The 55,873-nt window shown below is 70.4% G+C and carries 51 protein-coding genes and 3 pseudogenes (2 of these 54 running past the window's edge); 26 read left to right on the forward strand and 28 right to left on the reverse strand.

Going from position 1 to position 55,873, the window contains the following annotated elements:
• A protein-coding gene (locus tag ABIA32_RS27325) for an MFS transporter (RefSeq protein ID WP_370100885.1) crosses the window boundary here: on the forward strand, positions 1-1,569 show its 3' portion. 72 nt of this gene lie to the left of the window's left edge; 1,569 of the gene's 1,641 nt are visible here — the last part of the coding sequence; its start codon lies beyond the left edge, outside the window; the stop codon is at positions 1,567-1,569.
• A 124-nt stretch (positions 1,570-1,693) separates the two neighbouring features.
• On the opposite strand, the gene ABIA32_RS27330 is transcribed toward ABIA32_RS27325, so the two are convergent.
• Positions 1,694-1,933: an isoamylase early set domain-containing protein gene (locus tag ABIA32_RS27330; protein ID WP_370100888.1), complete on the reverse strand. Its 240-nt coding sequence runs from the start codon at positions 1,931-1,933 to the stop codon at positions 1,694-1,696.
• Between the two features lie 185 nt (positions 1,934-2,118).
• Here ABIA32_RS27330 and ABIA32_RS27335 point away from each other — a divergent pair, with 185 nt between their 5' ends.
• The 3 genes from ABIA32_RS27335 (at position 2,119) to ABIA32_RS27345 (ending at position 4,401) form a co-directional block, all read left to right on the forward strand.
• On the forward strand, positions 2,119-2,910 hold the full coding sequence (locus ABIA32_RS27335; protein WP_370100889.1) for a thioesterase family protein: 792 nt from the start codon (positions 2,119-2,121) through the stop codon (positions 2,908-2,910).
• A 108-nt stretch (positions 2,911-3,018) separates the two neighbouring features.
• Complete coding sequence (locus tag ABIA32_RS27340) at positions 3,019-3,525, forward strand: GNAT family N-acetyltransferase (protein WP_370101026.1); 507 nt, start codon at positions 3,019-3,021, stop codon at positions 3,523-3,525.
• A gap of 66 nt (positions 3,526-3,591) precedes the next feature.
• Positions 3,592-4,401, forward strand: coding sequence for an exodeoxyribonuclease III (locus tag ABIA32_RS27345; RefSeq protein WP_370100891.1), 810 nt, complete (start codon positions 3,592-3,594; stop codon positions 4,399-4,401).
• Between the two features lie 2 nt (positions 4,402-4,403).
• Here the strand turns inward: ABIA32_RS27345 and ABIA32_RS27350 are convergent, their stop codons facing one another.
• Together ABIA32_RS27350 and ABIA32_RS27355 are read right to left on the reverse strand one after the other, a co-directional pair.
• Positions 4,404-5,156: a DNA alkylation repair protein gene (locus tag ABIA32_RS27350; protein WP_370100894.1), complete on the reverse strand. Its 753-nt coding sequence runs from the start codon at positions 5,154-5,156 to the stop codon at positions 4,404-4,406.
• 130 nt (positions 5,157-5,286) lie between these two features.
• On the reverse strand, positions 5,287-5,952 hold the full coding sequence (locus ABIA32_RS27355; protein ID WP_370100897.1) for a DUF998 domain-containing protein: 666 nt from the start codon (positions 5,950-5,952) through the stop codon (positions 5,287-5,289).
• Positions 5,953-6,072: 120 nt separating this feature from the next.
• On the opposite strand from ABIA32_RS27355, the pseudogene ABIA32_RS27360 reads away from it, so the two are divergent.
• Positions 6,073-7,248, forward strand: a pseudogene (locus ABIA32_RS27360) (permease); the annotation flags it as partial.
• A 238-nt stretch (positions 7,249-7,486) separates the two neighbouring features.
• Here ABIA32_RS27360 and ABIA32_RS27365 read toward each other — a convergent pair.
• The 5 genes from ABIA32_RS27365 to ABIA32_RS27385 all read right to left on the reverse strand — a co-directional run bounded on the left by ABIA32_RS27365 (position 7,487) and on the right by ABIA32_RS27385 (position 12,281).
• Positions 7,487-8,098, reverse strand: coding sequence for a Clp protease N-terminal domain-containing protein (locus tag ABIA32_RS27365; protein ID WP_370100900.1), 612 nt, complete (start codon positions 8,096-8,098; stop codon positions 7,487-7,489).
• Between the two features lie 2 nt (positions 8,099-8,100).
• Positions 8,101-8,316: a helix-turn-helix domain-containing protein gene (locus tag ABIA32_RS27370; protein ID WP_370100902.1), complete on the reverse strand. Its 216-nt coding sequence runs from the start codon at positions 8,314-8,316 to the stop codon at positions 8,101-8,103.
• Between the two features lie 78 nt (positions 8,317-8,394).
• On the reverse strand, positions 8,395-9,600 hold the full coding sequence (locus ABIA32_RS27375; protein ID WP_370100905.1) for a peptidase S8: 1,206 nt from the start codon (positions 9,598-9,600) through the stop codon (positions 8,395-8,397).
• 270 nt (positions 9,601-9,870) lie between these two features.
• Complete coding sequence (locus ABIA32_RS27380; RefSeq protein ID WP_370100908.1) at positions 9,871-11,313, reverse strand: glycoside hydrolase family 47 protein; 1,443 nt, start codon at positions 11,311-11,313, stop codon at positions 9,871-9,873.
• A gap of 194 nt (positions 11,314-11,507) precedes the next feature.
• Positions 11,508-12,281: an SDR family oxidoreductase gene (locus ABIA32_RS27385; RefSeq protein WP_370100911.1), complete on the reverse strand. Its 774-nt coding sequence runs from the start codon at positions 12,279-12,281 to the stop codon at positions 11,508-11,510.
• Positions 12,282-12,386: 105 nt separating this feature from the next.
• Between ABIA32_RS27385 and ABIA32_RS27390 the strand changes: the two genes are divergently transcribed.
• Entirely contained in the window at positions 12,387-13,337 is a 951-nt protein-coding gene (locus ABIA32_RS27390; protein WP_370100913.1) for a sigma-70 family RNA polymerase sigma factor, read from the forward strand.
• A 149-nt stretch (positions 13,338-13,486) separates the two neighbouring features.
• Positions 13,487-13,870 (forward strand): VOC family protein, encoded by a 384-nt coding sequence (locus tag ABIA32_RS27395; RefSeq protein WP_370100915.1) that lies wholly within the window; start codon positions 13,487-13,489, stop codon positions 13,868-13,870.
• Between the two features lie 123 nt (positions 13,871-13,993).
• On the opposite strand, the gene map is transcribed toward ABIA32_RS27395, so the two are convergent.
• The gene (gene map / locus ABIA32_RS27400; RefSeq protein WP_370100918.1) at positions 13,994-14,761 is read right to left on the reverse strand and encodes a type I methionyl aminopeptidase; all 768 of its coding nucleotides are present in this window, start codon (positions 14,759-14,761) and stop codon (positions 13,994-13,996) included.
• A gap of 76 nt (positions 14,762-14,837) precedes the next feature.
• Here map and ABIA32_RS27405 point away from each other — a divergent pair, with 76 nt between their 5' ends.
• Positions 14,838-15,110, forward strand: coding sequence for a helix-turn-helix domain-containing protein (locus ABIA32_RS27405; protein ID WP_370100921.1), 273 nt, complete (start codon positions 14,838-14,840; stop codon positions 15,108-15,110).
• A gap of 64 nt (positions 15,111-15,174) precedes the next feature.
• Here ABIA32_RS27405 and ABIA32_RS27410 read toward each other — a convergent pair whose 3' ends face one another.
• A complete protein-coding gene (locus ABIA32_RS27410) occupies positions 15,175-15,834 on the reverse strand; it encodes a WHG domain-containing protein (RefSeq protein ID WP_370100924.1) in 660 nt (219 codons plus the stop codon).
• Positions 15,835-15,953: 119 nt separating this feature from the next.
• Between ABIA32_RS27410 and ABIA32_RS27415 the strand changes: the two genes are divergently transcribed.
• Together ABIA32_RS27415 and ABIA32_RS27420 are read left to right on the forward strand one after the other, a co-directional pair.
• A complete protein-coding gene (locus ABIA32_RS27415) occupies positions 15,954-16,493 on the forward strand; it encodes a carbonic anhydrase (protein WP_370100927.1) in 540 nt (179 codons plus the stop codon).
• Positions 16,494-16,606: 113 nt separating this feature from the next.
• The gene (locus tag ABIA32_RS27420; RefSeq protein ID WP_370100929.1) at positions 16,607-17,215 is read left to right on the forward strand and encodes a hypothetical protein; all 609 of its coding nucleotides are present in this window, start codon (positions 16,607-16,609) and stop codon (positions 17,213-17,215) included.
• 92 nt (positions 17,216-17,307) lie between these two features.
• On the opposite strand, the gene ABIA32_RS27425 is transcribed toward ABIA32_RS27420, so the two are convergent.
• Positions 17,308-19,530: an RICIN domain-containing protein gene (locus tag ABIA32_RS27425; RefSeq protein ID WP_370100931.1), complete on the reverse strand. Its 2,223-nt coding sequence runs from the start codon at positions 19,528-19,530 to the stop codon at positions 17,308-17,310.
• 86 nt (positions 19,531-19,616) lie between these two features.
• Positions 19,617-21,035, reverse strand: a complete 1,419-nt coding sequence (locus ABIA32_RS27430; RefSeq protein WP_370100934.1) for a ricin-type beta-trefoil lectin domain protein — start codon at positions 21,033-21,035, stop codon at positions 19,617-19,619.
• Positions 21,036-21,299: 264 nt separating this feature from the next.
• Between ABIA32_RS27430 and ABIA32_RS27435 the strand changes: the two genes are divergently transcribed.
• On the forward strand, positions 21,300-21,680 hold the full coding sequence (locus ABIA32_RS27435) for a DUF488 domain-containing protein (RefSeq protein WP_370100937.1): 381 nt from the start codon (positions 21,300-21,302) through the stop codon (positions 21,678-21,680).
• Between the two features lie 132 nt (positions 21,681-21,812).
• Positions 21,813-23,000 (forward strand): hypothetical protein, encoded by a 1,188-nt coding sequence (locus ABIA32_RS27440; RefSeq protein ID WP_370100940.1) that lies wholly within the window; start codon positions 21,813-21,815, stop codon positions 22,998-23,000.
• Positions 23,001-23,004: 4 nt separating this feature from the next.
• Here ABIA32_RS27440 and ABIA32_RS27445 read toward each other — a convergent pair whose 3' ends face one another.
• From ABIA32_RS27445 to tgmA, 4 genes are all read right to left on the reverse strand, one after another.
• Positions 23,005-23,334, reverse strand: a complete 330-nt coding sequence (locus tag ABIA32_RS27445) for a hypothetical protein (protein WP_370100943.1) — start codon at positions 23,332-23,334, stop codon at positions 23,005-23,007.
• 133 nt (positions 23,335-23,467) lie between these two features.
• Entirely contained in the window at positions 23,468-24,595 is a 1,128-nt protein-coding gene (locus tag ABIA32_RS27450) for a methyltransferase domain-containing protein (protein ID WP_370100946.1), read from the reverse strand.
• Complete coding sequence (gene tgmB / locus ABIA32_RS27455) at positions 24,592-25,566, reverse strand: ATP-grasp ribosomal peptide maturase (protein WP_370100948.1); 975 nt, start codon at positions 25,564-25,566, stop codon at positions 24,592-24,594. The genes ABIA32_RS27450 and tgmB overlap by 4 nt, the downstream gene beginning before the upstream one ends.
• Positions 25,566-25,796, reverse strand: a complete 231-nt coding sequence (gene tgmA / locus ABIA32_RS27460; RefSeq protein WP_370100950.1) for a putative ATP-grasp-modified RiPP — start codon at positions 25,794-25,796, stop codon at positions 25,566-25,568. The genes tgmB and tgmA overlap by 1 nt, the downstream gene beginning before the upstream one ends.
• Before the next feature lie 386 nt (positions 25,797-26,182).
• On the opposite strand from tgmA, the gene ABIA32_RS27465 reads away from it, so the two are divergent.
• Together ABIA32_RS27465 and cyaB are read left to right on the forward strand one after the other, a co-directional pair.
• Positions 26,183-26,968 (forward strand): helix-turn-helix domain-containing protein, encoded by a 786-nt coding sequence (locus tag ABIA32_RS27465; RefSeq protein WP_370100953.1) that lies wholly within the window; start codon positions 26,183-26,185, stop codon positions 26,966-26,968.
• A 15-nt stretch (positions 26,969-26,983) separates the two neighbouring features.
• Positions 26,984-27,538 (forward strand): class IV adenylate cyclase, encoded by a 555-nt coding sequence (gene cyaB / locus ABIA32_RS27470; protein WP_370100955.1) that lies wholly within the window; start codon positions 26,984-26,986, stop codon positions 27,536-27,538.
• A 134-nt stretch (positions 27,539-27,672) separates the two neighbouring features.
• On the opposite strand, the gene ABIA32_RS27475 is transcribed toward cyaB, so the two are convergent.
• The 3 genes and pseudogenes from ABIA32_RS27475 to ABIA32_RS27485 all read right to left on the reverse strand — a co-directional run bounded on the left by ABIA32_RS27475 (position 27,673) and on the right by ABIA32_RS27485 (position 31,619).
• Entirely contained in the window at positions 27,673-28,929 is a 1,257-nt protein-coding gene (locus ABIA32_RS27475; RefSeq protein WP_370100958.1) for a VWA-like domain-containing protein, read from the reverse strand.
• The gene (locus ABIA32_RS27480; RefSeq protein WP_370100961.1) at positions 28,926-30,167 is read right to left on the reverse strand and encodes an AAA family ATPase; all 1,242 of its coding nucleotides are present in this window, start codon (positions 30,165-30,167) and stop codon (positions 28,926-28,928) included. Before ABIA32_RS27480 ends, ABIA32_RS27475 begins: the two co-directional genes overlap by 4 nt.
• Before the next feature lie 70 nt (positions 30,168-30,237).
• Positions 30,238-31,619 (reverse strand): annotated as a pseudogene (locus ABIA32_RS27485) (hypothetical protein).
• Positions 31,620-31,967: 348 nt separating this feature from the next.
• On the opposite strand from ABIA32_RS27485, the gene chvE reads away from it, so the two are divergent.
• The 3 genes from chvE to mmsB all read left to right on the forward strand — a co-directional run bounded on the left by chvE (position 31,968) and on the right by mmsB (position 36,059).
• The gene (gene chvE / locus ABIA32_RS27490; protein WP_370100964.1) at positions 31,968-33,101 is read left to right on the forward strand and encodes a multiple monosaccharide ABC transporter substrate-binding protein; all 1,134 of its coding nucleotides are present in this window, start codon (positions 31,968-31,970) and stop codon (positions 33,099-33,101) included.
• A 130-nt stretch (positions 33,102-33,231) separates the two neighbouring features.
• Positions 33,232-34,770 carry a multiple monosaccharide ABC transporter ATP-binding protein gene (gene mmsA, locus ABIA32_RS27495; RefSeq protein WP_370100966.1) on the forward strand — a complete coding sequence of 513 codons (1,539 nt, stop codon included), beginning with the start codon at positions 33,232-33,234 and terminating at the stop codon, positions 34,768-34,770.
• On the forward strand, positions 34,767-36,059 hold the full coding sequence (gene mmsB, locus ABIA32_RS27500) for a multiple monosaccharide ABC transporter permease (protein WP_370100969.1): 1,293 nt from the start codon (positions 34,767-34,769) through the stop codon (positions 36,057-36,059). The genes mmsA and mmsB overlap by 4 nt, the downstream gene beginning before the upstream one ends.
• 83 nt (positions 36,060-36,142) lie before the next feature.
• Here the strand turns inward: mmsB and ABIA32_RS27505 are convergent, their stop codons facing one another.
• Complete coding sequence (locus ABIA32_RS27505) at positions 36,143-36,382, reverse strand: hypothetical protein (protein ID WP_370100972.1); 240 nt, start codon at positions 36,380-36,382, stop codon at positions 36,143-36,145.
• A 122-nt stretch (positions 36,383-36,504) separates the two neighbouring features.
• On the opposite strand from ABIA32_RS27505, the gene ABIA32_RS27510 reads away from it, so the two are divergent.
• A complete protein-coding gene (locus ABIA32_RS27510) occupies positions 36,505-36,729 on the forward strand; it encodes a hypothetical protein (RefSeq protein ID WP_370100975.1) in 225 nt (74 codons plus the stop codon).
• 24 nt (positions 36,730-36,753) lie between these two features.
• On the opposite strand, the gene ABIA32_RS27515 is transcribed toward ABIA32_RS27510, so the two are convergent.
• From ABIA32_RS27515 to ABIA32_RS27530, 4 genes are read right to left on the reverse strand one after another with little or no spacing between them, the layout of a single operon-like run.
• Complete coding sequence (locus tag ABIA32_RS27515) at positions 36,754-38,814, reverse strand: dipeptide ABC transporter ATP-binding protein (protein WP_370100978.1); 2,061 nt, start codon at positions 38,812-38,814, stop codon at positions 36,754-36,756.
• Between the two features lie 44 nt (positions 38,815-38,858).
• Positions 38,859-39,725 (reverse strand): ABC transporter permease, encoded by an 867-nt coding sequence (locus ABIA32_RS27520; protein ID WP_370100980.1) that lies wholly within the window; start codon positions 39,723-39,725, stop codon positions 38,859-38,861.
• Positions 39,726-39,771: 46 nt separating this feature from the next.
• Positions 39,772-40,725, reverse strand: coding sequence for an ABC transporter permease (locus ABIA32_RS27525; protein WP_370100983.1), 954 nt, complete (start codon positions 40,723-40,725; stop codon positions 39,772-39,774).
• Between the two features lie 10 nt (positions 40,726-40,735).
• The gene (locus ABIA32_RS27530; protein WP_370100986.1) at positions 40,736-42,571 is read right to left on the reverse strand and encodes a peptide ABC transporter substrate-binding protein; all 1,836 of its coding nucleotides are present in this window, start codon (positions 42,569-42,571) and stop codon (positions 40,736-40,738) included.
• A gap of 410 nt (positions 42,572-42,981) precedes the next feature.
• Between ABIA32_RS27530 and ABIA32_RS27535 the strand changes: the two genes are divergently transcribed.
• Entirely contained in the window at positions 42,982-44,310 is a 1,329-nt protein-coding gene (locus tag ABIA32_RS27535; RefSeq protein ID WP_370100989.1) for a lipase family protein, read from the forward strand.
• A gap of 80 nt (positions 44,311-44,390) precedes the next feature.
• Here ABIA32_RS27535 and ABIA32_RS27540 read toward each other — a convergent pair whose 3' ends face one another.
• Entirely contained in the window at positions 44,391-45,038 is a 648-nt protein-coding gene (locus ABIA32_RS27540; RefSeq protein WP_370100992.1) for a TetR/AcrR family transcriptional regulator, read from the reverse strand.
• 92 nt (positions 45,039-45,130) lie between these two features.
• Here ABIA32_RS27540 and ABIA32_RS27545 point away from each other — a divergent pair, with 92 nt between their 5' ends.
• Together ABIA32_RS27545 and ABIA32_RS27550 are read left to right on the forward strand one after the other, a co-directional pair.
• On the forward strand, positions 45,131-46,183 hold the full coding sequence (locus tag ABIA32_RS27545) for an oxygenase MpaB family protein (protein ID WP_370100994.1): 1,053 nt from the start codon (positions 45,131-45,133) through the stop codon (positions 46,181-46,183).
• Positions 46,184-46,455: 272 nt separating this feature from the next.
• Entirely contained in the window at positions 46,456-47,946 is a 1,491-nt protein-coding gene (locus tag ABIA32_RS27550; RefSeq protein ID WP_370100997.1) for an ATP-binding protein, read from the forward strand.
• Between the two features lie 37 nt (positions 47,947-47,983).
• Here ABIA32_RS27550 and ABIA32_RS27555 read toward each other — a convergent pair.
• Positions 47,984-48,070, reverse strand: a pseudogene (locus ABIA32_RS27555) (diguanylate cyclase); the annotation flags it as partial.
• 39 nt (positions 48,071-48,109) lie between these two features.
• Positions 48,110-50,674, reverse strand: coding sequence for an ATP-dependent helicase HrpB (gene hrpB / locus ABIA32_RS27560; protein WP_370101000.1), 2,565 nt, complete (start codon positions 50,672-50,674; stop codon positions 48,110-48,112).
• A 178-nt stretch (positions 50,675-50,852) separates the two neighbouring features.
• Between hrpB and ABIA32_RS27565 the strand changes: the two genes are divergently transcribed.
• From ABIA32_RS27565 to ABIA32_RS27575, 3 genes are all read left to right on the forward strand, one after another.
• Positions 50,853-51,275 (forward strand): 4-oxalocrotonate tautomerase family protein, encoded by a 423-nt coding sequence (locus ABIA32_RS27565; protein ID WP_370101002.1) that lies wholly within the window; start codon positions 50,853-50,855, stop codon positions 51,273-51,275.
• Positions 51,276-51,407: 132 nt separating this feature from the next.
• Entirely contained in the window at positions 51,408-52,475 is a 1,068-nt protein-coding gene (locus tag ABIA32_RS27570) for an NAD(+)/NADH kinase (RefSeq protein ID WP_370101005.1), read from the forward strand.
• Positions 52,476-52,508: 33 nt separating this feature from the next.
• A complete protein-coding gene (locus tag ABIA32_RS27575; protein WP_370101008.1) occupies positions 52,509-53,108 on the forward strand; it encodes a DNA-3-methyladenine glycosylase I in 600 nt (199 codons plus the stop codon).
• A gap of 259 nt (positions 53,109-53,367) precedes the next feature.
• On the opposite strand, the gene ABIA32_RS27580 is transcribed toward ABIA32_RS27575, so the two are convergent.
• A complete protein-coding gene (locus ABIA32_RS27580; RefSeq protein WP_370101011.1) occupies positions 53,368-53,646 on the reverse strand; it encodes an alpha/beta fold hydrolase in 279 nt (92 codons plus the stop codon).
• A gap of 287 nt (positions 53,647-53,933) precedes the next feature.
• Between ABIA32_RS27580 and ABIA32_RS27585 the strand changes: the two genes are divergently transcribed.
• Both ABIA32_RS27585 and ABIA32_RS27590 read left to right on the forward strand, forming a co-directional pair.
• Entirely contained in the window at positions 53,934-54,962 is a 1,029-nt protein-coding gene (locus tag ABIA32_RS27585) for a LacI family DNA-binding transcriptional regulator (RefSeq protein WP_370101014.1), read from the forward strand.
• Between the two features lie 75 nt (positions 54,963-55,037).
• Positions 55,038-55,873, forward strand: the 5' portion of a protein-coding gene (locus ABIA32_RS27590; RefSeq protein WP_370101017.1) for an ABC transporter substrate-binding protein. The gene runs 421 nt beyond the window's last position; the window shows 836 of its 1,257 coding nt (coding positions 1-836); its start codon is at positions 55,038-55,040; its stop codon lies beyond the right edge, outside the window.

Genomic DNA, 55,873 nt, shown 5'->3' on the forward strand with positions numbered 1-55,873 from the left:
GACGGCGTGTCGAAGCTGCGAATCTTCGCCGTCATCGGCGTGGTCGTGCTCTTCGCCGAGATCGCGGCGCTGCAGTACACCATGGTCGCCTCAGCGGCCCGGCAGATCTCGCCCAGCTTCCCCGGTGTCGGGGCCAACATCAGCTGGATGGTCATCATCTTCGGCCTGGTCGGCGGGGCCACCACCCCGATCTTCGGCAAGATGTCGGACCTGTGGGGCAAGCGGCGGATGATGCTGATCTCCGGCGTCTCCTTCGCCGTGGGCACGCTGATCTGCGCACTCACCAGCACCTGGTGGCTGTTCCTCGTCGGCCGCGGCCTGGAGGCGGTGGCGATCTCCGCGCCCACTGTCGCCTACGGCCTCTTCCGCGACATCCTGCCCAGACGTTACATACCCGCCTCCATCGGCGTGATAGCCACCGGCCTCGGCATGTCGGCACTCTTCGCGCCGCTGCTGGGCGGGTGGCTGCTCGACGCGTTCGGCTGGCGCTCGCTCTTCTGGTTCCTGCTCATCTTCGTCGGGGTAATGGTGCCGCTGATGATGTGGGTGGTGCCGGAGACGACGCTGCGCAGCAACCAGCGGCTGGACGTCGCCGGGGCGCTGCTGCTGGGCTGCGGCGTCGGCCTGGTGCTGGTCTATCTCTCCAACGGCGCGGTCTGGGGCTGGGGCCGGTGGAACTCGGTCGCCTACCTGGTCGGCGGGCTGCTGCTGCTGGCCGCGTTCCTGGCCGTGGAGCGGGTCGTGTCGTCTCCGATCATGGACATGAAACTGCTCTTCTCGCCAAAGGTGCTGGTCGTCCTCGCCGCGGCGACGCTCGGCAGCATGGTGGTCGGCATCCAGGGCTACAGCATCCCCTACATGCTGCAGACGCCCACCGAGCCGCAGCTGCACGGGCAGATCCTCAAGGCGGCCCTCGCCGGCTCCGGCGGGCAGACGCTGCCGCCCGCGATGGCGCCGCTCTTCCACACCACCTTCAACTCGACGCTGGCGTACGGACTCGGCGCGACGCTGTTGCTGTACGGCCTCTACTCGGCGGTCTACTCCGGCGGTTTCGGCATGCTGTCGGGCGCGGGGGCAGGTGAGCTCTCGCGCAAGATCGGACCACGGCTGCCGCTGATCGTCGCAATGGCGGTGTTCACCGTATCGACTGTGCTCTACGCGTACTTCCCGCACTCCAAGTGGCAGTACGGGCTCTTCGCGGCGATCTTCGGCATCGGCTTCGGCGCCTTCTACGCGGCCTGCCCGAACCTGATGATGGAAGCGGTACCGGCCCGCCAACAGGGCATCAGCGCGGGCATGCTGGGCGTCGTCAACAGCCTGGCGACCTCGGTCGGGACGGGCGCGCTGACGGCGTTCCTGCGGGCCAACCCGCTCAAGGTGAAAGTCAGCGTCACGGGCATCCCGGAGAAGCTGACCGGCGGCTACAACGTGATCCCGGAACTGAACGGCTTCAACGGCTACCAGGACGGCCTGCTGCTCGCCGCGGCGTGCGGCGCGCTCGGGCTGGTGGTGGCGCTGCTGATGCGTCACGGCCGCGCTCCGGCGACAGGCGGCGCGATCAGCGACTGACGCCCGGCACGCTCGTTTGGGGCCGTGGCCCGAGCGAAAGCCCGCTCGAGCCACGGCCCTTCGTCATTCGCCGCCGTTGCGGGAGCGCGCGGCGAGATCGGCGCGTTCGGCGCGTCGGCGGGCCCTACTCCACCCGGATCAGGCTGCCCTGCGGGTCGATCCGATCGGCGCTGTCGTCGTCGAACCAGACCCCGCCGGTGGCCAGATACCGGAACCGGTGCTCCCCCGGCGGGAAGGAGAGGGTCACCGTCCGCGTCCCGTCCCGGCGTCGGACCAGCTCGGCGACGCCGGGCTGCCAGCCGTTGAAATCCCCCACCACGCTCACCGTTCCGACGGGCTCCTGTGCCGCCAGTCGGAACGTCACCCGCGTCCTGCCGCCGAACAGTCGTGTCCGCGAGAGCATCGCCTCGTTCTCCCTCCCGCTCCAGGCCGACCGGCCTGAGCTCCGGCCTTCGCTGCACAGCATGGCCGATCCGGCGCGCGGGCAAAAGGGAGCCACCAGCCGGGGCTACCCTCCCGCTCCTGGCCCAATCTGGTTACTCTTCGGTAGTGACTGCTGAAGCCTTTTACCTCCCGCTCGGCGAGAACCGGTTCACCGCCACCTTCGCGACGCGCGGCCCCTGGTCCCCCGACTCCCAGCACGCCGGGCCGCCGGCCGCGCTGCTGGGCCGCGCGGTGGAGCGGCGGCCCGGGGCGCGGGAGGGGTTCCGGGTGGTCCGGATGACGTTCGAGATCCTGCGCCCGGTACCCGTGGGCGAAGTGACCGTGACAGTCAGGGACGCCGAGGCCGGCCGCAGCGTCGAACGCGTCGACGCCGAACTGCGCTCCGCCGACGGCAAGCTCGCCATGCGCGCGAGCGCGCTGCGTATGCGCGTCGCGGGCCCGGACGCCGACCTCCCGCTGACCGAGCCGCAGTTGCCGGTCCCCGGCCCCGACGAGTCCACGGTCAAGCCGTTCCCCGTGCCATGGGACGAGGGGTACCACACCGCGATGGAGCTGCGCTTCGCGCACGGTTCGTTCCTGGAGCCGGGGCCTGCGGCCGGGTGGTTCCGGATGCGGCTGCCCCTGGTGGCCGACGAGGAGCCGTCGGGCCTGGCGAGGGTGCTGATCGCGGCCGACTCCGGCAACGGCATCTCCGGCGAGCTCGACATCCGCCGCCACGTCTACGTCAACCCCGACCTCACCGTCCACCTGCGCCGCCCACCGGTCGGCGAGTGGGTCGGCCTCGACGCGCGCACCAGCGTCGACCAGGCGGGCATCGGCCTCGCGGACGCGGTCCTGATGGACGAGAAGGCGGTCATCGGCCGCTCGGCCCAGAGTCTCTTCATCTCCGCGCGCTGACGGGGGAGGATCTTGCAGAGCGTCATCGTGCGGGTGCCCGCGACCTCGTCCGCACCCGCGCTTCTCCTTCGCCCCTGGCACGGCGACGACGTCGAACCGCTGATCGAGGTGTACCGCGATCCGACGCTGCGTCGCTGGACGATGCGGCCCGTCGAGAGCGCCGAGGACGCGGCGCAGTGGCTGGACGTCCAGCGACAAGGCTGGGAGACCGGCGAACGTCTCAGCTTCGCCGTCCTCGAAGAAGGCGGGCTCGTCGCCAACGTGGTCCTCAAGCGGACGGGCCCCGACCGCGCGCCCGGTGAGGTCGGCTACTGGACGGCCGCGCCCGCCCGTGGCCGTGGGGTGGCCCTCGGGCGCTGGAGGCGCTCACCGGCTGGGCCTTCGACACCTTCGCGGCGCAGGGTCTGGACCGCCTCCAGCTGCTGCACCAGGTGGACAATCTCGCGTCGTGCCGCGTCGCGGAGAAGTCTCGCTACGCGTTCGACCGGATCCTGCCCGCTCGGCCCCCGTACCCGAGGGACGGCCACCTGCACGTGCGACGGGCCGACTCTCGGACCTGAGGAACGGAACCTCGCGGTATGTCCCGGTTCGGGGGCAGCGCACGGCAGAGTCTAGGATCGGGACTCGTTGCCGAACCAACGGGTCAAGGGGTGCCGTCGCCCGGTCCGGGGAACCGAAGGGATGAGTAGCCAGGTGATCATCACCACCGCCAACGTCAACGGCCTGCGCGCCGCCTCCGCCAAGGGCTACGTCGAGTGGCTCGCCGCGACCAGCGCCGACGTGGTCTGCCTCCAGGAGGTCCGCGCGGAGCCGCAGCAGCTGGCCGCCGAGGTCGCCGCGCCCGCCGGCTGGCACGTCCTGTGGGCCCCCTCGAAGACCGCGAAGGGCCGCGCGGGGGTGGCCGTCCTCTCCCGGGCCGAGCCGGACCGGCAGAAGATCGGCTTCGGCTCCGACGAGTTCGACGGCTCCGGCCGCTACGCGGAGATCGACCTGCCCGGCCTGACCGTGGCCAGCCTCTACCTGCCCTCGGGCGAGGTCGGCACGCCCCGGCAGGACGAGAAGGAACGCTTCATGGCGGAGTTCATCGACTACCTGAAGGTCCTGCGCGAGCGCGCGGCGGCCCAGGGTCGTGAGGTCGTCGTCTGCGGCGACTGGAACATCGCCCACCAGCAGGCGGACCTCAAGAACTGGAAGTCCAACCAGAAGAGCGCGGGCTTCCTCCCCGAGGAGCGCGCCTGGCTCTCCCGCGTCTTCGACGAGGTCGGCTACGTGGACACCGTCCGCCGCCTCCACCCCGACGTGACCGGCCCGTACTCCTGGTGGTCCTACCGCGGCCGCGCCTTCGACGCGGACTCCGGCTGGCGCATCGACTACGTCGCGGCGACCCCCGGCCTCGCCGCCCGCGCCACCTCGGCCGTCGTCGAACGCGCCGCCTCCCACCCCGAGCGCTGGAGTGACCACGCGCCGGTGACGGTCACGTTCGGAGCCTGAGCTCAGCGACCGTGAGCCTGGCGATAGGCCCGCGTCAGCCGATCCCGGTCCGCTGCGGGGAGGTGGCGGACGGCCTCGCGCAGGGTGACCCCGGAGACGCGGTCGATTCTGGCTTCGACCCAGGCCGTCACGAACCTGTCGTCGGAGCGGGAGGTTTCCCGCAGGACCCAGCCGATGGCCTTGCGGACGAAGAACTCGGACTCCCCCACCATGGCCTCGGCGTACCGGTCGAGCCGTTCCAGGTCAGGGGTGTCCGCCCGGATGCCCGGCAGCAGAACGAGGAGCGCGGAGCGGCGGATCCAGAAGTCCTCGTCGCCGGCCCATCCGTCGATGACGGCGCCTACTGCCTCCCGATGCTGGAGGGTGATCCGGCCTGCCACGTGGACGGCGAGGGTGTCCACGAGTGCCCAGGTGCGGGCCGCCCGCAGCATCGCCTCGAGGGTCGGCAGGTCTGCGGGCGTCAGCAAGCGGGCCTGCTGCGCGAGGAGTTGGACGGCGGCCTGCCGGTGGTCGTAGACGGTGCCGCGCCACAGCAGGCCGGCCAGCGCCACGACGTCGTCTCGAGTCAGCGGGGGCAGCGCACGTCGGACGGCGCTCACGGCGCGGCGCAGTTCAGGGAGAGGAACACCGAGGTGCGTCATCTCGCTGTGCAGGTAGTCACGGTCCCAGGCCGCGCGCTCCTCGCTGCCGAGGTCTGCCAGCCGTTGGGTCAGTTCGTCCGCCGCCTGGGCGAGTTGGACACTGGGCAGGTTCATGGGCGGCCGACGTGATCGCGCAGGCCACTGGTCGGAACTGTCACACGCCCACCCTAGGTGCACGGCAGCTGTTGCCCAGGCATCACATGGACGAGGCGTGCCTTCATCCCACGGCGGAGCCGCCCAGCCGCTACTTCCAGCGCTCCGCGATCGCCGGACTGTTGGCGAGGCGGGCGAGGTCGGCGATCGCGTCGCCCTTCACGAACCAGGCCGCGCCGAAGGCGAAGACCGCGATCGACTCGCACGCGAACACGGGAGTCAGCGCCTCTCCCGCGCCGAAGTGGACCAGGTCGGCGATCACGATGGTGACGATGCAGGCCACGATCACCACCCCGCAGGCCAGATAGACGCGGCGGCGCAGCTCGCCGTCCGGCTCGGCCTCGTCGCGGAAGAGGCGGATGCAGAAGACCGCCAGCGCAGCGAAGACCAGGGCGGCGGAGAGGGTGTGAATGCCACCGAGCGCCTTCTGCACGGTGGTCGGGTGTGCGACCAGCGACGCGGGCGGCTCGGTCGGGAACATCGCCACCAGCACCGCGAAGAAGCCCGCGACCGAGCTCCAGATGTCCTCACGGCGATTGTGCCGGTAGCAGAGCAGAATCACCCCGATGGAGCAGAGCCCGCCGACGAACACGTTGCGCATGTGCGTGTAGTACGAGCCGCTCAGCGAAGAGAGCAGCCCGAGATGGGCGGAGATGATGCTGTTCCCGAGCGGCAGCACGATCGGTAGCGCCAGCCCCAGCACGCCGACACCGACGCGCAGGCGCTTGACAGTGGTTGCGTCCTGGTCAGTCATCATGCGCGTCCCCTCGATTGGCGTCCACGGCAGCGACAGTGACGGTATGTAGTGGTGATACGCGCAGAGTGACGGCATGTCAATCAGATGCGCGCCATACCCCTGCGGGGTATGGTGGCGATCATGTCCGCCGTACACGCAGTCCTGCACGCTCTGTCCATCACGGGCTCCATGACGTGGGAGATCACCTGGGCGCTGATCCTCGGCTTCCTGCTCTCCGCGATCGTCCAGGCCGTCGTCCGCAAGTCGACGATCGTCCGGCTGCTCGGCGACGACCGCCCACGCACGCTCGCCGTCGCGTCCGCGCTCGGCGCGGCGTCGTCCTCCTGCTCCTACGCGGCGGTCGCGCTGGCGCGCTCACTCTTCCGCAAGGGGGCGAACTTCACGGCGGCGATGGCCTTCGAGATCGCCTCGACGAACCTCGTGGTCGAACTCGGGGTGATCCTCGCCCTGCTGATGGGCTGGCAGTTCACACTGGCGGAGTTCACCGGCGGCCCGATCATGATCGTGGTGCTGGCCGTCCTCTTCCGGTTCACCCTGCGGGACCGCCTGCTGCGGGAGGCGCGCGAGCAGGCGGAGCGCGGTGTCGCGGGCTCGATGGAGGGGCACGCGGCGATGGACATGTCCGTGAGCAAGGAGGGTTCGTTCCGGCAGCGGCTCTTCTCCCGCGAGGGGTGGACCTCCGTCTCGCACGTCTTCGTGATGGAGTGGGCGGCGATCCTGCGCGACCTGGTCATCGGTCTCGTCATCGCGGGCGCGATCGCGGCGTGGGTGCCGGACTCCTTCTGGCGCACCTTCTTCTTCGACGGGCACCCGCTCGCCTCGAAGCTGTGGGGTCCGCTGGTCGGACCGCTGGTGGCGGTGGTGTCCTTCGTCTGCTCGATCGGCAACGTGCCGCTGGCGGTGGTGCTCTGGAAGGGCGGCATCAGCTTCGGCGGCGTGGTCGCCTTCATCTTCGCGGACCTGCTGATCCTGCCGATCCTCAACATCTACCGGAAGTACTACGGCGCGCGGATGGCCTGGTACCTGCTGGGGACGTTCTACGTCGCGATGGTGGTGGCCGGCTACGTGGTGGAGTTCGTCTTCGGCGGGCTGGGTCTGGTCCCGGACCAGAAGGACGCGAAGATCCCCATGGAGGGTGTCAGGTGGAACTACACGACGTTCCTGAACATCGCCTTCCTGCTGCTCGCTGCGGCACTGGTCGGGCGCTTCCTGCGCAGCGGCGGCCGACAGATGCTCGCCATGATGGGCGGCTCCCCCGACGCGGACCACAGCGCGGGACACGGCGGACACGGCGGTCATGACGTGCACGGCGCCGAGCACAGCGGCCACGCGGGTCACGGCGAGCACGGCGAGCACAACGGCCTCGAAGCGCCTGGGGGCGAAGGTGACCACGCGGGGCACCAGGGCCACGACAGCCACAGGGATCACCGCCCCGACGCCCACCATGCCGGTCACGAAGGCCACACGAGTCACGGCGACCACGCGCCCCAGCCCGAGGCGTAAGCAGGCGGCCGCGCGCCACGCCGTGCTCCGCTCAGGACAGCGCCTCCGCCTCTCTTTCGAGCACGGCCAGGTCCAGGCCGGCGTCGAGGAGGACGGCGCGGGCCAGGCCGCCGCCCTCGCGGAGGAGGCCGATGAGGAGGTGCGCGCACTCGATCCGCCGCGACGCGCGGCTTTCGCGGGACGCTCGCGCGGCGCGGAGCGCGAGCGTCAGCGACTTCTTCGCGCGTCCGGTCATCCGGACCCGGGCCGTGAGTGTGCGGGAGGGTGCCTGGCCGGGGCCCGGGCCGGGCGCGGCCAGCGCGCCCGCGCCGAAGACGGACTCGATCTGCTCGGTGACCTCGTCGAGGTCGATGCCGATGCTGCGCAGCGCCTCCGCGTCCAGCAGGTCGCCGGAACCGGTTCCCGTCCCGACGCCCCCGCCGCCCCCGACGCCCTGCGCGGCGAGCAGTCGCCGGACGGTGGCGCGCGTGGCGTCGAGGCTCAGGCCCTGCGCGGCGAGCAGCCGCGCGGCCGGGTCGGCGTCCTGCCGGAGTACCCCCAGCAGCAGATGCTCCGTGCCGATGAAGTCGTGGCCGAGGAGGACGGCCTCCTCACGCGCGGACTCGATGCAGCGGCGCGCCGCCGGGCTGAAGGTCTCGAGCATGGCTACTCCCTTCCCTTCGCGTACTTCTTGTGGACGGCCTGCCGGCTGACGCCCAGGCACTCCGCGATCTCCTGCCAGGACCAGCCCTGACCTCGGGCATTGCCCACCTGCAGCGCCTCCAGGCGCTCCGCGAGGGCCCGCAGGGCGCGCACGGCGCGCAGCCCTACTGCGGGGTCGCGACTGCCCGCGGCGTCCGCGAGCTGTCGGGTTTCGCTCATGCTGTCAACATACGTTGACGCCGGGGTGGTGTCAACCGTAGTTGACACCGCCCCGGCGTCGGATCAGAGCGACGAGGGTCAGCCGGTGAAGGCGGTCAGGCCGTTCGGGGTGCCCCAGCCGGTCGGGCCGTCGTAGCCGACCTCGGCGGTGCAGAGGTAGGCGGGGGTGCAGGTGGCGGTGGCGCCCGTGGTGACATCGTTCAGCGAGGAGGTGTGGGAGTAGAGGTTCGCCGCCGGGATCGTGGTGGAGTGCGCGCCCGCGTCGGCGTAGACGCCGGCGATGAGCGGCGCGGCGACCGAGGTGCCGCCGTAGACGGTCCAGCCGGAACCGCCGTAGGTCTGGTAGACCGCGACACCCGTGGCCGGGTCGGCGACGGCGGAGACGTCGGCCACCGTGCGGTGGGAGCAGCCGCTGTCGGTCTGCCAGGTCGGCTTGGGCTCGTACGCGGAGCAGCCCGAACCGGCGCCCTCGGTGGCGCTGGTGTTCCAGACGCTCTCGCTCCAACCGCGGCTGTTGGACGCCTTGGTGAGCGCGGTGCCGCCGACGGCCGTGACGTTCGGGGAGGCGGCCGGGTACTGCACGCCGTAGCCGGAGTCACCGGAGGAGACGGTGATCGCGATGCCCGGGTGGTTGAAGTAGGTCGAGTCGTAGCCGGTGTCCGCCGAGGACTCCGAGCCGCCGTAGCTGTTGGAGATCTCGGTCGCGCCGAGCTTGGCGCCCTCGTTCACCGCGGTGCCCAGGTCGGTCATGCTCGCGGTGTTCGCCTCGACGAGAACGATCTTCGCGTTCGGGGCGATCGCGGAGACCATGTCCAGGTCGAGCGAGATTTCGCCCGACCAGGAGGAGCTGGAGCGCGGGAGCTTGCTGCCACCGGTCTGGTTGACCTGCTTGAAGCAGCCGCTGGCCACCGTGCAGGCCGGCAGCCCGAACTGGGTGCGGTAGACGGCCATGTCGGCCGCCGCGTTCGGGTCGTTGTACGCGTCGACGATGGCGACGGTCTGGCCGGCGCCGCCGTTGGCCAGGAGGTTGTACGCGGAGAGCAGGTCGGCCGGGGCGTAGCCGGACGGCGTCGCGTTCGGGGTGACGCCCTGGGCGTTCACGTGCTCGGCGATGCTCGTCACGTGCAGTGCGTTGCAGTAGGCATGACCAGGCGTCAGGTCGACGGCACAGGCACGGTTCCAGGCGACGCCGTGGCCGGAAGCCTGGGCCGGGCTCGCGGCGAGCAGACCGGCGACAGCGAGGGCCGCGGCGGCCGGGACGACGAATATCGAAGAGGTGCGCAACGTACTGCCTCCTGTGAAAGGGGTGTCCAAGGGGCGTGCGTGTCCGGCCGCAGCAGGGGGTTGCCCCGTCGCGCTTCGGACATGGCGAAGCAGTGAACCTCTGAACACCCTCTGCCGGGGTGTCAGCTGGCGAGAACGCTAGCGACGCCTGCCGGGCATGACAAGAGACGAACGGAAGATGATCCTCAGGTTTACGCGGGCGCAACAAAGGGCAGCCCTGAACAGGAAGTTCGACCGCACACGCACGGGAGCGCCGGGTGCTCCCGGAGCTCAGATCCAGACCTGGCGCAGTCCGGCCAGCACCTTGCCCTCGGTCGAGAGCAGTCCCGTGCCGAAGTCGAAACGGGGCGTCGCGGAGAACATCAGCCACAGGTACTTCAGGTTTTCGGCGAACCAGTAGCCCGGGGTCAGGTCCTCAGGAGCGGGCACAGGCGCGGTGACATCGCGGATCACGGTGTAGCCGCCGTCCACCCGCTGCCGGCTCCGCATGCCGGTGAAGTACCGGTAGGCGCACTGCTTGTAGCGCTCGTCCCCGGTGACCCGCCACAGGTCGAACGCGGAGTTGGCGTACTCGGGGCGGAGCTGCCCGGAGCGGTCCACCGCCGCGAGGGTGGTGAAGTCGACGACCTCCGGGAGTACGCCGTATCGGTCGAGCACGGCCGTCCACGAGTCGAAAAGGGCCGCGCCCTGGCGCAGGTCTCCGCCCTTGGCGAGCAGTCCGGCGTAGAAGGCGCCGAGCTCGCCGGCGCGGTTGCGGCCGGAGGGCTTGCCGGTGCGGAAGTCGACCGAGCGGAACCAGAGTCGGCCGCCCGTCACCACGGCTTGCCGACGCAGGATCGCGTCCGTCAGCTGGCGGTACCAGGAAGAGAGTTGGCGGTCCCCGACGAGGCTCCCGCCCGCCCACAGGTACTCGTAGAACGAGTCGACCGGGGCGTTCGGCGTGATGTCGGCGCAGCCGACCCAGCGGCCGGACTCGACGTGGACCGAGGTGCCGAGCAGCCCCAGCGCGCTCCGCCTGGCCAGCACCGCCCGGTAGGCGCGCAGGCTGGCGTCGTAGTAGCGGTAGTCACCGGTCAGCCGACTGAGCAGCCCGAACTCCACCGCATTACTGCCGATCTCGGCGAGTGTCGCGACGGCGCCGTGGACCGCGCCGGTGCGCAGGTTGACGTGGGTGTACGGCATGCCCGTCGGCGAGCGGGTGAAGGCCGGCAGCAACCGGTCGGCGAGCTCCCTGGCCCGGCTGAGCAACGCGGGTCGGCCGGTGGCCAGATGACCGGCCAGCAGGCCGCCGAGGAGACGGATGACCGCCTCGAAGACCTGGACGCCCGCATCCTGCGCTGGGTCGAAGTGCTGCTCGATCCAGTCGCAGCAGCGCCTCACCTCGGCGTCCTCGCCCATCAGGTAGAGCGTGTCGAGCGCCTCGACGATGGAGAGGCCGAAGGTGTGGCCGGTGGCGAAGAAGTCGTGACGCGTCCCGCTGACCGGCCGTACCTCGTCGTGGCCCCAGGCCTTCGCGACGTAGCCGCGCCAGCCGTGCAGGAACTCGTCCCGCACCTGCCGCGCGACCAGCGCGTCTGCGGAGACCGACGGCTCGGAAGGTCCGGCCGCCCCGACGACGAGCGTCGCCGCCGCAGCCCCGCCGAGTCCCGTGGCGAGCACGGTCCGCCGCGACGGACGGGCGGCGGGACCGAGTCGGGAGAGGAAGCGGCTCATGCCCCCAGTGGGCCAGTCCACCAGCTTGTCACATGATCACCACGCCCGCCCCGTCACCCGATCGTGTCCCCCGCTGCGCCGATCGCCCCACGACCGAACAGGGGACGGGAAGGGCGCCGGCCAGGGGTCGGCCTCCAGAACAGCCGCCCCGGTTTGGGGGGTTCGGGCCGTGGCGCCTCTTGGCCTGGCCGCGCCTAGCCGGCCGCCGGGACGCGCTCAGCGAGGAAGTCCTCCCAGGTGCGCGTGCCGAGGAGGGTGTCGTGGAGGGAGAGGTTCTCGCCCGCGCGGTAGGCGCGGCCCACCTTGCCGGGGACGCGGACCGGCAGGGTCAGCCGGTGCTTGCCGCGAGAGTTGAGGTAGCCGCGGCTCAGTTCGTCGAGGCGGTAGACGCGCGGTCCTGCGATGTCGGGGACCAGGCCGGCCGGTTCGCCTAGCGTCAGCTCGACCAGGCGGGCCGCGACGTCGCGGGCGTCGACCGGCTGCCAGCGCAGACCGCCGGGGGCCGGCAGGACCGGCAGCTTCGCCATCGACTCGGCGACCTTCAACGCCAGGTCGTGGAACTGCGCCGCGCGCAGCACGGTCCACGGAATGCCCGATTCGGCCACCGCCTGCTCGGCCCCCAGCTTCATCCGGAACCAGGCCAGCGGCACCCGGTCCGCGCCGATCACCGAGATGTGCACCAACTGGCGCACCCCCGTCCGCTGCGCCGCGGCGACCAGGTGACGGGTGGCCCCCTCGTCGCCCTTCGGACCGCCCGCCAGGTGGAGCACGGTCCGCACGCCCTCCAGCGCCGCGTCCAGGCCCTCCCCGGTGGCGAGATCGACGGCCACGTAGCTGATGCCCTCCTCGGCCCCGTGCTCGTGCCGGCTCAGCACCCGGACCTCGCGGCCCGCGTCGCGCAGCCTGGGCACGACCAGGCGACCGAGGGTGCCGGTGCCGCCGGTGACCAGGATCGGTGACGTCGTCATGATGACTCCTCCTACGCTCGGTTTCCGGGAGTCTTCTCCCGTTCGAATCCGCTAGTTTTCGTTGATCTACAGCCATGACCCCGGGCGAAGAAGGAACGTGACACGGTGGACGAGCTCGATTTCCTGAGCCTTCGGTTCGAGGAGCACCGGCCGCATCTGCGGGCCGTCGCCTACCGCATGGTGGGCTCGCTGAGCGAGGCGGACGACGCCGTCCAGGACGCGTGGCTGCGGCTGAGCCGCACCGTCGCCGACCCGGAGGCCGAGGAGATCGAGAACCTCGGCGGCTGGCTCACCACGGTCGTGGCCCGGCTCTGCCTGAACATGCTGCGCTCGCGCGACCACCGGGCCGAGGATCCGCTGGAGGCGCGGCCGGTCGAGCCGGTCGTCCGCCGCGAGGACGGCGGTGATCCGGAGCAGGAGGCGCTGCTGGCCGACTCGGTCGGGCTGGCGATGCTCGTCGTGCTAGACACCCTCTCCCCCGCCGAGCGCTTCGCCTTCGTGCTGCACGACATGTTCGCGGTCCCCTTCGAGGAGATCAGCGCCATGATGGAGCGCACGCCCGAGGCGACCCGCCAACTGGCGAGCCGCGCGCGCCGCCGCGTCAAGGGAGCCACGATCGCCCGGGGCGCCGACCTCAACCGGCGGCGCATGGTCGTCGACGCCTACCTGACCGCGTCGCGCGGCGGCGATTTCGACGCGCTGGTCGCGCTGCTCGACCCGGACGTGGTGCTGCGCGCCGACGCGGCGGTCGGGCCCTCCCCCGCGCCGATCCGGCTCAGCGGGGCGCAGGTCGTGGCCAAGGCGGCGCTGGCCTCCGTCGACCGCGCCCGCACCACGCAGGCGGCGCTCGTCGACGGTTCGGTGGGCCTGGTCATGGCGCCGCTGGGCCGGCTCACGGTGGTACTGGCGTTCACGCTCGGCGCGGACGGCGCGATCACCGAGATCGAGGTGATCGCGGAGCCGGAGCGGCTTCGGACCCTGGAGATCGGCGTCATCGACCTCCCGGACCTCCCGGACCTCCCGGACCTCCCCGAACAGCCCGAGCAGCCCGAGTAGCCCGAGCAGCGCTTGCGCTGTTCGGCGCGCGGTCCGCGAACGGCGTCCTGGTCGAGCGGGAGGAAGGCACCGCTGCCTGACGCCACGCGACCCTCGACATCTGCCGTTCAAGCCCACGACAAGACGTGCTCATGAGGCAGGCTGTCGGAATGAAATCACGAACCGGTGGCATGTGGTGGGGAACGACGATCGAGGCGCCGGACCCCAGCGGCTTGGCAAAGTTCTACGCCGAGCTCCTGGGTTGGCACATCGGGCACGAGGAGCCGGGAACGGCCATCGTCGCCGCCTCCCCGCAAGGACCGTTCTTCGTGTTCCAGCAGGCGGACGGCTACCAGGCTCCGGTCTGGCCTCCGGCCGCCGGGGAACAGCGCCCGATGATGCACTTCGACTTCCAGGTCGGCAATCTGGACTCGGCGGTCGCCGAGGCAGTCGCCCTTGGGGCCACCCTGGCGGAGCACCAGCCACAGAAGAACGTCCGGGTGCTCTTCGACCCGGCCGGCCACCCCTTCTGCCTGTGCTTCGACGAGACATGACCGGCTGGACCCGACTCGGCCCAGGCGGCCGTCAGCCCGTCCTGCTCGGCAATCGTCTTCAGGCCTCTGACGGAGCAACGTTGCCCAGCCGCGCTGAAGGCCAGTAGCGCGGGAAGGGGGTGGTCAGGGCAGCGTCAGGATGCGCGGGCCCTCGTCGGTGATCGCGACGGTGTGTTCGGCGTGGGCGGCCCTGCTGCCGTCGATGGTGAGCAGGGTCCAGCCGTCGGGGTGGTGCTGGTAGCTGTCGCGTCCGCCGGCCATCAGCATCGGCTCGATGGCGAGCACCATGCCGTGGCGGAGCGTCATGCCGCGGCCCGGTCGGCCGTCGTTCGGCACGTCCGGGCCCTCGTGCATGCTGCGGCCGACGCCGTGGCCGCCGAAGTCCGCGGGGATCCCGCAGCCCGCCGCGCGGCCGACGCGGCCGATGGCGTGGGAGATGTCGCCGATCCGCGCACCGACGACCGCGGCGGCGATACCCGCCTCGAGCGCGCGTTCGGCGGTCTCGATGAGGGCCAGGTCCGCCGGTCGGGCGGTGCCGACGACGAAGCTGATGGCGGAGTCACCGACCCACCCGCCCAGCCGCGCCCCGCAGTCGACGCTCACCAGGTCGCCTTCGCGCAGTCGGTAGTCGGTGGGGATCCCGTGCACGACGGCGTCGTTGACGGAGGTGCAGATCACCGCCGGGAACGGCGTGGAGGCGAAGCTGGGCCGGTAGTTCAGGAACGGCGAGTCGGCACCCGCCTCCCGCAGGACCTCGCGGGCCACCTCGTCCAGTTCGCGCAGCGACACCTGCACGCCCGCCGCCCGGCGGACGGCGTCGAGCGCGTTCGCGACGACGCGCCCGGCCTCGCGCATCGCTTCCAGCGCGGTGTCCGACTTGATCTCCACCATGTCCGGCAGCCTCCCCGACATCCCGTGCATCGGCCCCCTGTGGACCAATTCTTATACCGGTATTAGTATCACGGTCATGGTGCGCACTCCTCTCACGCCGCTGGAACGCGAACGCGGCGAACGTCTCGGCACGCTGCTCCGTCAAGCCCGGGGCGACCGCAGCATGGTGCAGATCGCGGCGCAGGCTGGGCTCTCCGCCGAGACGCTCCGCAAGATCGAGACCGGCCGGGCCCCGACCCCGGCGTTCTTCACGGTGGCGGCGCTCGCCGTCGCACTGGGGCTGTCGCTGGACGAGCTGGTCGTCCTGTGCGCGCCGGTGGACGACGCCGACGTGCCGCTGTCCGCCTGACGGCGCAGCGGGTTCCGACCGGCCGAGCTCGTGACCACGATCCACGCAGTCACCAACTCACGGTCTACCTCAGGGTTTCGCCGATCATCATCAGCGTGCGCTCCTCCAGCTGACGGCGATCGACGTCGGTCAGCTCGCGCAAGGGTCCCTGGCCGGACAGGACCGCCATCCCGTGCACCGTGGACCAGATGGGGTACTCGAGCCCCGGCCGGCGCTGCGGATCGAGCACGTCGGCGTCGACCAGTTCGTCCAGCGCGGCCCGGAGCCGGCCGAGGGGTGTGCGGTCGGTCCCGGCCGCTTCGTCCGGCGTGCCGTACGCGTGCTGTTGCGGCAGTGCGAACGCGGTCGCGAACAGCCCCGGCTCGTCGTGGGCGAACGCGAAGTAGGCCGTACCGATCGCGCGCAGGCGCTCGCCGGCCGCGACGGGGTCGCCGTACGCGCCGGGCACGCTCGCCACGCCCTCGGCCATCCGATCGGCGAGCTCGCCGATCGCCGCCGCGCACACCACGGCGAGGAGTTCGTCGCGGTCGGCGAAGTGGCGGTAGGCGGCGTTGGGCACCACGCCGACGATCCGCGTCGCCTCACGCAGCACCACGGCGTCCGGTCCGCCACTCCGGGCGAGTTCGAGCCCGGCGGCGACCAGCCCGTCGCGCACCACACCGCGCGGCCGTCGCCGCGGCTCTTCTGCGGGAGATGCTTTCGCTGCCGGTCGGCCAAGAGTCACGGGGCCAGGATAGCAATAGTAGACAGTGTCCACTTATCGAGCTAATGTGGACGGTGTCCACTACTCCGCCGCGGGGCTTCGTGGCCCCGCTGCTTGATCCCCAGCGGGATGGAAGTGCCATGACCAGGTTGACTCCCCTGCTCGGACGCAACGAGCAGTTCGCCCGTGACTACACCCCCGTCGCGCTCTCCATGCCCACCGCGCAGATGGTCGTTGTCACCTGCCTCGACCACCGGATCGACCCTGCGGCCGTCCTCGGGCTCCGGCCGGGCGACGCGCCGGTCATCCGCAACGCGGGCGGGCGGATCACCCCGTCGGTGATCAACGACCTCGCCTACCTGGCGTTCCTGGCCGAGGCGGTGTTCGGCATGACGGGCCCGCTCTTCGAGGTCGCGATCCTGCACCACACCCAGTGCGGGACCGGGTTCCTCGCCGACCCCGAGTTCCTGCAGCGGGCCGCACAGTCGACCGGCCTCGGGGAGCCGGTACTGCGGGCGTCCGAGGTGGCCGAGCCGGACCGGACGGTCCGGGAGGATGTCGAGCGCCTGCTCGCGTCGCCGCTGCTGTCGCCCAAGGTGAGTGTCTCCGGACACGTCTACGCCATCGAGACGGGGCGCGTGACAACAGTGGTCGATGCTCAAGGACCCGCAGCCGGCTGACAATCGCTTGGCGAAGGTGACCGCCGATCCTGGACGACACCTTCGTCGCCTACCATCACGGCCCCGCTAGGGTGTACGCCGACCGCGCAAGGGGCGCCGAGCCAGGGGGAACCGTGGGGCTGTTCGACATACCCGCCGAATCGCTGCGGCCTGACGAGAGCGAGACGGGGCCGCTGTCGCCGCGTTCGCGACGCGGGCTGTGGTGGCAGTTCTGGTTCCAGTGGACCTACTTGCTGGTCGGATCCGTGCTCATCCTCGCCGTGGTCGGCCTGCTGCTCTGGGCATCGGCGCTCGGGGGCGACGTCGGCGGGCTGGGCGGTGGCGGCAGGGGCTCACAGATCAAGATGACCGGCAGTGCCGTGCTGACCCGGCGCCAGTACCGGCTGGAGCGCGACGGCGGTCGTGACGCCTGGGCGAAACGGGTCCAGGAGGCGCTGCGCGAAGGCACGAAACGGGCGGACAACAGGCGCGCTTCGGCGGCGAAGAGCCGCGCGAAGGCCGAGGCGAAGGCCGCCGCCAAGGGCAGGCAGCTCGGCCCCGCGATCGTCTTCCCCGACCAGCTCGAACTGACCGTGCCCATCCACCGCGGCGCGGGCCTCGGCCTCGTCGAGGAGTTGGGCGCTCCGCTCGGCTGGGAGCTGGACTGGAAGCGCAGCCGGGCATCGCAGACGCACACCGCCTACCTGACCCGACAGCCGACCGTCGGCCCGGCGGTCGCGTGACGACAGCCGCCTGACACCAGCCGCCTGACGACGACCGCCGCCCGGCCCCGGGAGGCACGGGCGGCGGCGGTGTCACGGCGCGGGCTGGTCGGTCAGGGGTAGCTGACCAGGTCCGCGACGTTGTGGGCCGAGTTGGAGGGACCGCCGACGCCGTTGACGATGCTGTTGATGGTGCCGGTTCCGCCGAGGGAGACCGTTACCATGTCGTGCAGCGAGACCCCTGCGGTGTTGGGCACCTCGATCGCGTTGTCCGCGACGATCGACGAGTTGACGTTGAAGTAGCAGTACACGCCGAGACCCCAGGCCTGATGGCTGGTCACCCCCGGAGCGACCTTGTACGCCGCCCAGCCGCGCGTGCTGCCGTTCATCCAGCTCGACTGGTTCGGCGGGTCGTAGGGCAGCTCGTTCTGCAGGAAGTAGGTACGGCCGCCGTTGCCGTTCCAGAGCACCGCGTACTGCTGGTAGTGCTCGGCCGCGAGCCCGTACATCGTCACGTTGGCGCCGTTGACGACCAAGCCGTTCTGGGCCGTGTTGCTGGTCCAGCCCACGCCGCTGCCGTGGTCGGCGCGCCAGAGCCACAGGTCGTCGCCGATCGTGTTGTTGCTGTTGACCTGGACGCTGACGGTCGCCTTGCCGACCGCCGCGCCGCCGATGCGGGCGAAGACGTCCGAGAGGACGGTCGGGTCGGCGGAGTGGTCCGCGTTCGCGCCGGACGGGCCGACCTGGAGCAGCACCGGGGAGTTCGTCGTCCCCGCGTCGAACAGGAGCCCGGCGATCCGGACGCCGTTGACGTCGGCCGTGGACATCGCCGTGACGCCGTTGTCGGCCTCCAGCGTGGCCAGCCCGAGGCCGAGGACGACGGTGTCGGCGCGGGTCACCCTGATGGTGTCGGTCAGGTGGTAGACGCCGGGCGTGAAGAGCAGGTTCTGCCCGGCGGCGAGGGCGGCGTTGATGGTGGCGGCGCTGTCCCCGGGCTTGGCGATGTAGAACTGGCTGATGGGGAGCGAGGTGCCGGGCGTCTGGCCGCCGGCCCAGGTGGTGCCCTGGCTGTTGGTCGCGTCGGAGGGGACGAAGACCCGGTAGGAGCCGGTCCCGTCGACGTAGAGGTACGGCTTCTCCGCGATCACCGGCGTCTGGCCGACGGTGGTGTAGGGCGGGCTGGGGAAGCTGGTGGCGGGAGCGTTGTTGTCGCCGACGAAGACCATGTTCCAGTTGGAGCCGGTCCAACTCCCCCACTGGTCGTTGCGGGAGAGCCACTGCTGCTGGCTGCCGGAGTTGACCTGCCCGTCGACGAGCGAGTCGCCGAGGAAGCCGCCGCTGGACCAGCCGCCGTTGTCGTCCAGCACCATGTTCCCCGCGACGTGGACCCGGCGCATCGGCGAGGCCTGCGACACGGCCCACTTCACCGTGCCGTTCGACGGAGCGTCGGTGAGGTTCTCCACCGAACGCCAGAAGTTCTGCGTGGCGTTGCCGCCGAACCACTGCGCGTCCGCGTTGACGCCGCCGCCGTTGATCGTGACGTCCCCGGGGTTCTGGCCCAGCCCCGCCACCTGCGTGTAGTAGCCGACGGGCACGTTGACGTTGTAGGAGCCGGGCTTGAAGAGCAGGGCGTAGCGCTGGCCGCCGAACTGGTTGCTCTGCTGCGTGTTGTAGACGCTGTTGATCTGGCTCTGGATCGTGGCGGCCGACATCGACGGGTCGAAGACCAGCACGTTGGACCCGAGGTCGGGCTGACCGGGCGGCGTCCCGCCACCGACGGGGTTGAGCGTGAACGACTGGGCGGCGGTGCCGTTGCAGCTGTACTGCTGGAGCTGGACGCTGTCGGCGGTGGAGGCGGAGGGAGTGTCCAGGCACTTGCCGCTGAAGCGGTTGACGAAGTGGTAGCCGCCGCCGGATTCCAGGACCGGCAGCCACTGCTGGTTGTTGCCGCCGCCGTAGGCCCACAGTTGGATCAGGGAGCCGTCGGCGGAGGAGACGTTGCTGTCGTCCCAGACCTGGCCGCTGCTGCTGGCGGTGCCGACCTGGAAGTAGCCGCCGCTGGTGGCGGTGAAGACCCACTGCTGGGCGGTGGTGCCGTTGCAGCTGTACTGCTGCACGGCGGTGCCGTTGGCCGTGGCGGCGGCGCGGGCGTCCACGCACTTGCCGCTGTTGGCGTTGGTCACGGTGTAACTGGTGCCCGAGGTCACGCTGGTGGTGGCCGCCTCGGCGGTCCCCGCGCCGGCGAGGACGGGGGTCAGGCTGCCGGCGAGGAGCAGGGCGCTGGTCAGGCTTGCTGCGGCGGCCGCTCGGTGGCGCGTCGGTCGTCGGATGGGCATGTGCGGTCCTTCCTGAGTGCGTGGGCGTCGCGCGGTGCTGTCGGTGCGCGGCCGATGCTGTCGGTGCTGCGGGTGCTGCCGGGGCGTCAGCTGGGGAGGTTCCACTGCTGGTTGGCGCTGCCCGCGCAGGACCAGATCTGCAGCCGCGTGCCGTTCGCCGAGCTCGGCCCCGTCGCGTCCAGGCACTTGCCGGAGTTGGGGTTGAGCAGGCTGCCGTCGGCGCGGTGCTGCCAGACCTGCGCGCCGGTCCCGTTGCAGTCGTACAGCTGCACCTGCGTGCCGTCGGCCGTGCCGGCGGCGGTGACGTCCATGCACTTGCCGAGCGCCTGGAGACTGCCGTTCGTGGCGACCGTCCAGCGCTGGGCGTTGGTGCCGTTGCAGTCGTAGAGCTGCACGGCGGTGCCGTTGGCGGTGTTCGCGCCGGCGATGTCCACGCACTTGCCGCCGTAGCCGGTGATCTGCCCGGTCGGGCTGCCCGTGCCGCCGCCACCGCCGCCCGTCAGCGCGTTGAAGGTGCTCGCGAACTGGTAGGGGCTCTGCGAGGTGCCGCTGCAGGTGCTCGAGAGCACGCCGTTGCTGGAGCAGGCCGAGTCGCGCCCGAGCGCCCAGTAGGCCAGCTCCTGGATGCCGTTGGTGGCGGCGAAGTTCTCCAGCGTGGAGGCGTTCCCGGTGGTGAAGATCTCGTTCGTGGAGTCGTTGACGCCGATCATCGGCGTGTTGCCCTCCATCGCCCACAGCTGCGCCGAGCTCGCGCCGGTCCAGATCTGTCCGAGCTGGCCGTGCAGGGCGGTCGCGGCGTTGATCGCCGCCTGCCCCATGTCCTCGTTCGGGCCGTAGTCCATGGTCATGATGTTGACCAGGTTCACATTGAGGTTGTGGCTCTTGGCGTTGTTCAGCAGGCTCAGCGAGTTGGAGAGCAGGCCGGTGGGGTCGACCGGGAGGGTGTAGTCGACGGCGAGCGTCCGGCCCTGGGCGGCGTACTGCTGCTGCAGGTTGGCCAGGGCCTGGTTGCGGCGGTCGTTGGCGGCGGTGTCGTCGAGCGCGGCGCCTTCGACGTCGAGGTCGATGCGGGTGAGGTTGAGCGTGTCGATGACCGTCTTGTACGCGTTCTGCAGGCTGTTGACGTCGGTGCAGGCCTGGGCGAGCTCGGTGCCCGCCGCGCCGCCGAAGGAGGCGATGACGTCGCCGCCCGAGGCGCGCAGGCTGTTGATCGCACCGGTCCAACCTGCGTCGGAGACGGAGGTGTTGCCGTTGAAGGTGGGGTTGCAGCCACCGCCGCTGCTGTTGATGACGAAGGCCAGCGTGTAGTACTTCAGGCCGGTGGCGTTCTGGGCCGCGGCCATGGCGGACGGCGAGTTCCAGGTCTCGATGTAGGGGGCCGCGTAGTGGGCCGGGAACCCGGGGCCGGGATTCGCCGCGGCCTGCGCCGGCCCGGCGGCGGCGAACAGGCCCGCGAGGGACAGCGGTAGCACCAGGGCGGGGACGAGACGCTTGTTGACGCGCATGCGGGTCTCCTTCTGCCGGCCGCGTACGTGGGGGAATCGGCCGGGCAAAGACGGAGTCAACAAGCGGACATGTCAGTACGTCAATAGGCAGAACAGGAAGCCTTCTTAACACTTCATGGCGTCAACTCTCAGATTCGCACATCGGACAGGTCTGACCTGCGCATTCATGAAGTGCTCATAGAGAGCGCTCTCTAAGAAATTTGACACCGTTTCGCCTTCGAGTCTTGAACAAGGTCCGGTCGGGGACGGCTACGCTGATCCTCCATGCCGACTGTCGTCCCGGTCCGAATCCGTCGCGTCTACGACCCGCCCGTGCCGCAGGACGGCGCGCGGATCCTGGTGGACCGGCTCTGGCCGCGCGGCGTCTCCAAGGCCGACGCGCACCTCGACGCGTGGCCCAAGGCCGTCACCCCCTCGACCGAGCTGCGCCGCTGGTTCCACGGCCCGGACGGGACCTTCGCCGAGTTCCGGAGCCGGTACGAGGCCGAGCTGGAGGCCCCGGAGGCCGCGGCGGCGCTCGAACAGCTGCGACGGAGCGCGGCCGACGGCCAGATCACCTTGCTCACCGCGGCCAAGGAGCCCGAACACAGCCACGCGGCCGTGCTCCAGGAGCTCCTGAACGAGGCCCCGACCCTGTCGGCCTGAGCCCCCCTACAACCGGCACGCCGTCGTCCCGATTGCACGGCTCTTACCGAAAAGTCATGTTCGCGCAGGAACCCCTGATCGACGCGGAGAGTCCTCACCAGCGGGGACCGACTACCGCCGAAAGGGGCGAACATGGCTGATCAGAGTGCGCGCCCGACTCGGGGCGACGTGCCCTGGCACTGGTGGTTCCTCGGCGTCTGGGCGCTGATCTGGCTTCTGGCCGACCTGCCCGGCGGCGGCTACTCGTGGCACTACTTCGCCAACGGCAGCACCCTGCTCTTCTCGGGATCCGGCGCGTCACCGCCGGGCGGGCTCCACCTCTACGCGAACTACCCGAGCCTGCAGATAGGGCCGCTCGCCTTCCTCTGCGCGTGGGTCCTCGGGGGCCTCGGTGGCGTCGTCGCCGCGCAGTTCGCGATGATGGCCGCCGGGCTGGTGATCCTGCGGCTGCTGGAGCGCTCCGCCCTGTCCCTGCACCCCGGTCTGCGGGGCCGGCCGCAGGCCATGGGGGTAACGACGGCCGCCGCCGGTGCGGTGTTCCTGGTGGTCTGGGCCTCCCTGGCAGTCCACTACAGCCACCTCGACGACGTGCTGGCGCTGCTCTTCGTGACGCTCGCGATCAGAGCCCTGCTGGACGACGTCCCGGCCCTGGCCGGCCTGAGTCTGGGCCTGGCCGTCGACGCCAAACCGTGGGCGCTCGTCTTCCTGCCGCTCGCCCTCGCCGTGGACACCGGACGACGACGACACGTCGCGGCCTACGCGATCGTGCTCGTCCTGGTCGCCTGGCTGCCCTTCGTCCTCGCCGACTCGGGAACGCTCGGTGCGACGCAGTACCACATCGTCAACGAGCCGTCCTCGGCGCTCCGCGCCCTCGGCGTCTCGACGTCGGGAACCCCGTCGTGGGACCGGCCGGCCCAGCTCCTTCTCGGCTGCGCGCTGGGGGCGGCGGCGATTCTCCGCCGGCGCTGGACGGCCGTGCCGCTGCTGGGCGTCGGCGCGCGGATCCTGCTGGACCCCGGCGTCTACGACTACTACTCGGCCGGCTTCCTGCTCGGCACCCTGTGCTGGGAGCTGTTGGGACTGCGCAGGCCCGTGCCTGCCTGGTCGCTGGTCTCCTTCGGCGCGCTCTACCTCGCCCCGCGACTGACCAGCGACGCCCAACTCCTGGGAGACCTGCGGCTCTGGCTGGTCCTGGCGGTGACGCTCAGCGTCCTGCTGATTCCGCGCGACTGGTGCGTCGAACCACGGCCGACGGCGGTGCGCGCGCTGCGGCTTCCGTCCATGCCCGTGCGGACCCCCCACCCGGTCGGCCGGCCTTAGCCTGCTATTCACCTCCGTCTTCGGCATACGGCGGCGAGGGCAGGTTCCAGACAGCGTCAGACCTGTTGACGATCTTTCTGAGTTCGCGAGCGCTTCGGGGTGACAGCGCGTGCATCACCCTGTCGAGAAGGGAGCGGGCTTCCAAAGGATTGGGGCAGCAGTACCAGTGCACGTTGCCCCACTCGTAGTCGTGCCACAGCTGGCGCTCAGGGAGATGGACGTAGTCCTCCCACAGGCGCACAGCGGCAGCGACATCCCCCGGTTGCAGGTAGTTCCGGGTGTCCTCAAGGCGGGCGACTTCGGAGAGCACCCGAGAGGAGACACCGTCGATCACCGGCCTTGATTCCTGTGCCCGGTGGAGAGTAAATCTGGCCCGGATGTACTCTGGCCGTCTACGCGGCATGGACCCTTCGGTTCGTCATCACGCGGCCCATGGTGCCACGATCTCGAATGCTTCTCGAACGAGTTCACTCATCCGGGCGGGCGCTCCACTGCCAGACGAACTCCGGCAGCTCATACGAAAGGCGATCGTCCGGGGTGTGGACGCGCTGCAGTTTCCTGTCGACGTTCACCTGGAAGGAGTCCGGTCGCGGTGCACCTTCTGCACGCCAAGCCTCCCGTGCTGCCTCGAGCTGGTCCCACAACCGCTGCGGGCCGCCCTGGCTGAGCCGGCCGTCCGCGAGCGCGTGGGCCCACGACCCGTCGCTGCGGTGCGACAGGTAGGTGCCAGGGATCTTCCCGTCGGGCAGCCCGAACGCGACCACCTCCGGGAGTGAGAGGCCGAGCACGAAACGCTCCCCGTTCCCGATGCCCGGATGCTCAGTGGTGCCAGCCATCACCGACGGCCCTGCCAGTGCCTGCAAGGTGACGAACGCCGGATCGGCATGGGAGCGCATCGGCATGAAGGACGCTTCGATCGGCAGGATCCGCCCGCAGCCGTCCGCGCCGAGCTCGGCGAGGGCGTAACCGTGCAGCCCGGTCGAAAGCGTCACCAGGATCCGGCCGCCCGGGGTGAGCTGCTCCTGCCACGCGAGCGGGATCGACCGGACCGAGCACGTCGCCATGATCCGATCGAAGGGCCCGCCGCCAGAGTGGCCCGCCGCGCCGTCCCCAACGTAGACATCGGGCTCCAGCCCGAGCTCCGCGAGGCGCGTCACCGCGGCAGCCACAAGGGACGGGTCGACATCCACGGTCACCACGTTGCGCGCACCCAGTCGGTACGACAGCAAGGCGGCGCTGTATCCCGTCCCAGTGCCGATCTCCAGCACCCGCATGCCGTCCTCGACGTCCAGTGCCTCCAACATCCGCGCTATGAGCGATGGCTGCGACGAGGACGACGTCGGGATGCCTGTGGTCAGTTGCGTGGTCAGCGCCTCGTCCTGGTAGATCGCGCTCAGCCAGCCCGGCGACGCCGGTGAGTACCGCTCCAGGCCGGCGCGCCCGTAGCGGAAGAACGTCGGCGTGAAGTGGTGCCTGGGAGCCGTCAGGAAGGCGTGCCGCCACTGCGGGGAGCGCAGGGCGCCGCTGGCGGTGAGCTCGTCGACGAGGGCCAGACGCAGCGCCTCCGCCTCGGCTTCGATCGTGTCGGCCGTCATGCATCGGCTCCTTGCAGGTAGGTGGCGTGGGCCGCAGCGATCGGCAGGCCAGTGCGCTGCTCAACCCACGCCCACGTTCCGGATGGGTTGCACTCGAAGAACACCCACTCGCCGGCCGGGGTGACAGCGAAGTCGAAGGCCCCGAACGCGAGCCCGGACCAGGTGCAGTACCCGCGCACCCCGCGAGCGACAGTCTCCGGCACCGATGTAGTGCCGTAGGAGAGGTTCGGGTAATCGCTGCGCCAGTCCTGCTCCGCCTGGACACTGCCGGCGTGGATCGTCGCGGCGAACAGTTCGCACCCGACGACGGTCAGTCGGACCTCGAAGTCCTTCGGGATCTTCTCCTGGAACAAGTGCGCGGTGAGCTTCACCGAGTCGTCGAGGCTGTTGGGGTCGACCTGGTGAGCGGGAACCATGCGCCTGCGCTCGCCGGGGTCGTCGAGGCGCCCGCCGAGGACCGGCTTGCAGATGATCGGCGCGCCGAGGTCCGCCGCCCACTTCCGGGCCGCTTCCGGGACGTTGGTGACCAGCGTCCGCGGCACGGTCAATCCGCACCTGCTGGCCAGGGCCAGTTGCTGAGGCTTGTGCGAGGCCGGCCGATCCGTGTGTGGGTTGTTCAGCCAGCGCACCGGCAGCGCCGCGAGGAGATTCAGAAGGGCGGCGTCGGCCTGATCCCGCGCCCACACCCGGTACGCGTCCGGGATGGCTTCGTCGACGTGCGGACGGCCAGGCCTGTGCCAGTAGATCGACCGTACGTCATCCAGCCGCACTGTACGACCCGCGTGCTCCAGTACACCGGCCCAGCCCTCCGCTCCGTAGTCGGCCGCCAGGGTGATGTGCTGGGGAAAGTCGGCAACATCGAACCGCACGACCGGCACGCGGCGCGCGTTCAGCTCGGCGACGACCATGTCGGCGGCCGGGTCGAGGTTCTCGGCGACGACCAGCACGCGGCCGCCCGGCACGGCCGCCATCAGGACGCCTTGCAGTAGTACGGGTCCTGGACGTCGTCGCCCTGGCCGTCCTGATTGGTGTCGGTGCAGGAGGCAGCCTGCGGGGTAGTGTGCCACGGCCTGCCGTCGGCGAGGACATTCAGCTGCAGCTCGGTGTCGTACACGGGCTGCTCGGGCTCCAAGTCGAAAAGGACGGGGGCGATGGCGCGGCGGGCGGCAAAGGGCACGACGGCGTCGAGGAACTGGTTCACGAGCGTTCTCCTTCGAGGGGTAGCCGCTGACCGGCCCGGTCGGCGGGCTGGTGGCAGGGGCAGCCGCAGCTGACGGGTACCCAACCGAGCGCGTGTGGGCGGTAGCCGGGCCGTGGCACTGGGTGTGCAACTCTGGCCACGTGGCGGCGACCCGGCACGTCGGCGGCGTGTAGCCGCGCGGCAGCAGTTCTGCCTGTGGCGGATCCCGTGGCCGTGTGCGACTGACTGCCCATACCTCCAGGTTCTGGTAACGCAGGGTGTCGACTCGATTCCCGAACGGTAATCTCACGGTGAGATGGATTCGTATACGCCACGTGGAGAGGGACGCGGTGGGATCACCAATCGCACCCATCGATCTACCCGAATGGGCATGGCAACGCCCAGAGATGCGCGAAGCACTGCGCGCCCGGCGCGTCGGCGACATCTTCCGCCAAGTCCAACAGTTCGGAATCAGCCAAGCCCGCATCGCGACCGCCACCGGCATGGCCCAGGGCCGCATCAACGAGATCATCAACGGCCGCCGAGAAGTGAGCCGCCTCGACGTCTACGAGCGCATCGCCGACGGACTGTCCATGCCCGACGACGCCCGACATCTGATCGGGCTTGCCTCGAATCGCTCCGCCCGCGTGGGTGGCCAGGCATTCGACCTCGCCGCCTTCCCCGAGGTCGTCCGCGTCTACGCGTCGCAGGCGAGTGCCACCGCTGACATCCAACGCCAGGCCCGTTCCGCGACCGAGATCGATCTCCTCGCGGTACGAGGCCTCGGACTGATCGGACTCAACGACTCACTCCTGCGTCCCTCGATTGCCGACGCGGCAGTTCGAGTCCGGCTTCGCGTCCTGCTCCTTGATCCCACGTCACCAGCGGTCGTGCAGCGGGCAGCAGAGATCGGCGAGTCCAGAGAGTCCCTCGCCAGTGGCGTCCTGCTGGCTGAAGCTCGCCTCAAGGAGCTGACGGACGTCTGCGATGTGGAGACATACCGGTACCGTCTGCTTCCAACATGGCGGCTCATCCGACTGGATACGACATTGTTCCTGTCGGCCTTCGACGAAGGCTGGGAAGGCCACGAGTCGGCTACCTACAAGATCATGCAAACGCCGCACGGGCCCCTGTTCCGCGGGTTCCGGCGGATGTACGAGGCGATGCTCGCGGCCAGCGAGCGCAGCAACTGACCGAGGGGAGCAGCGGTGATCGAAGCGGAGTTGAAGGCCGTCGTCCACGACCCGGAGCACGTCATGGCGCTGCTGGAGGCCCGCGCCCCGGGACGGCCTCAGGTGTACCAGGACACGTACTACGACCTGCCGGACGGCAGCCTCATGGACGGCGACCGGGAGCTGCGCGTACGGACCGTCCATGGTCGGAACGAGACCCGTTCAGTGCTCACCTACAAAGGCGCCCGAGTGGACGTATCGGGGTCGAAGCCCGAGCTTGAGACCCGCGTCGACGACCCTGCGGCGATGCACGCGATGCTGGCCGGCCTCGGCTACGTGAAGGCGATCGCGTTCGAGAAGCGGTGCCGGAACTACGAGTTCGAGGCGGCCAACCGAAAGATGCTCGCCACGCTGGTGCGCGTCCCCGAGCTCGACGGCACCTTCCTGGAGCTGGAGACGATCGTCGAGCAGGACGAGCTGACGGCCGCACTCGACGACATCCGGGCCGTACTGCAGAGCTTCGGGATTGGCGAGCAGGATCTGACGGACGAGCTGTACACCGACGCAGTGGCAGCGCGCCGAATGGCCTGAGCGAACGCAGTGAACCACCCCCGCACCAGCCCGGTTCGGGGCCTCGTCGCGTCTCGTCAGCCGCGCTGGCCGTTCACAGCCTGCGGCCCGCTGATCAAGCCGTGCCAGACGACCCTCAGGCCGGACCGGGGCCGTCAGGGCGAGCCGATCTCGACCACCCGGGCCCAGTCGGGCGGCGTGTCGGGCACGTAGTCGGGGTCGTCCTCGTCCCACGAAACGGACTCCAGCCGCCGGGGGAAGAGGCCCACCACCGTCCGGCACGACGGCCGAGCGTCCGGCCAGGGGGTCTGACCGTCGGTGAGCACCACGACGACGTCCGGACGCGGACGCGCCCGCAGCGCGGCTTGGAAGCCGGTGCGCAGGTCGGTGCCGCCGCCGCCCACGAGCGCGATGCCCTCGGCGCGGCAGAGCGGGTGCACGGTCTGCGCCGCCGCATCGCACGACACGACGGTGACCAGGTCGCGTCGGCCGCCGACGGCGCGGGAGATCGCGGTGACCTCGAGCAGCGCGCTGCCCAGTTCGGCGTCGCTGACCGACCCCGAGGTGTCGACGACCACGGCAACGCGCGGTGGCCTGCGCCGCAGGCTGGGCAGCACGACGCCGGGGACGCCCGCCGAGCGACGGGCTGGGCGGCCGTAGCTGTAGTCGTCGCCCGCGCCGGAGCCGGAGACCGCCGAGCGGATCGCGGCTCCGAGCAGCTCCCGCCAGGGCTGGGATGGGTGGAATGCCTCCTCGGCCCAGCGCTGCCAGCCCTTCGGGGCGTCCCCAGGACGGCCGATGATGCCCTGCGCCACGCGGAACCGCACGGCGTCGCGCTCCTGCTCGCTGAGTCCATCCGCGCCGTCCGGTCCCAGCTCCCAGCCGCGGTCGAGTCCGTCCGCGCCGCTGCCGCAGTCCAGCCAGACAAGCTCCTGCGTGCGCGGGCCGAGCCGGAACTGGCGGAGGTAGTCCTCCATGAGCTCCCCGTCGCGCAGCCCCAGGTGCACCGGCTGGACGGCGCCCTCAGGACGGACCAACCCGTCGCCGAAGGCGTCGTCGTTGATCTCGCAGTCCGCGGCGATGTTCATACGCAGCCGCTCCGCCGGACCGGTCAGGCCGTGCTCGCGGGCGAAGCGGTCGCTGCGCCCGTGATGGTCGCGCAGCAGATGCGAGACCTCGTGCACCCAGACCGCGGCGAGTTCCTCCACCGGCGTGCGGTCGACGAAGGCGGGCGAAACGTAGCACCGCCAGTGCCGGTCGACGGCCATCGTCGGCACCCGCCGCGACTCCACGGTGTGCAGCGCGAACAGCGCCGTCGCCAAGTAGGGGCGGGCTCGCGCGGCCTGCAGTCGGGCGGCGAAGAGCTTGTCGCGGTCCAGCACGGGCCGTGTGCCGGTTGCGCCGCTTGTCATCGGCCCGCCTTCGCGGCGACGGCGGCTCGCGCCGCCGCGTGGTCCGCTCGCCTGGAGAGCGACACCACGCCGGCGAGCCGCTCGATCGAAGCCGGCACGTCCCAGTCCTCACGGCGCAGCGAGGCGAGCGTGGTGGCGGGAACCACGACCAGGTCGGGAGCGCCGGTCTCCACCGCCCGGACCAGCAGCACCCACGCCGCGTCCCAGCGGGCCTTCTCCGGGCGTCGGCGGACGGCGGCCACCACGCCGTCGAGCACGGACTGGCGAAGATCCCCGCGCTCCGGCAGGGCGGCCCCGGCCGGGTCGGCCAGCAGCTCCTCCGGGTCCGGCAGGTCCATCCGGTCCAGGCTCGCGAGCAGTTCCAGTCCGGGGCCGTCCCCCACCGTTCCCCTGACCAGCAGCGAGAGCACGTCCCTCGACGAGCCGGCCGCGGCCGCGAAGGCGATCAGACTCAGCGTCATCTCCCAGCTCCGGGGGGACGGCCAGGGGCCGCCGCGCCGTGTCTCGTTCTTCGGCAGCTGGTGCACCAGCGCAGGGCGGGCGGTGAGCAGCCCGCACACTGCCCGGCGGGCGAACGTGACGGCGTCGGACAGGCGTTCAGGGTCGAGTCGGGGCAGGGTCGCCCGTGGCCAGGTCCCGCCGAGGCCTCGGACCACGACCTCGTGGTCGTGCGTCCACTGGAGATGCACGAAGCGGTTGGCCAGCGGCGGACTGAGCTCCCAGCCGTCGGCCGCTGAGGACCGCGGATTCGCGGCGGCCACGATCCGGACCCCGGGCGGCAGTTGCAGGGCACCGATGCGCCGCTCCAGCACGAGTCGGAGCAGCGCGGCCTGAACCGCGGGCGGCGCGGTGGAGAGCTCGTCGAGGAAGAGCAGTCCGCGTCCGGCCCGGACGAGTCGCACCGCCCAGTCCGGCGGGGCCATCGGGACACCCTGTTGAGCGGGGTCGTCTCCGACGATCGGCAGCCCGGAGAAGTCGGAGGGCTCGTGGACACTGGCGATCACCGTGGTGAGGGGAAGGTCCAGGGCTGCAGCGAGCTGTGTCAGGGCGGCGGTCTTGCCGATCCCCGGCTCACCCCAGAGCAGCACGGGCAGGTCGGCGGCGACGGCCAGGGTCAGCGCTTCCAGTTGGGTGTCCGGACGCGGTTCGGTCCCGGCGTCGCGCAGCAGGGCCAGCAGCTGGGCGGCGACGTCGAGTTGGGAGGCGTGGGTGGGAGAGGGCAGGGCGCGAGAGGGCATGTCGGATCACCTTTTGTGTCGTGAGGGCATGACGGCATGGCAGTGCAGAGAGGCTGGGCCGACGCCGGGATCAGCGGGCCGGCGGCCTTTGGGCCTGGCGTGGGTGGGAGCGGTGGCCGCCGGGATGGGGACGGATGGAAGGGATCGAGTAGACCGGGCCGACCACACGTCGGGGCCCGGGCCCGGCCAGGCCCGCGCGGAACAGGCCGTAGCGAATCCGCGCTCGGGCGGCCGCCTCCAGTTCGTCCCGCAGTTCGCCGCTGCGCAGCACGGCGTCGGGGCCGAGCAGGCCCTCGACCACGGCCAGCGCCCCGGCGATGTCCCCGTGGTCCAGGCGCTCGCGGACTCCGACGAGGCAGTCGGGGCGGCGGTGCGCCTCGTCGATGGCCTGGAGGCAGGGCAGCGGCGGACCGGAGAGCGAGGCGAGCAGTTCCTCGCGGCGGATCTCGTCCGGGCCGTGGTCCAAGGCCGCGAGCACCCCGTCGACCAGGCCGATCCGGTGCCGCGCCCCCCGGCATTCGACGAGGCGCGGTCGACCCGGCGGGTCCGGCCGCGGGGACGACCTGCTCGACGCGTAGCCCGGCACGAGCGCCGAGGCGACCAGGGGGTGCAGCCGATCGAGCCCTATCGCCCCGGCCCGGAGCAGTTCCAGATCGGGCAGCATCCACGTCGCGGCGTCGGGCAGGACCGGCAGCACGGAGTCGCTGCCGTCGCCGGGTGCCGCCGTGATGCGCAGCTCGGGCGTTCCGCTGCCGTCCGCGTCCAACGCCAGGACCAGCCCGTGCCGGCGGGCACCGAGCCGTACGGCGACCGCGCCCGACGTCCGCCCCTCGGCCCGGAGCAGGATGGTCGCCTCGTCCGCCCACCGATGGGCGGCACAGGGATGTCCGGACGGCGGTTCGGTCGGCAACCGGTCGGCGCCGGACCTGATCCGCAGCTCATCGGTCCTGCGGGCATCCCACAGGTGACGGTGCAGATCGAAGCGGAACCTGCGGCTTGGATGGGGATGCGGGTGGCGCGCCGCACCGGCCTCGCCCTGGCGGGACCCGTCCCACAGCGCGAGACTGATCCGGCCCAGGCCGGTGGCGTCCGGACCACCAGCTGCACCGGGCCACCCGCGCCGTCGTCGGTGTCGTACCGAGCCAGCGCGATGGTCAGCCCCGGGCGCAACAAGCCGTCGGGCGCGATCCTGGGCAGGTGCCAGCGCAGCAGGTCAGGAGCCAGTTGCCGAAGATCGGCCCGGAGCCTGGTCGCAAGCGCGTGGCCATGGGTGCGCGCCACGACACGCAGGTTGAGGTCCACGTCGACGCCTGCGGCGGCGCACGCCCCTGCCCAGTCCCCGGCAGAGCGGCGGGCGGTGGCGGTCTCGATCATGGAGGCCGGCACGGCGAACTCGCGCACGCGCAGCCAGTAGGAAGGGCGGGAATCCCGATTCGCGATCTGAGTGAGCATCAGCACTCACCTTGCGCGGACCGGACCCCCATTTCGATCAGAGAGTGTGTCGTCATCGCGGGGAGCGTATCCCCCCGGGCCGCCCGCGTGCCAGACCATTTCCGCCGCGCGGGAGCCGGGCGGATCGAAGGCCATCCACTCTCCCTAGGCGACTCATCGATGTGTGCGCTAACAATCCTATCGGGAGCAGCGGATGAAGAAGCACGACCGGCGGACGCACACCATGTGTACAGAGTCGTAATGCAACCGAAACGTCGCAGACCGTTGCCCACAACCATGTGAGCGCTAACAATCCTCTCAGCACCCATGGCTCCACCACGCGTCAGCCGTACCAGCTAGGAGAACCCCATGCGATTCCGGAGACTGGCGACAGCGACCGTCTCGGCGGCCCTGGCCGTCCTACTCGCCGCCTGCGGCAGCAGCACCAAGACGGTCGACGCCAAGTCGTCGAACCCGGCCGGATCGAACGTCGGCGCTCTGGTGGGCGTCACCATGCCGACCAAGTCCTCCGAGCGGTGGATCCACGACGGCGACAACCTCAAGTCCGCGCTGGAGAAGCTCGGGTACAAGGTCGACCTGCAGTACGCGGAGAACGACATCCCGACCCAGGTCAACCAGATCGAGGACCAGATCACCAAGGGCGCGAAGCTGCTGATCGTCGCCTCCATCGACGGCACCGCGATCACCACCCAACTGCAGGAGGCGGCCGACAAGCACATCCCGGTCATCGCCTACGACCGGCTGATCCGCAACAGCCCCAACGTGAGCTACTACGCCACCTTCGACAACTACAAGGTGGGCGTCGAGCAGGCCACCGAGTTGCTGGTCGGCCTCGGCCTGAAGAAGGAGGACGGTTCCTCGGGGTCCGCCAAGGGCCCGTTCAACGTCGAGCTGTTCGCCGGGTCCCCCGACGACAACAACGCCACCTTCTTCTACAACGGCGCGATGGCGACCCTCAAGCCGTACATCGACAACAAGACCCTGGTCGTCAAGAGCGGTGAGACCGACTTCAAGACCGTCGCGATCCTGCGCTGGGATCCGGCGACCGCGCAGAAGCGCATGGAAGACCTGATCACCAAGACCTACTCGTCCGGCGCCAAGGTCCAGGGCGTGCTCTCCCCCTACGACGGCCTGTCCATCGGCATCCTGTCCGCGCTGAAGAGCGCCGGGTACGGGACCGCCGGTCAGCCCTACCCGGTCGTCACCGGCCAGGACGCCGAGCTGGCCTCGGTCAAGTCCATCATCGCGGGCGAGCAGTACGCCACGGTCTACAAGGACACCCGGCAGCTCGCCGCAGTCACCGCGCAGATGGCCGACGCGGTGCTCAAGGGCACCACGCCGCAGGTGAACAACACGACCGACTACAACAACGGCGTCAAGGTCGTCCCCTCGTTCCTGCTGCAGCCCGTGGCGGTCTACAAGGACAACTACCAGAAGACCCTCGTCGACACCGGCTACTACACCGCGGCCCAGCTGCAGTAGTCCCGCGACTCCGCCGCCGGCGCGCGTACCGCGCCGGCGGCGGGCCCACGGACAGACCCAGGGGCCCCCGGTGCCTCGGGAGCCCCTGGGTCGAACCGAACGGGCCGAACCGAACAGAAGGTGCGGTGAGATGGCCGACGTCATCCTCGAAATGCGCAATATCACCAAGACGTTCCCCGGCGTCAAAGCCCTCCAGGAGGTCAACCTCTCGGTCCGCCGCGGCGAGATCCACGCGATCTGCGGCGAGAACGGCGCGGGCAAGTCGACCCTGATGAAGGTCCTGTCAGGGGTCTACCCGCACGGCAGCTACGAGGGCGAGATCGCCTTCGAGGGTGAGCCCTGCCGCTTCTCCGGTATCCGGGACAGCGAGCGGCAAGGCATCGTGATCATTCATCAGGAGCTGGCACTCTGTCAGCAGTTGTCGATCGCCGAGAACATCTTCCTCGGCAACGAGCGGGCCTCCCGCGGCCTGATCGACTGGAATCGGACCAACCACGCGGCCGCCCGGCTGCTGGAGCGCGTCGGGCTGCGGGAGAACCCGGTCACCCGAGTGCTCGACATCGGGGTCGGCAAGCAGCAGTTGGTGGAGATCGCGAAGGCGCTGTCCAAGGAGGTGAAGCTGCTCATCCTGGACGAGCCGACCGCCGCGCTGAACGACGAGGACTCGGCCCACCTGTTGGACCTGCTGCGCGGCCTGCGGGAGGACGGCATCACCTCGGTGATCATCTCGCACAAGCTCAACGAGATAGCGTCGATCGCCGACTCCACCACGATCATCCGGGACGGGCGCACGATCGAGACCCTCGACATGCACCGGGACCAGGTCACCGAGGGCCGCATCATCGCCGGCATGGTCGGGCGCGACCTGGAGCACCGCTTCCCGCCGCGCACGCCGCAGATCGGCGAGGAGGTGCTGCGCGTCGAGGACTGGACCGTGCACAGCCCCACCCAGCACGGCCGCGTGATCGTCTCGGGCGCGAATCTGACGCTGCGCAAGGGCGAGATCGTCGGACTCGCCGGGTTGATGGGGGCGGGCCGAACCGAGCTGGCCATGAGCGTCTTCGGCCGGTCCTACGGCGTCGACATCAGCGGCCGGCTGGTCAAGGACGGCGAGCAGATCCAGGTGCGGACCGTACGCGACGCGATCCGGCACGGCATCGCCTACGCCACCGAGGACCGCAAGCGCTACGGGCTGAACCTGGTCGAGGACATCCAGCGCAACGTGTCCGCGGCCGGTCTGCGCAAGCTGTCGCGTCGCGGCTGGGTGAACGAGCATCAGGAGCGGGACGTCGCTGACCGGTTCCGGGCCAGCATGAACATCAAGGCCCCTTCGGTCCGGAGCGTGACCGGAAAGCTGAGCGGCGGCAACCAGCAGAAGGTCGTGCTGTCCAAGTGGATCTACACGGATCCCGACGTGCTGATCCTCGACGAGCCGACGCGCGGCATCGACGTCGGAGCGAAGTACGAGATCTACACGATCATCAACCGGCTCGCCGACGAGGGGAAGGCGGTGCTGGTGATCTCCTCCGAACTCCCCGAACTGCTCGGCCTCTGCGACAGGATCTACGCCCTCTCCGAGGGCCGGATCACCGGCGAGGTGAGCCGGGCCGAGGCGACGCAGGAGCGCCTGATGCACTACATGACCATGGGACAGGAGCAAGCGCGATGAGCGATGTCGCACCGCAGGCCACGAGCCTCGCGTCCATTCCGGAGCCGGCGGCCGGCGACGAGCCACCGGCGTCGCGGTCGCCACGACTGCGGCTGCGGCTGCGGCTGCGGCCGCAACTGCCGGTCAACATCCGGCAGAGTGGCATCTACATCGCCTTCGCGCTGATCGTGGCGCTGTTCTCCGTGTTGACGCATGGTCAGCTGCTGTCGTCGGAGAACATCTCCAACATCATCGTGCAGAACTCCTACATCCTGATCCTGTCCATCGGGATGATCCTGATCATCATCGCCGGGCACATCGACCTCTCCGCCGGCTCCGTGGTCGCGGTGACCGGCGCGCTGTCGGCCGTACTGATGGTCAACCATCATGTGCCCTGGCCGCTGGCGGTGCTGATCACCCTGGTGGCCGGCGGGCTGATCGGCGCGTGGCAGGGCTACTGGGTCGCCTACTTCGGCATCCCCGCCTTCATCGTCACGCTGGCGGGCATGCTCGTCTTCCGGGCGCTCACCATGACCGTGCTGGGCAACCAGGGCATCGGACCGTTCCCCGACGGGGTGCGGACCCTGTCGAACGGCTTCACCGGTGGGTTCCTCGGCAACATCGGCCTCGGTGCGCTCGGGGGTGCGGACCTGTTCAGCCTCCTCGTCGGACTGGTGGCGATCGTCGGCCTGGCGACAACCCAGTGGCGGACGCGCCGGGCCAGGATCGGCTACGGACAGGAGGTGGAGCCGCTCGCCCTCTTCGTGGCGAGAATCGCGCTGGCCTCGTTCGTGATCATGGCAGTGGTCGTGCAGCTCTCCCGGTTCAAGAACCTGCCGTGGGTGCTGGTCCTGCTCGCCGTCCTGGTGCTCGGCTATTCGCTGGTCAGCAACCGCGCGGTCTTCGGCCGCCAGATCTACGCCATCGGCGGGAACCTGCAGGCGGCGACGCTCTCCGGGATCAAGGTCAAGTCGGTCACCTTCTGGATCTTCGTCAACATGGGCGTGCTCGCGGCCCTCGCGGGCGTCATCTTCGCGGGCCGGCTGAACCAGGCGGGACCGACGGCGGGCAACTCCTTCGAACTGGACGCCATCGCTGCCGCCTTCATCGGCGGAGCGGCGGTCCAGGGCGGCGTCGGCAAGGTCGTCGGCGCGATCACCGGCGGTCTGATCATGGGTGTCATCAACAACGGCATGTCGCTGGTCGGCGCGCCCAGCGAGCGCGTGATGCTGGTGAAGGGCCTGGTCCTGCTCGCGGCTGTCGCCTTCGACGTGTGGACGAAGCGCCGCTCGGGCGCGGGCGCACGCTGATCCGCTGGTCGGTCCCGCCCGGGTCACCCCCGGGTCCGTCGCCGCTGTGGGCGGGACCGACCGGCGCTGAGCGGAAGTCTCGGCTATGAGGCCAGGTGACAGTTGGTCAGCCGCATCGGCAGGAAAGCGGGCAGCGCCTCGGCAGCACTGTGGATGTCGTTCGTCTGGACGGTCGCAGTCGAATCCGAGTCGCCGACGTTGCACACGTAGGCCTGACTTTGAGCGGACGAGCCCGGGTCAGCCATCGCTGTCCCGGGCATCGCGGTCAGACTCACGCTGAACAGCAACCCGCTTGCCAGAAGGGTGCCGACCCGCCGGTTCATGACGTCTCCTTGGACTCGGGGAAATAGGGAGAAACTGGTTCAAGTTACCGCCTTCGGACCATGCGACGACGGACACGACACGACGCCCAAAGGGTGACTGCCCAAGATCTACACTCCGTTCCATGACCAACGAGATCCGGTGCACCCAGTGCGGCGCCATAGGACTCCAGCCCGGCTTCATCGAAGACCCGCGTGGCTCCGGGGACACGCGCTGGGTCGCGGGAGCCATCGAGCGCGGGCCCCTCGGCGGCGCCAAGCGGATGGGCCGCAAGCGCATGCAGATCGACGCGTTCCGATGCCCTGACTGCGGCCACCTGGAGCTCTTCGCCACCCAGGAGCCCCGCTAGTCGCAGCTGGGACGGCTACGCCCGTCAGCCGCCGGAGGCGTCCGTGGCGGCGACGGCCGGGGTGTCGGAGAGCGGCGGCTGGAGCGGAAAGTGGCAGGCCGCCGTGTGGCCCGCGCCGAACAGGCGCAGGACGGGCTGCTCGTCCGCGCAGCGTTCGCGGGCCAGGGGGCAACGGGTGCGGAAGCGGCAGCCCGAGGGCGGGTCGACCGGGCTGGGCAGTTCGCCGCTGATCCCGGACCCGCGTTTGGCCCGCTCCAGGTCCGGGTCCGGTACCGGGACGGCCTTCAGCAGGCCGGCGGTGTACGGGTGGGCGGCGCGCAGGTGGATGTCGTCGGCGCTGCCGACCTCGACCAGGCGGCCCAGATACATGACGCCGATCCGGTCGGCGAGGTAGCGGACCACCGCCAGGTCGTGCGAGATGACGACGTACGACAGGCCGTGCGACGCCTGGAGACGGTTCATCAGGTTGAGCACCTGGGCCCGAACGGACACGTCCAGCGCCGAGACCGGCTCGTCGGCGACGATGAGTTTAGGCGTGAGCGCGAGTGCGCGGGCGAGGCCGATGCGCTGGCGCTGACCGCCGGAGAACTCGTGCGGGTACAACTCCGCGCCCTGCGTGGGCAGGCCGACCTCGGCGAGCAGCTCGGCGACGCGGGCCCGCTGTTGGCGGGCCGAGCCGAGGCCGTGGATCTGCAGGGGTTCGCGCAGGATGCTGCCGACCCTCATCCGGGGGTCGAGGGAGGAGAACGGATCCTGGAACATCATCTGCAGGTCGCGGCGACGCCGACGTAGCTCGCGGCCGCGCAGCCGGCCGAGGTCGGTTCCGTCCAGGGTGACCGTGCCCGCATCGGGCCGGTCCAGGCCGACCAGGAGGCGACCGAGACTGGTCTTGCCGCACCCCGACTCGCCGACCAGGCCGAAGGTCTCGCCGGGGCCCAGCGTGAGGGAGACGCCGGAGAGGGCGTGCACGACGCGCCGGCCGCGGCCTGGCAGCCGGTTCCCGCGCACCGGGAACTCCCTGACCAGGTCCCGCGCTTCCAGCAGCGGCCGGTCGGGGACCGCGACCGGCGCGGCGGCGGGGCGCGGCACCACGACGGCGGATCCCAGCGGCAAGGGACCACTCGTCGGATGCCAGCAGGCGTACCGGTGGCTGTCCGGGCCGGTGAGCTCCGGTTCCTCGGCGCGGCAGCGGTCGGTGGCGTACCGGCAACGCTCGGCGAAGCGGCACCCGGCCGGCGCGGCGGTGAGGTCCGGGGGCAGGCCGGGGATGGTGGGGAGTTGCCTGTCCGGGTCCTGGTCCAGCCGTGGCACGGAGGCCAGCAGGCTCTGGGTGTAGGGGTGGCGCATGCCGCGGAAGAGCCGGTCGGTGCCGGTGCTTTCGGCGATGCGGCCCGCGTACATGACGTTGACGCGGTCGGTGTGGCCGGCGGTGACCCCCATGTCGTGGGTGATCAGGATCATCGCCATGCTGAGCCGGGTTCGCAGGTCGGCGAGCAGGGCCAGGATCTGCGCCTGGATGGTGACGTCCAGGGCGGTGGTGGGCTCGTCGGCGATCAGCACCCGGGGCTCGGCGGCGAGCGCCATGGCGATCAGCACCCGCTGGCGCATGCCGCCGGACAACTGGTGCGGGTAGTCGTTGAGCCGCTCGCGGGGATGTGGCAGGCCGACCAGGCCGAGGACCTCGGTGGCGCGGTCCGCTGCCTCGGCCCGGGTGCAGCCGCGGTGCAGCAGAACGGGTTCGGCGACCTGGTGGCCGATGGTCTTGGTGGGGTCCAGGGCGGTCATCGGGTCCTGGAAGACCATCGCGATGTCGTTGCCGCGCACCCGGCGCAGTTCGCGTTCGGGCAGCCCGACCAGTTCGCGCCCGTCCAGCGTCACCGAGGAGCCGCCGACGAGCGAACCGCCGGGCGGCAGCAGGCCCATGAGGGACAGGCCGGTCATGGACTTGCCGCAGCCTGATTCGCCGACCAGGCCGAGGGTCTCACCGGCCTCCAGGGTGAAGGAGACGTCGTCCACGGCCCGGACGACCCCGCGACGGGTTCTGATGTGGGTGGTGAGGTTCCTGACCTCAAGGAGGGGTGCCATGCGTGTCGTCCTCGGATCAGTCGGCAACGGTCAGAGGTCAGAGGTCAGCGGCGTTGCAGTCGGACGTCCAGGGCGTCATGGACGGCGTCGCCGATCAGGTTGAAGGCCACCACGGTGACGATCAGGATTCCCGCGGGCGGGTACACCAGCCACCAGTAGCCGTCGTAGAGGGAGTTGAGGCCGGCGGAGAGCATGGTGCCCCAGTCGGCGTGCGGTGGTGGCAGCCCGAGCCCGAGGAAGCTGAGCGCCGACAGGGTGAGGATCGAGTCGGCGATGGTGAAGGTACCGCTGACGATGATCACGCCTGCGGCGTTCGGCACCAGATGACGCAGCACGATGCGCCCTCCGGTGCCGCCCATCATCCGTGCCGCCTGGACGAACTCCCTGGTCCGCAGGGTGAGTACCTCGCCCCTGACCAGGCGTGCGGCCCCGAGCCAGGAGAGCAGCGACAGCAGCAGGACGATCCCCCAGAGCGTGGGCGTGAACATGCTGACCATCATCAGCAGGAGGACGATGCCGGGGACGGCGAGGAAGGTGTCGATGACCCGCATCATGACGGCGTCGACGAGGCCGCCGAGATAGCCGGCGACGGCTCCGTACAGGGTGCCGATGACGGACGTGGTGAAGGCCACCGCGAAGCCGAGTTCGAGCGACGACCGTCCGCCCGCCATCAGCCGCCCCAGCACGTCGTACCCGGAGGCGTCGGTGCCCAACGGATACGCGCTGCCGGGCGACAGATCCGCGAGGTCAAGCCGGACGGTGACCTGGTCGGTCCGGTACAGCAGCGGCCCGACGAAGCAGAAGGCGGCGATCACCGCGACGATGCCCAGTCCGACCAGGGCCCGCCGGTTGCGGACGAACGCCCGCACCGACAGCCGTCCGGAGCCGCGCGCTGCCGTCGAAGCGTCCACGGTTTCGGACCGGGGATCGGGTGCGGGATCGGGTGGGGCCAGTGGTTCAAGCGTTGACATAGCGGATCCGGGGGTCGAGGAAGCTGTAGGCGATGTCGGCGAACAGGCTGCCGAGGACGGTGGCCACACCGACCACCAGGGTCGACCCGAGCATGATCGGATAGTCCTTGCTCGTGGCGGCCTGGTAGAACAGCAGCCCCATGCCCGGGTAGTTGAAGACGGACTCGGCGATCACCGCGCCGGCCACGATGTTCGGAGCCTGCAACCCCAGGACGGTGACCACCGGCAGCAGCGAGTTGCGCAGGACGTGCCGACGCAGGACCAGCCGCTCCGGCAGCCCCTTGGACCGGGCGACCTGGACGTACTCCTGGGCCAGGGTGTTGATGGCCGACGTCCGCATGTACCGGCTGAAGCCGGCCACGCTGACCAGGGTCAGCGTGACCACCGGCAGCACCAGGGCGCGCGGGTCGGCGAGGATGCCGCCGACGGACTCCGCCTGCGGGGCCTGGGAGGGCAGCAGATGCAACTGCACCGAGAAGACCGCGATCAGCAGCAGCGCGAAGAAGAAGTCCGGCATGGAGTACAGCACGAAGGAGACGACGGTGAACGCATGGTCCGCGACCCGGCCCCGGCGCACTGCCTGGAAGATCCCCATCGGCAGCGCGACCGCGAGCGCGAGCAGCGTGGACAGCCCCAGCAGCAGGGCGTCGCGCGGCAGCCGCTGGGCGATCAGCGTGGACACGGGCTGCTGCAGCGAGTAGGACGTGCCGAAGTTGCCCACGACCGCCTGCTTCACGAAGGTCACGAACTGCGCGGCCAGCGGTCGGTCCAGGCCGTTGGCGGCGTTGAAGACCGCGATCCGCTCGGCGGTGGCCCGGGTCCCGAGGGTGGCCCGGGCGGCGCTGCCGGGAACGAGGTGGATCAGGACGAACGTCAGGACCATGACGCCGATCACCACGACGATCGCCTGACCGATCCGGCGGATGAGGTAGGCGCTCACTGCTCGCCCGTCACGAGGTGTACGCCCAGTCCTCGAAGTTCTGCCCGCCGGAGAACGGGTTGAGCGGGACGACGCCCTGCAGCTTCGTCCGGTAGACCATGATGCCTTCGCGCAACGGCAGCCACAGCCATGGAAGTTGCTGCGCCGCGTAGTCCTCGTAGTCAATGAACGCCTGGGCCGAGGATCCGTACTCGGTGGCCTTGATCAGCTGGTCCATCTTCGGGTCGGAGTAGCCGCCCGAATTATTGGAGCCGCCGGTGTCGAAGAAGCCGGTGCCGTTCGGGTAGAGCGGGTACGGCTGGTACCCGAACTCCGCCAGCTGCCAGCCGCAGCTGGACGCCGGGTGGGAGGCCGCGGTGCACGTGCCGATCGTGCTGATCAGGGTGTTGAATGGCTCCGACTTGAGGTTGAGCGTGATGCCCGCCTGGGCCTCCGAGGACTTGATAGCGGCGTTCTGCACGTCGGTGGTGGCCCGGCCCGAGGAGTACGCCAGGTTGAAGGTCAGTGCCTGACCGGCGCCGATGCCGGCACCGCACTGCGCGGATCCGGTCCCTGGGCTCGCACACGTCGTCGTCCCGCCCGGCACCACGTTCCAGCCGTGCGCCTGCAGCAGCGCCTTCGCCTTCGCCGGGTCGTACGGGTACGGGCCACCGGCCCGCTCCAGCGGCGAGGCCCACGCTCCGGTGGCCTTGACGGGAACGGGCCCGTTGCCCGGGTCGGCGTAGCCGTTGTAGATCTTGGCGACGATCTGCGGGCGGTCGATGAGGTACTCCATCGCCTGCCGGACGTACAGCTGTTGGAGCAGGGCGCCGACCTCGGAGTTGTACAGGTTGGGCTGGATCTCGGCCACGCCGGGGATCGGCACGCTCGCGATCGAGTATCCGCTGGACTCCAGGGCCTGCGCCTGCTTGATGTCGTTCAGCGGAAGCGACGCGACATCGAGGGAACTGCCCGATCGCAGGGCGTTGATCTCGGGAGTGTCCGAGGTGAAGGGCGAGATGACAACCTTGTCGACGGTCGGCTTGGTCGCGGAGTAGTGGGTGTTCGGTAGGTAGCTGTAGTAGCCGTTGCTCCGGAACTCGGACAGCTTCCACGGTCCGTCGACGACCTGCCACAGCGGGTTCGTGGCGAAGCCGGTCGTCCTCGCGCCTTCCTTCTGCAGGTAGGCGTACACGGCCTTGGCGCCCGCGGTCGTCGTGTCGTTGTCGCCGACCGCCGCGGACGCGGAGGTCTTGTCCCAGGCGTGTTGGGGCAGCAGGGGGATGGTGCTGAGCACGTCGTCGGTGTAGAAGTCCGGGTTGTACGCCTGGGTGAGGTCCAGCACGACCGTGTGGGCATCCGGGGTGGACACCTTCGAGACGTCCTCCGGGAAGAGCCCGACGAGGTGGGCGTTCCAGTTCGAGGCGTTCGCCTTCAGGAGGGTGTAAACGAAGGTGAAGTCGCGGCTGGTGACCGGCTGGCCGTCCGACCAGTTCCAGCTCTTGAGGGTGATGGTGATCCGTTTGTCACCGTTGGCGTAGACGAGGGAGCTGAACAAGCTCTTGTCCTTGTTCACCACCGACTGGGCGCCGTCCCCCGCGTACACCAGGAACGGCCACAGGGGCTGAGTGAGATTGACGTTCCAGCCGTTCTGGTTGGTCGCCGGGGCGAGCGGAAAGACGAAGTCGGGCTGGGCCCCCACCTGCGCGATGGTGACCGTTCCACCCTGCTTCACCGGGCCCTTCTTCGCGCCGGCGCTCTCACCGTTGCCGATCGGCCCATTGCCGCCACCTGCCGTGCACCCGACGGCGACGATCGCCAAGGCCGTCGCGGTCGCCGCGGCTCTCAGTCCCTGCACCACTCGCATCTGGGTCCTCGTCTCCCTCGTTCGCCTACGGCTGTACCGAATCAATTCGGGCATTTCTCCATGCTCATGACACTCAATCGGCACGGATCTACCCTTGGCACGCACGGTTCATGCCCGACGCGGTGGAGGGTCTCCTCGCAGTCAGCCCCCGGCCATGAGTCTCCTCGGGTCGGGGCGTCCGCATCCGCAGGTCAGCGGGGGGGCATGCCGCCGCGTGGGTATCGACCAGCGCCGGGTCGAGTGACGACCCGGTCGGGCAGCGCTCGGAACCCTCCCCGGCCCTCGCGGCGCGGTACAGCCTTCACAGAATGCCCACACGATGCCTCGTCGTGGCTCTGTACGGATGACCTACCCATAGGTAACTTACTCCGCAGTCAGGAGTGTGACCCGTCTCACGACTTCGGGGAGCCATGCACAGAAGATCCGTTCGACGACTAGCCGTCGTCGCCGCCACGGCCATCGGGTTGGCCGCCGCCCCATCCGCCGCAGCCGCGACGACAAGCGCCACCACCGGCGATTCGTTCTACACCTACACAGGCAGCGCGCCGCTGTCCTCCTTCGCACCCGGGACGGTGCTCAAGACGAGGACGCTGCGCTACCACATCGAGGGCATCGCGACGCCGGTCACCGCCATCCAGCTGCTCTACCGCACCACCGACGCCCTCGGCCGACCGGCCGCCAACGTCACCTCGGTGGTGCGCAGCATCACGGGCAACAGCGCGAAGGCCGTGTCCTACCAGTCGTTCTACGACTCGCTGAACCCGCAGGACGGACCGTCCCGGGCCATCGCCGGCGACGTGACCCTGGGCGGGACGATCGCCAACTTCGAATCCGTGGCGCTCTCGACGCTGTTGCTTCAGGGTGACAACCTCGTCATCCCGGACACCGAGGGCCAGTCCGCGGACTTCGCGGCGGGACCGGAGTACGCCACCAACACCCTGGACTCGATCCGAGCCGCGATCAAGTCCCCGCTGACCGGCATGAACCCCCGGACCAAGTTCGGCCTGATGGGCTACTCCGGCGGCGCCATCGCCACTGACTGGGCCGCCGCGCTCGCCCCGCGTTACGCGCCCGACGTCAACAAGAACCTCGTCGGCTTCGCCGAAGGCGGGGTGCTCGTCGACCCGGCGCACAACCTGAAGTACGTCAACGGGTCACTGGTCTGGTCCGGGGTCATCCCCATGGCGCTCATCGGGGTCTCCCGCTCGTACGGCATCGATCTGACGCCCTACATGAACAGCTACGGCCTCCAGGTCTACAACGGACTGCAGCACGGCTCGCTCCTCGACGCGCTCGGCCACTACCCCGGCCTGACCTGGCAGCAGATCGCGAAGCCGCAGTACGCCAACCCGGACTCGGCGATCGCGTTCGTCGAGGCGGTGAACAAGATCAACCTGGGCTCGGCCCCCACCCCGTCCGTCCCCGGCTACATCGCCCAGGGCAACGGGGGCGTACTGGAGGGAACCTTCGGCAACCCGGCCGGTATCGGCACCGGGGACGGCGTCATGGTCGCCGGAGACGTGCGGGCCCTCGCCAACCGGTACTGCGCCACCGGCGACAGCTCAATCACCTACGACCAGTACAGCCTGCTCAGCCACGTCGGCACGGCGGCGGCGTGGGCGCCCAAGGCGCTGTCCTGGCTCAACGACCGGTTCGCGGGCCGTCCCGCCCCGTCCGACTGCGGACACATCCCGGCAGGCAACTCCCTCGCGCCGGAGCAGATCCTTCCCCCGTCCTGACGTTCATTCAGGGAGGGGTCGGAGGCCGCTTCCGCCGAGAGGTGGGGGCGGCCTCCGGCACGGGTGACCGCCGTGCGCCTTCAGTCCGGAGGCCAGACGGTACGGAGCATCAGCTGCACCTGGCCCAGCAGATGCTGGAGCTCGAACCTGTCCGGATCGGTCAGGGCGATCCGCCCGAAGTGTTCCGCGCAGGCCACGAGTGCGTGGGCGAGGATCTGCGGGTCGAGCTGGGATTCGCCCCGGTCGGCCAGGACGGCGGAGATCCACGCTGCGACCCGGAGCCGGAACCGTTCCCGGTCGGCCTCGATCCGGTCCCTGACGACCGCGGGCATGGTGCCCGGAGTCAGCAGGATCAGCCGCCAGGTGTCCGGGTCGTCGTGGAGCATCTCCGACATCCGGCGCAGGGTGCTGGAGGCGAAAACGGCGGGGTCCCGCTGGTCCCCGGCGTCGGGGAGCGTGTCGAGCAACCGCTCGAAGGCGCGCGCCTGCTGCCGGTCGAGGAGCGCGGTCAGCAGGGCGTCGAGGTTCTCGAACGCGCCGTAGACCACCGAGCGGGCGACATCGGCCCGCTTCGCGATGGCATCGATGGAGACCCGCTCGTAGCCGTCGCTCACGATCACGACCAGGGCCGCGTCGAGCAGTTGCTCGCGGCGTACCGCGAGCGGGACCCGCGCGGCGTAGGGGCGCCGCTTGCGCGGCCTGGCTTCGGAAGAGGTGGACGCTGACACCTTGGCAGTTTACGACATCCGTGCCTTAATTTACGACAGTAGTGTCGTAATCAAGGAGCGGCGTACGCCGCGAACAGACGAGGAGCGGCCGCATGAAGCGCAGCGACGTCGAACCGCACGAGGACTACGGCTTCTTCGGACCGGGCTCGGTGGTGTGGAAGGTCTGGAGCTATCCGACGTCGCTGACGGTGGGTTTCCAGCGGGCCGTCGTGGTGGAGGAGCTCGACCCGCCGCTGGTGGCCGCCGTCCACGGGACCCAGGGCATCTACCAGCGCCCCCGCACGCGCTACGACCGGACGCTGCGGTACTTCGCGATGGTCGCCTTCGCCGGTTCGCGTGAGGTGTGCAGGGCCGCGGACGTCCTGGTCAAGGTGCACTCCAAGGCGATCGGTCACCTGCCCTACGGCGACGGGACCTACGACGCCAACGACCCCGCGTCGCAGCTGTGGATCCAGCTGACCGGCTGGCATTCGATCCTCTACGCGTACGAGCGGTACGGCCCCGGGAAGCTCACCGCGGAGGAGGAGCGGGAGTACTGGGAGGCATGCGCGGTCGCGGCGGAACTGCAGACGTGCTCCCCCGACGACATCCCCCGCAGCCGTGACGGCGTGCGCGCGTACTTCGAGCAGATGCGGCCGCGCCTGTCCGCGAGCCCGATCGCCCGGCAGGCCATGAACCACCTGTTGCAGACCGAGCTGGTCCTGCCGCCCACGCCTCGCTGGGCGAAGCCGGCGAGCTTCGTTGTCGGCAGGGCGCAGCGGATCGCCACCATCGCCACGATGCCGCGTTGGATGCGTGAGCTGGCCGGGATTCGCCAGTCACGCCTCCTCGACGTCCTCATCGTGCCCGTCATGAAGGCCTCCTTCGCGTTCGTCCACCTCAGCCCCAGGCTCGAACTGCTCCTGCTGCGAAGGCTCTCCCCCTCCACGGTTCCGGTGATCGCCCCGATGAAGCTCGGCATTCCTCCGCGCAACGAAGAGGTACTGACACCCGCGGAAGCCCGCGCCCGCCACGGCTTCCCCAAGCCCGCCGAAGCACACCTCGACCTCCGGGCCCGGCAGGCCGCACGCGTCCTGGGTGACGGCAAGGCGCCCAGCGACCGCGGGCTCATCGAGTCCCAGGACGTCCTGGGCCCGCTCGCGTGATCGCGGATGCGCCTGCGAGGGAGGCGCCTGACGTCTCCGACCAGTCTCGATCGACGAAGTCGTCCACTCGCCACCGGGCTCGAAGCCCTCGCCGCACAGGCGAGCCCACGCCTGACCTGGCGCGCCGCCGGGCGGCACCGAACGGCGTGGCTGACCCGTCCAGCACCACCGCCGCGCCCTGTTTCACCGTCCGGCGCAATCATGAGGCTGTCGCGGCGGGCAACCCCTGAAATCCACCCCTCGGGGCCGCCCGCCAGGTCTGGTTATGTAGAGTGGCTCTACGTAGATCAGACCTACACAGTTCGGGAGAGTCCTTGTCCTCCTTTGTCGGACGGAAGGCCGAGCTGTCTGTGCTGAGCAAGCGCCTGAAGCGCGTGCGCGAAACCGGTAGCGGCGTGGCGCTCGCCTTGCGGGGCCGACGGCAGGTGGGGAAGTCACGGCTCATACAGGAATTCTGCGACCGGGCCGATGTCCCCTACGTGTTCTACACAGCCACCAAGGGGGCCTCCCCAGTCGAATCGGTTGCCGACTTCCTTCGCGATCTCAAGGACTCCTCGCTCCCTCGCGACCGCGACCTGGTGCCGAGCGCAAGCGCCGGCAGCTGGCCCGACGCCTTCCGGGCGCTCGCCGCTGCTCTGCCCGATGACCGACCCTGCATCGTGGTCCTCGACGAGCTCCCGTGGCTGTCCGAACAGGACGGCCTCTTCGACGGAGCACTGCAGACCGCGTGGGATCGCCTGCTGTCCGTCCGCCCGGTCCTCCTGCTGCTGCTCGGCAGCGACCTGCACATGATGGAGCGCCTGACCGCGTACGACAGCCCCTTCTACGGTCGGGCCGACAACCTCATCCTCGGACCGCTCGACCCGGCCGAGACCGGCCAGGCCCTCGGGCTGGCCGCAGCGGACGCGATCGACGCACACCTTGTCTGCGGTGGACTGCCGGGCATCCTCCGAGCCTGGCCGCACGCAACGCCGGCCCTGGCCTTCCTCGAACAGGAGTGCGCAGACCCCGCGTCTCCAGTCTTCTCGATCCCAGAGACCTCCCTCCTGTCCGAATTCCCCACGCCCGACCAGGCTCGCCGAGTCCTGGAGGCAGTGGGCGGTGGGGACCGCACCCATGCAAACATCGCCACCACGGCGGGCAGTCGGGAAGGAGCGCTCCCCTCCGGCTCCCTCTCCCCTCTGCTGCGGCGACTCGTCGAGGAGAAGCGAGTTCTGGCCGTCGACGAGCCGACCTCCACGCGCCCGGGAAAGCCGGCCCTCTACCGCGTGGCGGACAGCAACCTGCGCCTCTACCTCGCCATCCTGCGGGGCGTTCACGAGCAAGTACGACGCGGCCGCCCCCAAGCTGCCTACCGACTCGTCGAACGCCGCTGGACGAGCTGGCGCGGACGTGCCGTCGAGCCTCTCATCCGTGAGTCCCTGTCTCTCGCAGCGTCCGAGGGCGCCCTCCCATGGACAGAGACCGCGACGGTGGGTGGCTGGTGGAACCGCCGATTCGACCCCGAAGTCGACCTGGTCGGCGCGGACCGCGGCCCAGTCGCCCAACGGATCGATTTCGTCGGCTCGATCAAGTGGCTCGCGACCCCTTTCGACCGCCACGACCTCGACGACCTGACCCGCGCCGCCCCGGAGGTGCCCGGCTTCACCCTCGGTACGACCGGCCTCGTCGTAGCCACCCTGTCCGGACTCGCCCCCAACGCGGACAACGCCACCGTGGACCTGTGCTGGGGTCCCGAGCAGGTCATCCATTCCTGGACGTAGGCGTCCCGCCGCCGCGACGCCCTGCTGCGTGGCGCGCGCTGGCGAGGATCTGGTTCTTGAAGTCCGGGCGGGGGTGGGCCGCTACGACTGCGGCGCGTTGCGGGTCCGACACCGCGTGATAGCCACTCGGCGGCAGAGCCAGGACTTTCGTGCCGGAGCCGGATTATCGACGGGGGTTCGCCCTGCGGGTGGGCTCGGCCGCGGTGGGGTCCTCCGGCCAGGGGTGGCGCGGGTAGCGGCCGCGGAGTTCGGCTCGGACGGCGCGGTAGCCCTCGCGCCAGAAGGAGGCCAGGTCGCCCGTGACGGCGGCGGGACGTCCCGCCGGGGACAGCAGATGGATCGTCAGCGGGACCCGTCCGTCGGCGAGCCGGGGGGCTGCCTGCCAGCCGAACAGCTCCTGGAGCCTGACCGCGAGGACGGGTTGGTCGGCGGAGTAGTCGACGCGGATCCTGGAGCCGGTGGGGACGGTGATCCGCTCGGGCGCCAGTTCGTCGAGGCGTCCGGCCGCACCGGAGGCCCAGGGCAACAGTCGAGCCAGAGCGGCCGCTGTGGGGATGCGTTCCAGGTCGGCGCGGCGGCGGGCCTGGGAGAGTTCGGGATCAAGCCAGTGCTCGGCCCGGTCGAGGAGGGAGCGGTCGTCGACCGCGGGCCAGGGGTCGCCGAGCACGCGGTGCAGAAAGGCCATCCGCTGCCGCAAGCCGGTGGCCTCCGCCGACCAGGTCAGCAGCTCGCCGACGCCCTCGGCGGCCAGGCCCTCGAGCAGGGCCGCCCGCAGCAGCGTCCGGTCCGGTGCGGCCAGGGGCTCGGCGGCGAGCTCGACCGCGCCGATGGCCTCGACCCGGCGAGCCGCCACCTCGCCGCGCCGCGAGCCCGGCGGCACAGCCCAGCGGACCTCCTCACGGTCTGTCAGCAGCGTTGCCGCGCAGCGCCGAGCCGTGGCCTCGTCCGTGACGGCGGCCAGCCGGACCCGGGCCGAGGGCGAGCCTGACGGACGGTCGGCGACGGCCACCGCGATCCACTCCGCACCGGACAGGGCGGAGCCAGCGCCCGTCTCGGCGGCGGTGCCGGAGGCCATCAGGTAGGTGCCCCCGGCACCGGACTCGGATCCGGATCCGGGCTGGGGCTTGGGGCCGCGCGCCCTGGCGATGCGCTCGGGGAAGGCCAGCCCGGCGATCAGCCCAGCGGCCTCGGCATCGCTGACCCGCTGCGGCGGGTCCTCGGCGTCCGGGTGCCGACGCAACCGTCGGACCTCCTCGCGCCAGCGCGCCGCATAGGGGTCCCTTCCCGTCCGCACCGCGCGGCGGACGGCGGCGAGGTCCTCGCCCAGTGCACGTGGCGGCTCCTCGGACAGCAGCGCCACCAGCTCGGCAGCCTGTCGCTCACCGACCTGCGCCGCGCCGTCCAGCAGCGCCCGGCCGAGTCTGGGTTGCAGGCCGGTGCGGGCGATGCGGACGCCCCGTCCGGTGGCCCGGCCCTCGGCGTCGACCGCGCCCAGGGCGGTCAGCGTCGTCCGCGCCGCCGCCATCGCGCCGTCCGGCGGCGTGTCGGGCAGGGCGAGGCCGCGCGCGCCGGGGGCTCCCCAGCAGGCGACCTGCAGGGCGAAGGAGGTGAGGTCGGCCTGCATGATCTCCGGCGTGGGCAGGGCACGGGCCAGTGCGTCCTCGGCCTCCGCCCAGCAGCGGTAGACCGCGCCGGGCGCCTCCCGGCCGGCTCGACCGGCCCGCTGCCGTCCGGTCGCCAGCGAGGCCCGAACGGTGACCAGTCCGGCCAGGCCGCGCGCGTGGTCGGTGCGCGGTTCCCGGGCCAGCCCGCAGTCCACGACGCTGCGCACCCCCGGCACCGTCAGCGAGGACTCCGCGACGGAGGTGGAGAGCACCACCCGGCGGCGAGGGCCGGGGGCGAGGGCGGCGTCCTGCACGGCTCGGTCGGCACGACCGTGCAACTGCAGGACGTCGACGGTTTCCCGCAGACCGCCAAGGAGACCGGCCACCTTGGCGATCTCACCCGCTCCGGGGAGGAAGCACAGAACGTCGCCGTCGCGCTCGCGCAGTGCCCGCAGCACGGTTGCGGCGATGTGCTCCAGCAGGGCGGGGTCGGTGCGCAACCCCTGCGGCGGCCGGACCGGGCGGGGCGGCGGCGACCAGACCACCTCCACCGGGTGCTGGATGCCGTGCGCCTCGACGACCGGCGCGGGGCCGTCCCCGCCGAGCAGCCGGGACCAGGCGGCGGTGTCGGAGGTCGCCGAGGCGCACACCAGCCGGAGTTCGGGGCGCAGCGTCGCCCGCACGTCCAGCAGAAAGGCCAGCGCGGTATCCGCGTCGAGATGCCGTTCATGGCACTCGTCCAGCACGACGACGTCCACCCCGGCGAGTTCCTGGTCGCGTTGCAGCCGTTGCAGCAGCACCCCGGTGGTGACCACCTCGACCGCGGTACGCGGCCCGACCCGCCGCTCCCCGCGGACAGTGAAGCCGACCCGCTCCCCCACCGTTTCACCGAGCAGCCAGGCCATCCGCCGCGCCGCGGCCCGCACCGCCAGCCGCCGGGGCTCGGCGACCAGCACCCGCCGCGACGGTCCCCGCTCCATCAGCCCGGCCAGTTCCAGCGGCACCAGCGTCGTCTTCCCCGTCCCGGGCGGTGCCGCGAGCACAGCTGCCCCGCGCAGCTCCAGGGCACGCTGGAGCGCGGGAACGGCACTGCGCACGGGGAGGTCGAGCCAGGCGGGGTTCACCCCGGCAGTCTCCCCGATCCCGGCAGGCCACGGCGACCTCACGGCGCGTGCCCTACGCGCCCGTCCGCGCGGACTACGTGCGGTGCGGGATCTCTTGCGCGCATGCGAGAGGGATGCTCGTTACGTGGCGAAAGCCCGCCCACCATCGGGTTCACATCGCACAGCGAGGATCGATCGCATGCCCATGATCGACGTCTACACCGCCAAGGGTCTGATCAAGGACCGCAAGGGACTGGCCCAGGAGCTCGCCCAAGCGATCATGCGCTGGGAGAAGGTCCCGGCCATCCCGTTCTTCACGGACAACACCGCCGCCTTCGTCCACGAGCTGGACGCGGACAGCTTCTCCACCGCCGGCGGCAGCGCCGACCACGTGCGGGTCGCCGTCACCACCAACGCCGGCGCGCTCAACCGTGAGCAGCAGCTCGGCCTGGTCAAGGAGCTCTCCGAGCTGGTCGCATCCGCCGCGGGGGACCCCTCGCTGGCCGAGCGCACCTGGGTGGCCCTGACCGAGGCGGTCCCCGGAGGCTGGGGCATCGGCGGCCACTCCTACACCAACGAGGAGATCGTCCAGCATGTGCGCGAGCTGCTGGGCAAGGCCTGACCTCTTCCCTCCCGACGGGCTGATCGCTCGGCCTGGCCCCACCATGGAGCTGGAAGACCGAGCGGCAGTTCCGCTCCCCGCCGGGCCGCGATCACAGCCACTTGGCGACGCGGTATCAAGACGAGGAACCCCATGCCCGTGCACCGCATCGGACTGGTCGTCCATCAGGGCCGCACTGCCGCCCTGGACGCCGCGCGCAGCGTGCATGCCTGGTGCGACGCGCACGGCATCCCCTGCACCGAGATCGACGTGTGGTCGACGGACCACCGGCGCCGCTCCGGCCGGGAGGAAGCCCACGCGGCCGGGGACCCCGACCTCGTCGTCACCCTCGGCGGGGACGGGACGTTTCTGCGCGGGGCCCGGATCGCCGTCAAAACGGGCGCCAGCGTGCTCGGCGTCGATCTGGGAAAGGTCGGCTTCCTCACCGAAGTGCCGGTCCGCGACGTCACCGCGGCCCTCGAAGCCGTCCACGCCGATCACGCGGTGGTGGAGGAACGCATGACGCTCACCATGCGCGCCTCCCGGCCACCGGAGGTGCCCGAGGAGCTGGAGGCTTTCCTGCGCTACGGGCGCGGTCCCGCCCTGCCGCCGCCCGAGGTGCGGCCCGAGAGCACTGCGGGAGGTGGCTGGGGCGTGGCCCTGGACGTGAACGCCCTCAACGATGTCGTCGTGGAGAAGCTGGCGCGCGACCACCAGGTCAGCGCCGGCGTCTACATCGCCGGCAGGCTGCTGGCCTCCTACTCGGCCGACGCCCTCGTGGTCGCCACCCCGACCGGTTCCACCGCCTACTGCTTCGCGGCCGGCGGCCCCGTGCTCTCCCCGCACATGGATGCCGTCGTGTTCACGCCGATCGCGCCGCATATGACCTTCAACCGCACCGTGGTCGCGGCCCCTGACGAGCCGGTCGCGCTGCGCATCCTGCCGCACTCCGGACGCGCGGCCGTCAGCATCGACGGTCAGCTGCGCGCGGTGCTCGATCCGGGGGACTGGATCGGCGTCTTCCGCGCCCCTCAACGGGTGCGGCTCATCCGCTTGCACCCGACCGACTTCTACGGCCGGCTGCGGGACCGCTTCCATCTCACGGACGCACCGGCCACGGCGACTGACGGGGAGTCCGCAGCGTGGTTCTTGCGCCCCGACGCTCCCCTGCCGCCGGACCTGGCGGGCCTGCGTCTGCCGCCTCCCGCGGCAGCCCGCTGAGCGCCCGCCTGCGCTCCTGGACCGGAGGTTCGCATGGACAGTGACGTAGTCATCGGATACGACGGGAAGCCGCGCTGCGACTGGGCCGGGAACGGCGACACCGCGCTTGCCCGCTACCACGACGAGGTGTGGGGAACCCGCACCTACGACGAGTCCGCGATGTTCGAGGCCCTCACCCTCGGTGTGTTCCAGGTCGGGCTGAGCTGGCGGATCGTATTCGGCAAGCGGGACGCGTTCCAGACCGCGTTCCGCCGCTTCGACGTCACGGAGGTGGCCTCGATGACGGACCGGGACGTCGACCGGCTGGTGGAGGACGCCTCGATCATCCGCAACCGCGGCAAGATCCAGGCCACTCTCGACAACGCGCGCATCATGCTGTCCGCGTCGCCTGACCTCCCGGCCCTCGCCAAGTCCTACGAGGTCGATCGCAAGCGAGCACCCCGTTCCCTCGCCGATCTGCCCACGGTCACGCCGGACGCGGAGGCATTCTCCAAGCAGTTGAAGTCCCAGGGCTACCGGTTCATCGGGCCCACGAGCGTGTACGCGTTCATGCAGAACGTGGGCGTGGTCAACGACCACCTCCACGGCTGCATCCGCGCCGCCGACTACCACGCCACGGCTCGGAGCCGCTGAGCGTCGCCGTGGTGCAGTGCGTCCGGCTTCAGTTAGGTCATGTTCTTCGGTGCTGCCGGGCACGGGCGGGCGGTCCGTCCGATCGCTCTCTGCTTTCCGACTCAGCGAGTGCTGCGGATGAAACGGGGTGCTGCCGCCTCTGACCTGCGATTTGGCCGTCGGCCCGATGCGTCGAAGTGGAACCGCCAGTCTAGTCCGCAGACGCGGACGCCGCCCGAGCGACCGCGACCGGGCCGGCGTCGGCCTCCCCCGGTCGTGCTCACTTCGCAACGGCCTGAAGCGCCGTGAGGATCACCTGGGTCACTTCGTCCGGGCGCGAGAGGGCGATGGCGTGGGAGCCGCCCTCGACCACGGTCACAGTCGCCCCGATCCGCTGCGCCGCGGCCCGCTCCGCGTCCGGGTTGATGGCGTGGTCAGCCCCGGCGACGGCTCCTGCGCTGCCCCGAAGCACGACCGCTGCGCTCATCCCGCGCTGGGCATGCTGGAGCAGGACACGCAGTCTGGCGCATTCCTCGTTCCGGCCGAAGAGCTCGTCCACCCGTCAGCCCACCACCGCCCGATGAGGCCGCGCGCAAGCACGCGGGCGGTCGTCTTCCCTGAACGCCTGACGGGGGCGATGATCGCCGGCCAAGCTGCATCCTCCTCGACGCGGGAGACTCAAGTGTCGCCCATCTCCCCCGTCCTGCCCACTCGCGCACGGCGTCGGACATCCGAGCCGGCAACGATCCGGTAGCGAGGATCGACGAAGGTCTTGCGCGTTCGGAAACACCGGCGTTACGGTCACGCCACATCGAATCAGTTCGACACAGCGAGGAGCTGTATCTCGTGGCCGTCACAATCGCTGATGTCGCGAAGCGGGCCTGCGTCTCCCGCAGCACCGTGTCGTACGTGCTCAGCGGTGCCCGCTCGATCTCGCCGGAGACGCGTGATCGTGTCGAGCAGGCGATCGCCGAGCTCGGGTTCCGCCCCCACGCCGGGGCCCGGTCCATCCGCAGCCGCCGCAACGGCGTGATCGCCATGGCGCTGCCCATGGTCTACGGGCCGCACAACCAGGTGCAGATGCCGTACGTATGGGCGTCGCTGACCGCCGCGCAGGACCTTGGGCTCAAGCTGCTGGTGCTGACCGACGACGACGGCGCGGCCGCGATCCGGGACACGGTGGTGGGCTCGCAGGTCGACGGGGTCATGCTGATGGAGGTGCAGCGCGACGATCCGCGGGTGGCCCTGCTCAGCTCGCTGAAGTGTCCGGCCGTGTTGGTCGGCACTCCGGACGACAGCGCCCAACTGCCCTACATCGACTTCGACGCGGCCATGGCCGGCCGGCTGTGCGCCGAGCACCTGCTGGAGCTGGGACATCGTGCTGTCGGCTACATCGGGCAGCCCCCGTCCACCTTCCGCCAGGACCTGGCGTATGCGATCCACGCCAGGGACGGGGCGCTGGCCGCCCTGCGAACGGGCCGGGCACGGACCGCCTGGACTGCGTGTGACGGTCAGGCAGCTGACGTGGCCCGCGCCGTGGACGATCTGCTCGACGAGGTTCCTGGTCTGAGCGCTCTGATCGTCTACAACGAGCGCGCGCTGCCCCTGGTGCTCGACCGGCTCCGCGCCCTCCGTCTTCGGGTACCGCAGGACATCTCGGTCGTGGCGGTGTGCCCCGACGACGAGGCCGAGCAGTTACCGGTCCCGGTCAGCGCGGTATCCCTGCCCGTGGAGGAGCTGGCCCGCACCGCGGTGCGGCTGCTGGCCGGTCAGCTCTACGGGGAGTCTGTGCCGTCCGCCACGATCCTGGCGCCGACGTTGAAGGTTCGCGAATCCAGCGCGCCGACCACGGTCGGCAGCCCCGGAAGCTCCTAGCCGGACCCCGGGCATCCACCCTGTCTGCCCGGTATCAGTGCGCGATACATCGAATCAATTCGAAAGGTGAAGGCCATGATTTCTGTACTCCGCCGCCGCAGCTCCCAGAGAGTCGGGATCAGCGCCATCGCGGTCGCTTCGGCCTGTATGTTGGCGCTGACCGCGTGCGGTTCCGGCAGCGGATCCACGTCTGCCTCGGGCGGCGTCCTGACGCTGAACGAGACCGACTACTACGGCGCCGCGCCGCAGAACACCCAGATCCAGGGCGTGCTGAACGAGTGCGCCGCCCAGGTCGGCGGCGTGAAGGTCGTTCATCACGAGCTGCCCCGCGAGCAGCTGATGCCCAAGCTGCTCCAGGAGGCCTCCTCCCGCTCGCTGTCGGACCTCGTGCTGGTCGACAACCCCGACCTGCAGCAGATGGCGTCCACGGGGGGTCTGGTCTCGCTGTCTCAGGCCGGGCTGTCGACGGACGGTCTGTTCCCCTCGATCGTGTCGGCCGGTACGTACCAGGGCCAGGTGTACGGAATCGCGCCGGGAGTGAACGGTCTGGCGCTGTACTACAACAAGGACGTGTTCGCCGCGGCCGGGCTGAAGCCGCCGACGACGTGGGACGAGCTGAGCGCGGACGCGCAGAAGCTGACCGCAGGCGGACACCAGGGCATCGCGTTCTCCGCAGTCGGCACCGAAGAGGGCAGCTTCCAGTTCGAGCCGTTCTTCTGGACCGCCGGCGCCGATCTGAAGGACCTTGCCTCCCCGCAGGCGGTGCAGGCGCTGGACCTGTGGAAGACGATGGTGGACAAGGGCTGGGCCTCGAAGTCCGTGGTCAACTGGACGCAGGCCGACGTCGACCAGCAGTTCGCGGCCGGCAACGTGGCGATGATGGTGAACGGCCCGTGGCAGCTTCCTGGTCT

The organism is Streptacidiphilus sp. MAP12-20, from assembly GCF_041262525.1.
In the GTDB taxonomy this organism is placed as follows: Bacteria; Actinomycetota; Actinomycetes; order Streptomycetales; family Streptomycetaceae; genus Streptacidiphilus.

Coding starts and splice junctions, on each gene's coding strand:
- ABIA32_RS27450 (WP_370100946.1), bottom strand. CDS start 24,595: ATGACGGCCGACACGATCGAAGCCGAGGCGGAGGCGCTGCGTCTGGCC.
- ABIA32_RS27530 (WP_370100986.1), bottom strand. CDS start 42,571: ATGCGAGTGGTGCAGGGACTGAGAGCCGCGGCGACCGCGACGGCCTTG.
- ABIA32_RS27505 (WP_370100972.1), bottom strand. CDS start 36,382: ATGAACCGGCGGGTCGGCACCCTTCTGGCAAGCGGGTTGCTGTTCAGC.
- ABIA32_RS27385 (WP_370100911.1), bottom strand. CDS start 12,281: ATGACGACGTCACCGATCCTGGTCACCGGCGGCACCGGCACCCTCGGT.
- ABIA32_RS27365 (WP_370100900.1), bottom strand. CDS start 8,098: ATGCTCGAGACCTTCAGCCCGGCGGCGCGCCGCTGCATCGAGTCCGCG.
- ABIA32_RS27425 (WP_370100931.1), bottom strand. CDS start 19,530: ATGCCCATCCGACGACCGACGCGCCACCGAGCGGCCGCCGCAGCAAGC.
- ABIA32_RS27405 (WP_370100921.1), top strand. CDS start 14,838: ATGGTGCGCACTCCTCTCACGCCGCTGGAACGCGAACGCGGCGAACGT.
- ABIA32_RS27475 (WP_370100958.1), bottom strand. CDS start 28,929: ATGACAAGCGGCGCAACCGGCACACGGCCCGTGCTGGACCGCGACAAG.
- ABIA32_RS27515 (WP_370100978.1), bottom strand. CDS start 38,814: ATGGCACCCCTCCTTGAGGTCAGGAACCTCACCACCCACATCAGAACC.
- ABIA32_RS27380 (WP_370100908.1), bottom strand. CDS start 11,313: ATGAGCCGCTTCCTCTCCCGACTCGGTCCCGCCGCCCGTCCGTCGCGG.
- ABIA32_RS27575 (WP_370101008.1), top strand. CDS start 52,509: ATGGACAGTGACGTAGTCATCGGATACGACGGGAAGCCGCGCTGCGAC.
- ABIA32_RS27535 (WP_370100989.1), top strand. CDS start 42,982: ATGCACAGAAGATCCGTTCGACGACTAGCCGTCGTCGCCGCCACGGCC.
- ABIA32_RS27435 (WP_370100937.1), top strand. CDS start 21,300: ATGCCGACTGTCGTCCCGGTCCGAATCCGTCGCGTCTACGACCCGCCC.
- map (WP_370100918.1), bottom strand. CDS start 14,761: ATGGTGGAGATCAAGTCGGACACCGCGCTGGAAGCGATGCGCGAGGCC.
- chvE (WP_370100964.1), top strand. CDS start 31,968: ATGCGATTCCGGAGACTGGCGACAGCGACCGTCTCGGCGGCCCTGGCC.
- ABIA32_RS27480 (WP_370100961.1), bottom strand. CDS start 30,167: ATGCCCTCTCGCGCCCTGCCCTCTCCCACCCACGCCTCCCAACTCGAC.
- ABIA32_RS27345 (WP_370100891.1), top strand. CDS start 3,592: ATGAGTAGCCAGGTGATCATCACCACCGCCAACGTCAACGGCCTGCGC.
- ABIA32_RS27415 (WP_370100927.1), top strand. CDS start 15,954: ATGACCAGGTTGACTCCCCTGCTCGGACGCAACGAGCAGTTCGCCCGT.
- ABIA32_RS27370 (WP_370100902.1), bottom strand. CDS start 8,316: ATGAGCGAAACCCGACAGCTCGCGGACGCCGCGGGCAGTCGCGACCCC.
- tgmB (WP_370100948.1), bottom strand. CDS start 25,566: ATGGCGGCCGTGCCGGGCGGCCGCGTGCTGGTCGTCGCCGAGAACCTC.
- ABIA32_RS27545 (WP_370100994.1), top strand. CDS start 45,131: ATGAAGCGCAGCGACGTCGAACCGCACGAGGACTACGGCTTCTTCGGA.
- ABIA32_RS27440 (WP_370100940.1), top strand. CDS start 21,813: ATGGCTGATCAGAGTGCGCGCCCGACTCGGGGCGACGTGCCCTGGCAC.
- ABIA32_RS27510 (WP_370100975.1), top strand. CDS start 36,505: ATGACCAACGAGATCCGGTGCACCCAGTGCGGCGCCATAGGACTCCAG.
- ABIA32_RS27465 (WP_370100953.1), top strand. CDS start 26,183: ATGCGCGAAGCACTGCGCGCCCGGCGCGTCGGCGACATCTTCCGCCAA.
- ABIA32_RS27355 (WP_370100897.1), bottom strand. CDS start 5,952: ATGATGACTGACCAGGACGCAACCACTGTCAAGCGCCTGCGCGTCGGT.
- mmsA (WP_370100966.1), top strand. CDS start 33,232: ATGGCCGACGTCATCCTCGAAATGCGCAATATCACCAAGACGTTCCCC.
- ABIA32_RS27570 (WP_370101005.1), top strand. CDS start 51,408: ATGCCCGTGCACCGCATCGGACTGGTCGTCCATCAGGGCCGCACTGCC.
- ABIA32_RS27430 (WP_370100934.1), bottom strand. CDS start 21,035: ATGCGCGTCAACAAGCGTCTCGTCCCCGCCCTGGTGCTACCGCTGTCC.
- ABIA32_RS27350 (WP_370100894.1), bottom strand. CDS start 5,156: ATGAACCTGCCCAGTGTCCAACTCGCCCAGGCGGCGGACGAACTGACC.
- ABIA32_RS27395 (WP_370100915.1), top strand. CDS start 13,487: ATGAAATCACGAACCGGTGGCATGTGGTGGGGAACGACGATCGAGGCG.
- mmsB (WP_370100969.1), top strand. CDS start 34,767: ATGAGCGATGTCGCACCGCAGGCCACGAGCCTCGCGTCCATTCCGGAG.
- ABIA32_RS27565 (WP_370101002.1), top strand. CDS start 50,853: ATGCCCATGATCGACGTCTACACCGCCAAGGGTCTGATCAAGGACCGC.